Here is a 51294-nt window from a genome sequence, read left to right on the forward strand (position 1 = left end):
CACTATGGTTATTCTTTAATATTCTATTCAAAAATTATAAATATGTTATGTTACATACAAAGTTTGTAGAATATATAACATGAAAATTTCCCTGCTTATTTCAAGTCTCCCCACAGAAAGTGCAGCAACACGGATGAGAGTTTGGAGATCTATCAAAAATTGTGGTGCAGCTACACTTAGAGATGGTGTCTATTTATTACCCTCTACACATGCAAATAAGTTTGATGATATTTCTCAAGATCATCATAGCGAACAAGGTAAAGCTTATATTTTTAATTGCCACTGCCCTGAAAATATTGATTTGGTTAAATTATTCGATCGCAATGAAGAATACTCAAGCTTTTTAAAGCAATTAAAAATGCTTGAAAATGAACTCGATGTGACCAAAAAAAATGAACATTTAAAGCACATTAGAAAATTAAAGAAAAGCTTAAATCAATTGATGCAAATCGATTATTTCCCACAACCTATACAGGAACAATCGATTCAAGCATTGAATGAGCTTGAATATCAAATCGTCCGTTTAGGGGAGATTCATGAACCTCAGATAAGCTTGCAAACCATACACGTATTACAAGCTGAACATTTTCAAAATAGAGTTTGGGCAACCCGCAAACGCCCATGGATTGATCGACTTGCTTCAGCATGGTTGATTCAAAAGTTCATCGACCCTTATGCTAAATTCAAATGGTTAGCTTCTCCAACGGATTGCCCTTCCGATGCGATTGGTTTCGACTTCGATGGTGCAAAATTCACTCATATCGATTGCTTTGTGACTTTCGAAGTTTTAATGCATAGCTTCAACCAAATTGATCCCGCACTAAATAAAATTGCCGAAATTGTTCATTACCTTGATATCGGTGGTCACGAACCTGCTGAAGCTGTCGGTTTTGAAAAGGTTATACATGGCTTAAAAACCACGATTTTAGACGACGACCAACTCTTAATACTCTCAAATCATATTTTTGATGGTTTATATGCAGATTTACTTGGAGAATCACTTGAGCACTGAAGATAATGAAACGACAGCTGAAACCATCAGTTTTTGGCAGGCAGTATTGTTTTGGCTTAAACTCGGTTTTATTAGTTTTGGCGGCCCAGCAGGTCAAATTTCTGTCATGCACCAAGAACTTGTTGAGCAGAAAAAATGGATTTCTGAAAAGAGGTTTATGCATGCTTTGAATTATTGCATGTTGTTGCCCGGGCCAGAAGCTCAGCAATTGGCAACCTATATAGGTTGGCTCATGCATAAAACCAAAGGCGGTTTAATTGCTGGAATTCTATTTGTGTTGCCTTCATTGTTCATTTTAATTGCACTCTCTTGGGTATATATTAAATTTGGTCATGTTCCAGTAATCGCTGGATTATTTTATGGTATCAAGCCTGCCGTTACAGCCATTGTTTTTCATGCAACCTATCGTATTGGCAGTAAATCATTAAAGAATAAGTTTCTGTGGTTTATCGCTGCATTGGCATTCATTGCGATCTTTATTTTTAATATTCCTTTTCCAATCATTGTATTACTGGCTGCTTTAACAGGCTATTTGAGCAGTAAAAAGTACCCTGAGTTATTTTCACATCAAACACATTCAGCAAGTCATCAATCCTATGGCAAAGCTGTTATCGATGATGATACCCCTATTCCAGAACATGCCAAATTCAAATGGTCACGTCTTGCCCAAATTATCATCATCGCCGCTATATTATGGAGTGTGCCACTCATAAGTCTATTTTACATTTTTGGCTGGCATCACACCTATACGCAAATGGCTTGGTTTTTCACTAAAGCAGCCTTGTTGACTTTTGGTGGTGCTTATGCGGTTTTGCCATATGTTTATCAAGGTGCTGTTAATTATTATCATTGGCTCAGCCCGACCCAAATGATTGATGGTTTAGCGCTCGGTGAAAGCACACCTGGTCCTTTGATTATGGTGGTTGCATTTGTCGGTTTTATTGGTGCATATAGCCATCAAGTCTTGGGTGAATCACAATTCATTGCGGGTGTATTCGGCGCAGTGATCGTGACATGGTTTACCTTTATATTCTCATTTTTATTTATCTTGGCTGGCGGGCCAATCATTGAGTCGACACATAACCAAATTAAATTTACTGCACCTCTAACTGCAATTACTGCTGCGGTTGTCGGGGTCATTCTGAATTTAGCATTATTCTTTGCGTATCACGTATTATGGCCAAAAGGCTTTGCAGGTTCATTTGATTATATTGCTGCCCTGATTACGATTTTGGCTATGCTCGCCTTATTTAAATTTAATCAAAGTGTATTAAGAGTGATTGCTTTATCTGCACTGACAGGTCTCATCATTCAAATGTTGTTTTGAAATACGTTCAAAATGTCTAAATGAGTAAGAATAACGAATCCCACTCATTTGTGATCAATAACAATTTGTTTAAAAATATGCCTAAGCCGCTAAACGCTCACTTCATATACTGCTCGCAATAAAAAATGCCTCGAAGAATGAGGCATTTTTTATATTTAAATGATGAATATCATGTCTTTGCGAATTTAAGCGAACTGTTCAGGACGGGTAATTTTGACTGTTTTGATTCGATTTTCATCCATCTCAACAACTTCAAACCAAATACCCTCTTGTTCGATCTGCGTACCGACTTTAGCTTCACCCTGTGTCTTATCCAAGATTAAACCTGCAACGCTGAAATAACCAGAATCTTCTTGAACTAGATCCAACATTCCTAACTCGAGTTCGAGTTGATATAGATCTAACATTCCCGAAGCTTTCCAAGTGGTTTCATCTAATTTGATCAATTCCAGTTGCTCATCGGCGTCAGGGAATTCACCTGCAATCGCTTCAAATACATCCAGTGGCGAAATCAAACCCTGAATATTACCAAACTCGTTACTCACCAAAACCAAAGAACCTTTAGACGTTCTTAAAGTATGAATCGCATCAATCACCTTCATTTTTTCAAAAATAAAGATTGGACGATGACGTTTCAATAAAACACTCAGCTGTTCAGGTTCATCTAAAGCATCAATTAACTCTTTTGCACGTACCACAGTAACAATTTTATCCAATTGTCCACGACACACTGGAAATAAGCTGTGTGGCACTGCCAGTATTTGCTGACGAATACTTTCAGGATCATCCTCAAGGTTGATCCATGAAATTTGATTCCGTGGTGTCATGATCGATGCTACAGAACGCTCCGCAAGCGTTAAAACACCACCCACCATATAACGCTCTTCATCACCAAAGGCTTTTTGTGCAGCCAAGGCTTCAGGTGTTTGCAACAAATCGGCGTCTAATTTGCTTCCCATCATTTTGAGAATTGAATCTGCAGTACGATGACGCAAAGGGATTTTAGATTCATGCTTTTCTGCGTTACGACTTGAAAACTGATTAAATGCTTCAATTAAAATCGCAACACCAATACCTGAGTAAATATAACCTTTCGGGATATGGAAACCAAAGCCTTCAGCAATTAAACTCACCCCAATCAGCAATAAGAAGCTTAAACACAGAATCACGACTGTAGGATGTCTATTGACAAAGCTGGTTAATGGTTTTGAAGCAATCAACATCACAATAACAGCAATGGTCACCGCAGCCATCATCACATAAATATTATCCACCATACCGATCGCTGTAATCACTGAATCCAGTGAGAAAACCGCATCAAGTACGATAATTTGAGCAACAACTGCCCAAAAACTTGCATAAACAACTGCACCAGTGCTTTTAACTTCTGGCTTTCCTTCCATTTTTTCATGCAGTTCTGTTACTGCTTTATAAACAAGGAATAACCCACCAAATAAGAGAATTAGATCTCTTCCAGAAAATGAAAAATTAGCAAAGGAGACTAAAGGTTTGGTTAATGTAACCAGCCAAGAAATGACAGACAATAAACCTAGGCGCATCAATAAAGCTAAAGACAAGCCAATAATACGAGCCTTATCACGTTGTTCAGGAGGTAATTTATCTGCAAGAATGGCAATAAATACGAGGTTATCAATCCCCAGTACAATTTCTAAAACAATCAGGGTTAAAAGGCCAACCCAAATACCAGGGTCTAATAAAAATTCCATTATTAGATCTCCTGCCTATTATTATATAAAGAAGACAAAAATAAGTTTAACCTACACGGCGACGGATCCATGAATGATACCTTTTCAAAAATATTAGTTTAATTATGCACAATATCTAAGATTTGTAATTACTTTTCATGAAAAATTTACATTTTAGTATTTCATAAATTTAGCAAAGCGTGCACAAACAATCATAAGATATAAAAAATCATTCAACTTTAGTCTAAAAATGGCCTAAAATGACTATGACAAGTTTAACAATGAAATTTAGTATATATTGCAAGGTATATGAGTGTCGTTAAACGAGACTTAATAATATCTACTAAAGCTATTTTTAGGTTGTTAATCACCTATTTTTTGTAATGATTTATTACACTTACGGAATAGTGTATCAATCCTTAACTTTGCTTGTATATGCAAATATTAAAAATGATTATTTTCAGATTCTTAGAACAATATTCACACAACAAATAAATAAACCTACACCTGTTATGACTATTGCGACAGAATTTTTTTATCATAAAGCCAAGTCTCATGCACTTAATTTTTCATTAGAATAAGACCACAGTCAGTATTGTTTAGTTATTGAACTTTTTGACTGAGTCGCTTTAGTTTTTATCAATATTAAAGCACCTAAAAGTGAATAGGATTAACCGCTATGACAAGTGTAAATGCATTGACTTTTAACCAAATTTCAAAGGCTATTGCAAATACAAGCTATATAAGAGCTGAGATCAATTTTGATTCAATCTTAGAACAGCAACTGGTCAACGCCATGGTTACGCAAGAGAATAATAAGCAAGAATTGACCTACAATGTCATTCTTGAAAATGCAGATCTGACAGCACAACTATCAGATACAAAAGCTACCCATTCTCTATTGCAAGAAGAAGCAACTAAATTTGCTCAAATTGTTGCGTTTCATCAAGATAAAGACAAATATGCGATGTCTTTACTAAACGGCTCTACTTAAGTTTATACTCCAAGGAAAATTTATATTTTATGGATTTTCCTTGTTTTTTTACTTTAAGCGATTAATCACGTATTGATTCAACTATTCAAAATAAAATATTATTAGGCCTTAAGTTTGGCTATAATTACAAAAAATCAGGGTTACCTAATGACTAAGAAGTATTCAAAATTTTTGCCTACCGCTGAAAATTTTAATATAGAAAGTTTTCCTTATTATTGGATTACTCAAGTACATGCACAATACGTTTTGAACGTTGACCATGTCCTAAAGAAATATGGTGTTGACAACTCTAGACGACGCCTTTTGATTTCTTTAGAGGCTAAACCCAATGCCAGTGTTTCGGAACTGTCAGAAATGATTGTTTCTAAAATGTCTACAACCACAAAAATCGTGTACCGTTTAAAAGAAGAGGGTTTTGTTGAAACTTTTTCTTGCGAGCATGATGCACGTATTACTCGGGTCAAACTTACAGAATCAGGCGAACAAATGACTCAGAAAATTAATGACTTAATGAGTGTAGTACTTGAACAATCATTTGATGGATTAACGCCATTACAAATTGAAAAAATGATGGAAAGCTTAAAGCTTATTTTTAAAAATCTTTCTCATTAAGCCGTAAAAACTAATCGAACATATTGATCTGTAGATTGTTTTTATTATGCCGTTGTTTTGGACAATAATAACACTCGAACTCCTCTACAGGAAATCCTTCAATAAAACTCATTATATTCGGCTGTTTCAATGACAGCCATTCCTCTAAACGCTGTTGTGGTATTACCACAATGGAACGTTTATCTGTTCTAGGCTCATGAAACTCTTTCATCATTTCGTGATGATGGGCATCCATACTTAGCATCGTTGCTGAACGCACAACTTCACCATTTTTCAATCGGGTAATTTCATACAACGCCGCAATATAGAATGCTTGACCATCTTTACGGCGTACAGCCCAACGCTGTGGTTTACCATTGATATATTTTGATTCGTAAAATTCACTTACAGGAATGACACCGAACTGACATTTAGCAAACGCTTCACTAAAACTCGGTTTTTCCATGACTGTTTCATTGCGAGCATTGTAGGTATGCTTAGCAACCTCTTTATCCTCTGCCCACTTCGGAATTAAACCAAAATTAACCAAACGCCATTCTATTCCTTGATTAGATTTAAATAGCAAGGGTGTTTGAAAGCTTGGAAATATTTCTTCTTCATATGCGAATGGAATCATTGGCAACAGAAGTTGCTCAACTTGCATCAAATTAATCGGTTTAAAATTGGCACACATACGATTAAATAATTTTAATGATTAGCTTTATCAAAGTTCTTCTAAAAATGGAGGTAAATCTACATTTACCTCCATCTAAATTAACCAAAAATCTTTTTCATTTTGGCACTTAAACCATGAAAAAACTTATGTTTTGCATTGGCTTTTTCACTTGTAAGAAAGTTAATTTGGATTGATTGACGTTGTCCTTCATAAGGAATATAACCATGCCAACCATTGTCAGTCACTTTAAAAGCAACCAATGAACCAGGACCTGCATTGATTTCCGCAACGTAATTATTAATATCTTGAGCATCATTCAAAATACGTAAACGACCATTGGGTGCATCCCATGATTCATTTAAATAAATCAGGATGGTTAAAAGCTTACTTTTAGAGTCACTATGAATACGACCATCTTTTTGACGTGAATAACCTCGTAAAGTAATCATCATTGGATGCTCCATCACATTCACATCAAACTTATCTGTCAAAATTTGACGGAATTCTGGGGTATCCAATGATTTTAAGAATCGGTCAAAATGAGGCTTAATTTCAACATCTTCTATATTAAAACTTCCACCTTGCTCAATCTTAGGAAATTCCTGAATTACAGATTGTACTTCGCTATCCACAATTGCATTTTCAACAACAAAAAAAGGATATGGCGTGCTAGAAACTTCAGCATTTTTCAATGCATCTAATTTAAGAATTGATGACATTTATAATTCAACTTAAAGATTGATTCTTTTAAATTGTAGCAGAGATTTATGATTGTTTAAGTAATCTTGCTCTTTTCATAACATAAATTCTATTATCACCCACTGACACCGATTAGCTTTATTTAAACGATTTTTTGGATATCACTTAAAAAACAAAAAAGCCCCCGAAGAGGCTTTTTGACTTTATACAGCAGTGAAATTAATCACCTGTATAACCTTTTAATTTCAAACGTGAAGCATGCAATAATGGTTCAGTATAACCCGATGGTTGTTCACCACCTTTAAATACTAAATCATAAGCTGCTTGGTATGCATAACCATCAAATGCTGGCGCCATAGCTGTATATTCTGGATCATTAGCATTTTGCTCATCCACAATCTTCGCCATACGTTGCATCACTTCTTCAACTTGTTCTTTGCTTACGATTCCGTGACGTAACCAGTTCGCAACGTGTTGTGAAGAAATACGTAAAGTTGCACGGTCTTCCATCAAACCAACGTTGTTGATATCTGGAACTTTCGAACAACCTACACCTAAATCAACCCAACGAACCACATAACCTAAAATACCTTGAAGATTATTTTCAAGCTCTTTAGTTTTTTCTTCATCAGTCCAATTTGTATCTGTTGCTAACGGTGGCGTTAACAAATCATCAAGTGATAATGCTTCTGTTTTCAATAACTCTTGTTGACGAGCTGAAACATTACATTGGTGATAATGGATTGCATGAATTACAGCACCCGATGGTGATGGAACCCAAGCACAGCTCGCACCTGCTTCTGGATGTTCAATCTTAGTCTTATACATGTCTAAAAGCATGTCTGGTTTAGGCCACATACCTTTACCAATTTGTGCTTTACCACGTAAACCCGCTTGAAGACCAATCATTACGTTACGGTTTTCGTATGCTGGGAACCAAGTTTGAGACTTCACTTCGCCTTTACGAACGAATGGGCCTGCTTCCATAAATGTATGGATTTCATCACCAGTACGGTCCATGAACCCTGTATTGATAAAGATTGTACGGTCTTTCGCTTGAGCAATACAGTTTTTCAAGTTTACAGATGTACGGCGTTCTTCATCCATAATACCAATTTTTAACGTTTTTGCTGGTAAGCCCAATGCTTGCTCTGCACGTTCAAACAATTCAACGGCGAACGCAACTTCTTCAGGACCATGCATTTTTGGCTTCACGATATACATAGAACCTTTACGTGAGTTCTTGTTTTCGTTTTGGCCTTTAATATCTGCAAAAGACAACAATGGCGTGATCAATGCATCCATGATACCTTCGTAGATTTCAGCACCATCTACAAGGATTGCAGGGTTAGTCATCAAGTGACCAACGTTACGAAGAAGCATTAAAGAACGACCATGAAGCGTCGTTTCACCACCAATGAGGTTTTTATGAGTGCGATCTTTGTTCAAACTACGAGTAATGGTTTTACCATTTTTCTCGATAGATTCTTGCAAAGTACCTTTCATTAAACCTAACCAGTTACGGTAGCCTTCAACTTTTTCTTCTGCATCTACAGCAGCAATCGAATCTTCTAAATCTTGAATCGTTGTTAAAGCAGCTTCAAGAACTAAATCTTTAACACCAGCAGCATCCGTTTTACCAATTGGGCTATTCGGATCAATTTCAATAATAACGTGCAAACCATTATTTAATAGAACGATTTCTGTTGGAGCTGACGCTTCGCCATTAAAACCAACAAATTGTGCTTCTTTTGCTAAAGTCGATGTTGAACCATCTTTTAAGGTTACAACAAGCTTTTTGCCTTCTACAGCATATTTAGTCACATCTGCATGTGAACCATTCGCTAACGGGAATGTTTCATTCAAGAAGTTTTTAGCAAATGCAACAACTTTATCACCACGAACTGGGTTATAACCTTTACCTTTTTCTGCGCCACCTTCTTCAGAGATCACATCAAAGCCGTAAAGTGCATCATAGAGCGAACCCCAACGTGCGTTTGCAGCATTTAAGCAGTAACGTGCATTACGCACAGGTACAACCAATTGCGCACCAGCCAACAATGCGATTTCTTCATCTACATTTTCTGTGCTGATTTGAAAATCTTCTACTTCTGGTACTAAGTAGCCAATTTCTTTAAGAAAAGCTTTATAAGCTTCTAGCTCAAATTTATTATTACGGTGCCATTCATCAATTTTAGCCTGAATGTCATCACGCTTAGCTAAAAGCGCTTTATTCTTAGGGCTAAGATCGACAACAACTTGCTCAAAGTTTTTCCAGTAAGTTTCACTGTCTAAACCAGAACCTGGTAGTGCTTCATTTTCGATAAAATCGTAAAGTTCTTTAGCAATCGCTAACTTGCCTTTCTGAATACGTGCAGTCATTGTCTTTCCTGATATTGCTACTTTTTATAACAAGAGTTTCTAGTATACCGATTTAAATCATGCTGAATAGTATTATCACATTGCTAAATAGTGATCATTTTAATTGAAATAAATGCATGCATTCATTCTAAAAATAATGACTAAAAATGAGACAATATCATCAACTTGGATTGTTTTTACAGTGTATAAAGTTTTTAAAATGTCGAAATTAGACGAAAGTGCCGAATAAATGCCAATTGATCCATTTTTTAAATACACTTTATTTCCTCGTGCAAAGATTAAGCCACGAATACAACCAAATGTCGATAAAATAAACGGACAATTGTGTTTAAAATTATTGTCTATTTATAAATAAAAAAGCACTCATTTGAGTGCTTCTCTGTATGAAAGAATGTCTATAATTCGACTTGCGATTCACCTGAATCTTTAATCAAACGATGTTCAGACTGCAAATATTCATCTGATTGCATTTCAAGTAGACGAGACCGTGTTCGCTCAATTTCAAAAGCAAGTTTCTCACCTTCATAGATTTCAATAATTGAATCTTCCGAGGTTAACAATAACTTCACACCACGATCATAGAACTCATCGACTAAATAAATAAAACGGCGTGTTCCTTCAGAAAGCGTATCGGTTAAATGCGGCACATTACTGACTAAAACCGTATTATAAATATTGGCAATCTCAATAAAATCAGAAGGACTGCGTGGTTTCATACACAATTCTCTAAATTCACACCACAATACATCTTCCGTATGCCCAATGGTTTCAACAACACGATTATTGATCTGAATCGGTTCTTCAGAAATCGCTTGTGAACTGGTAAGCGCATTGAAACGTTTCGCCATCCAGACTTTATTATCATCACTTAATGGTGTTTTGAATAGTTGAGCCTGTTTCAGTACGCGTAAACGATAGTCCACACCTGCATCGACATTTAAAACCACGCAATGCGTATTGACCATTTCAATGGTTGGTATAAAACGATCACGATGAATCCCATTTTTATAGAGACCATCTGGTGCAATATTGGATGTCGCAACCAAGGTAATTCCGCGAGTAAATAACTTTTGAAATAAGTCACTTAGAATCATGGCATCGGTTACATTAGATACAAAAAATTCATCAAAACAAATCACCACAGCTTCTTTGTAAATTTGATCTGCCACAAGATCAAGTGGATTACGTTGCCCTGCAAGTTTATTTAATTCTTTATGCACATATTGCATAAAGTGATGAAAATGCATACGGGTTTTACGACGAAACGGTATCGACTCATAAAACTGATCCATCAACCATGTTTTACCACGCCCTACACCGCCCCACATATAAACACCACGAGGTGCAGTTTGACGTCTAAAACGACGGAATGCTTTTTTCGAAGCTTTATACCGATTAATCAATTCTTGCCATACACGCTCCAACTCATGCACTGCATGTGCCTGCGCATCATCTGGTAAAAATTGTCCAGAAGATAAAGCTTTAGCATAACGTTCTGCGGGTGATACGGGAGAAAATGCAGTATTGCTCGTTGAATTTTGATCTAACATATGGCTAAGGTACTTTTAATGGCTAGGAAGATTATATCGAATATTTAGTTTGCATAAATAAAACTTTGGCATAATCTAGGTTAAATAATAAATCATCTTTTTCATACAATCGCAGGCTATTTACCATACTGCCTTGGGCTTTGCCCAAACCACCGTTTAAAAGCGTGATTAAATGCTGCAGGTTCGGAATACCCCAGCAACTCAGCAATTACCTCTATTGAATATTCTTTATATTCAATAAGTCGTAAGGCCTTATTTTTTATAAGCTGTTCTCGAATCTGCTTATAACTGGTATTCAATTGTTGAAGCTGATGTCGTAATGTACGTTCTGGCAAATTTAAAGCTTGGGCAACTGCTGCCATTGAAGGAATAACACCTTGTTGTAACTCCAAATAATCATTTACACGTTGAATCAAGGCAGGTATTTTTTCTTCTTCTGCATTTAAACGTGCTAATTCTTCTACACACTTCACTTCATACACCCGATGTGTAATCGGATCTGCCGAAGGTATTTTAAGTTGCATCACATCATTGTTGATCCAAAATGATGCTTTTTCACATCCAAAGTGTAGATCTGAACCGTAATAATCATGGTATTGCTTTAATACTTCTACATCTTGAGGCTGTGCAAAAGGTAACTCTATTCGAACGCTTGGTGCAGTCAGCCCCATCATTTTATAAATATCATCTAAAAACTTATGCGTACCTGATATTTCACATTGCGCTCTTAATCTTCCCATTTCTGAATCTAAATCGATCGGTTGATAGGTTAAAGCAATTTGATGTTCACTATTTTCAATACCCAATACACCATATAGATAGGTTAAACCTTGATATTGAATCCCCTTTTCAATGGCGTCATAAACAGTATTGCAAGTCACCAACAACATTAATAAAGGGCCATAACCTGCAAGAGAATAATGCTGACCAATAAATAAACCTGTCTCAGGCTCTACATTTTCACCAATAACTTTTAAGATATCCCACTCTAGACTTGGGTGAATAATAGAACTTGGGTCTAAAGCATCCGCTTGAATACCAATACTCTCAAGTCGTGAATCCACATCTATTCCTGCATTACGCATACCGTGAATTAAGTACATCAAGCCGAGTATTGATCGTTTCATCTTGTCTTCAAATATAGATTACACCCACTTTTTACTATAAAGAGCCTGTTTTGGAAATTGCCGAATATATCAATATTCATGTCAAGGCAATCATTATTCTAAATGTGTATTTCAATTAATCTATGCAAAATTAAAGCACACTGAGTTTATAACAATGGGCGCAACGCAAACAAAAACTGCACAAATTCAAAGCACTCGAGTCGCAATTATAGGATCTGGCTTTGGGGGATTAGCAACGGCTATACGTTTAATTCAAGCCAATATCCATGACTTTATTATTTTAGAAAAAGCCAACGATGTCGGCGGGACTTGGCGTGAAAATCAATACCCGGGTGCAGCTTGTGATGTGCAATCTCACATGTATTCTCTTTCTTTCGCTCCAAAACTCGATTGGTCAAAACGTTATGCGGAAGCGCCTGAAATTTTTGACTATATTCAAGATTTAATGCGTGAGTATCATTTAAAGCAATATATTCAGTTTAATCGAGAAGTCGTCAGCGCACGCTACGATGAAAATGATTTAAATTGGCATTTAACCTTAAAAAATGATCAACAAATACAGGCTCAATTTGTTATTTTTGCCTCTGGGCCATTACATGTCCCACAAATTCCAAAAATTAAAGGCATTGAAAAGTTCAAAGGTGAAGTTTTTCATTCGTCACAATGGAACCATCGATATAATTTAAATGATAAAAATGTGGCGTCTATCGGCACAGGCGGTAGTGCCATTCAGTACATTCCAGAAATTGCTGATAAAGTAAAAAATCTCTATGTATTACAAAGAACCGCGGCTTGGGTCATTCCACGTGATGAACGTCGTTATCATACTTTTGATAAGAAGTTATTTAATCGTTTTGATTGGTTTAGAAAAATACATCGTGCACGTCTTTATTGGTCAAACGAGTCGCGAGTTGTCCCAATTGTACAACCGCAAATTATGAAATATGGTCAAAAACTCGCTGAAGCATTTATTAAATTTCAAGTGAAAGATAAAAATACTGCTCAAAAACTGACTCCAGATTACGTCATGGGCTGTAAACGTATTTTAATTTCAAATAAATATTACCCTACCTTTAATCGTGAAAATGTTGAATTGATTACAGATGCAATTCAGGAATTAACCGAAAATAGTATCATCTTTAAAAATGGTGAAGAACGCGCTATCGATTGCCTCATCTACGGTACTGGCTTTATCACAGACCCACGCATCTATCTAAAATCATTTGAATGCTATGGCGAAAACGGACTTGAGCTCAAACAAGCATGGAAAGATGGTGCAGAAAGCTATTTGGGTATCAGTACCAAAGGCTTCCCAAATCTGTTTCAGTTACTTGGCCCCAATACTGTCTTAGGCCATAACTCTGTAATTTTTATGATCGAATCACAAGTCAATTACATTTTACAACTTATACAAATGGTCAATAAGACCTCAACGCAAGCGATTGTTGTCAAACCTGAAGTTCAAGACCAATATAATCAACATGTGCAACACATGTTAGAAGGAACAGTTTGGCAATCGGGCTGTGTCAGTTGGTATCAACAAGATGGAGGTAAAAACTTTGCACTTTGGCCAACCTACACTTGGAAATATTGGCTAAAGACCCGTAAAATTAATCCTGCAGATTTTCAATTACTTGGCAATCAACAAATCCAGCATAAAACATCCCGCGTCGCATAAACTTTGTCTATAATATGTAGGTATTCTCATACCTACATATTTTTATGCAATCTCTTTGGCTGATTTTCCAACTGTTGTTCTGCTTATTCATTGGTTTCATGTTGGCAAGACGTTTGCCGCAATGGCTAGAAAGCATTGCTTTTAAAATTCTGCCTTATTTTACCTATATTCTCTTAATTGCAATTGCGATTGAGTTCTCTCAAACTATTCATAGCATTGCCAACCCTTCCATTATCTTGAGCAATGCCCTCATCATTTCAATAGCGACTTCAATTGGCGCATTTCTATGTTGTTATCTGCTGTTTAAAGGCATAGGCTACCAACCGTCTCAAGGTAAAGTTTCAGTAGCATTGCTCACGAAATCTTTATTGAATATTAGTTATGCATTTCTTGCACTTGCAGCAGGTTATGGACTGGCTGAGTTATTCAACCTATTTCACTATACTTTACATATCAGTACTTGGAATTTGTTACTGATTTTTATGTTCTTGATTGGACTCGATCTTGCTTATTCCCCACGTGACCGCTCATGGTTAAATTGGAAAATTTTACTCGTACCCATCGCTTGTATTATTGGCTCAATTCTTGGTGCAATTTTTGTTTCTTTCTTTATCCAGAGTATTAGTCTAAAAGACTTGATTATGCTTTCACAAGGTTATGGTTTCTATTCTATGACTGGGATCGTCGTGACCGAACTCAAGAATGCTCAGTTAGGTAGCATTGCTTTAATGAATGATTTATTTAGAGAAATTTTTGCGATAGTGTTTATGTATTTAATTGGTTGGCGTTATCCTCGCTCAGCCATTTCTTCAGCAGGTGCAACAGCAATGGATGTCACCTTACCAATGGTTAAACAAGCCTGTGGTAATGCGTTTATTCCACATGCGATGGTCAGTGGATTTGTACTTTCTGTACTTGCTCCCATCGCCGTCAGCATTTTAGCCGCTTTATAAGACACTTTTCGTCATTCTTTCAATTTTAGGTTCTAACCTAGTTAAGCTTAAAATCAAACAACGCGAATTAATCAAAAATTAGCAACGAAAAATAGGAAAAATTATCCTATTTTTCGTTTTAAATAAAATCTTCTACTTAAAAGAAATATTTCAAAAATTATAAGGTCGCTAAAATATCTTTCAGCATTTGACTAGGATCTGTAGATTGCGTAATTGGACGACCAATCACTAAATGTGTAGAGCCATCAAGCATGGCTTGTTTAGGCGTCACAATACGCTTTTGATCATCTGCATTAGCGCCTTCAGGGCGAATACCAGGGGTCACTAAAGCAAAATCTTGGCCTAAATCTTGACGTAGCATTTTTGCTTCTTGTGCAGAACATACCACACCATCTAAACCACTGTCTTGGGTCAATTTTGCCAAACGCTTTACTTGTTCAAAGGGTTCAATATCTAGACCTAAATCACGTAAATCTTCTCGCCCAATTGAGGTTAAAACAGTCACTGCAATGAGTTGCGTCTTATAATTTCCAGCCTTTAAGCGTTCAACGCAGGTTTCCATCATTTTACGGCCACCAGATGCATGAACATTCACCATCCATACCCCCAAGTCTGCCGCAGCACATACGGCTTGAGCTGTTGTGTTTGGAATATCATGGAATTTTAAATCGAGAAAAACTTCAAAGCCTTTGTCATGTAAGGCTTTAACAACCGTAGGGCCTTCATGCGTAAACAGTTCTTTGCCTACTTTTAAACGGCAGAGTGATGGGTCAAGTTGATCAGCAATTGCTAATGCGTCATATTGGCTTTTAGCATCCAAGGCAACAATGATACTCAAGAGTCTACTTCCATCACAAAAAGATGGCACATTATAAAGTTTTTCAAGGCTGGTACAAAGGTTTATACATAGGATTCAGGCATTTTATCGCTAAATATAAATTCATCAGATATCCGGCAAAAGTCAAAAAATGATCAGAAATTAATATTAAAAGCCCTTTCTCTTGAGCCATATAAGGCTCAGGTTAAGGTTAGGATGAAGGATTATCATATAAACCCTCTCCCTCTTGTTGTACGTAATAATGCTCATTCCTTTAAACAAAAGGGAATTTCCGGTTATCAATAAATGCTGATCACCATTCGACTTACTCAAAAAGTCTATAAAAACTCAAGTGAACAAAAAGCTATATTAATCCACTAAAAAAACTAGATAATACAGACTCTTTTTTGCATAAATGTATTCTCTTTTACTCATGTTTACACTTTATTACTTAGAATAATTACTCTAAATATTTTTGTAATATATAATAAAAAATAATCATTTAATGTATTTAAATTAATCTGACTCAGAAAACGATAAAATGAATAAATAATAAGCTGAAAATGTTTTCAAATATTATTGTTTTATTTAATACCTTAATAATTTTTATTTAAAAATCATTAATTAACAATTAAGTAAATCTAAATAAAAATTCAATTTCAAAGTATTCCGTGATTAAATTGGCAAAAGCTGACATTTTTTGTCATTCATTTAATAGTAAATTTTAAAACTTATAATTCGGTAAAATATATTAAAAAATATAATTATATATTTGTATTTATTACATTATTTCAACCAATATTTTTACATTACCACAATTATTACCAGACATAAATTAGCCTATTAACAAAAAAAGTGATTTTTATCACAATTTTTATTACCATTCGTCAGAAAAAATTTATATTAGGCATGAAATGTTTAGCTCTAAACAGAAAAATTCCTTGTTAGAAATATGTGAATGAGGAACTGTTCAATTATTTTTGAGAGAATCTCCATGAAAAAATTTCAATTAGGCTTAGCGGTAATCAGCTTTGGTTTAGCATCTTCTACTGTTTTCGCTGCTCCTGATGGAACTGTAACGATTACGGGTAAAGTAGTAGATCAAACTTGTACACTTGGTGGTACAAATGGTAACTATACTGTCGTTTTACCTACAGTTGGTAAATCAACTTTGGCAACTGCTGGTACAACCACTGGTGACACTAAATTCACGATTAACTTAACCAACTGCCCTACTGGCAATATTGGTGTATATTATGACAACACCAATACAAATATCACTACAAATGGCCGCTTAAAAAATACGATTGCAGGCGGTTCAAATGTAGAAATTCAACTATTAAACTCTACAAAAGCAGTCATTGATCTAACTAAAGATCGTGGAACTCAAGGTGCTTTAGCTGTTGCATCATCTGGTGGTGTTGCTAATATTGATTTCTACGCTCGTTATTATGCAACTGCTGCTGTTTCTGCTGCAACTGTTGGTGATGTAAGCACTACAGCTACATATTATGTGGTTTATCCATAATAAATTTGTACTTTCAAAACATACATAAGTCTGCTAAATAGCAGACTTATGCTTTCTACAAGGATTTGAAATGAACAAAAGACTTCTAACTTCATCATTATTAATGTTATCTAGCATATTTTCTACTGTACAAGCGGGTATTGTAATTACAGGTACGCGTGTGATTTATCCAAGTGATAAAGAGTTTGTATCGGTACAGTTAAGCAATGTTGGTGATAAAGTTGCCTTAGTTCAGTCTTGGGTAGATACCAAAGATTCCACAGCAGATCCTACAACAACCAAAGCGCCATTTATTGTCACCCCTCCTATTACAACCGTTGATGCCAATAAAGGACAATCTTTACGTGTTATTTTTAATCAAAAAGAAAAACTTGCAACTGACAGAGAAAGTTTATTTTGGTTGAATGTCCTTGATATCCCTGCTAAACCTGAAGCAGAGAACGTTAATTATTTACAATTCGCGATTCGTAGCCGCTTAAAACTTTTTTATCGACCAACAGGGCTTAAAATTGAACAGCAACAAGCTTTTGGAAAAGTTCAAGTGCAACGTATGGGCAATCGTCTAGAGATTAACAACCCGACACCGTATTACTTAAACTTTGGTAAATCTAATCTGGTTTTAAAAAATAGCAATCTGAGCGAAATTACATCACTCACTTATATAGAACCCTTTTCCAAACAACAAATCAATCTTGATCATTTAGAGAATGCTAAATCTGTACAGCTTTCTTTTATCAATGACTATGGCTCACTCTTTACAATCGAAAAGACCTTTTAACCCCCCTATTCAATTGGAGACTGTTTTTTGAAACATTTAAAACTTAGATATAGTGCTTTAGCGCTAAGCTTATATCTTTGTCATCAAAATGTTGTTGCGCAATCTCCTCAATTTGATAATAGTTTCTTATACGGTCAAAATAGTAAAAATATCGATATCGAAAAAATAATTTCGAGCGATAAAGTTGCTCCCAATGATTATATTCTTGATCTTTATTTAAATGATCGCTATATCACCCGTTCTGTTGTGCATATTACAGATGATCCTAACGACCCTCAGAAGCAGCGTTATTGTATTCCTAGAAATACTGTGAAGCAGTTAGATTTCAATACCAAGTTGATTGATTTAGATCAAGTCACATCCGACTGTATCGACACTCGTCTAATGAATCATGTGGTTTTTTGGAAGCTCAATATGGCTGAGCAACGCGTTAATATTACCAGCCCTCAAAATATGCTCAATGAAAGACCTTTAGGCTACATCGATCCATCATTATGGGAAGATGGCGGCAATAGTGGTTTTTTAAAATATTACTACAACTATTACAATTCTGATTATGGTCAGAATAATCAACAAGACTCGAGCTTTTTAAATCTGAATGCTGGAGTTAACTTAGGTGAATGGCAATTCCGTCATTCAGGCAGTACCAGTTTTAGCAATGAAAATAACACCGAACAATATGTCAGTTATGAAAATAAACTCTTGCGTGTTTTACCAAGTATCAAATCACAACTGACTCTCGGTGATTTTTATACCAATACTAAAACAATCAATAGTAATTCAAGCTTTGCTGTTCGTGGCGTGCAAATTGCCAGTGATGATCGCATGTTGCCCGTCTCTCTACAAAGTTATGCACCCAACATTACTGGCTATGCCAAGGGTAATGCCCTTGTTCGTGTACGTCAAAATCAACAGATTATTCTAGAGCGTACCGTTCCTGCTGGTGCATTTAATATTACAGATCTACAAACACCAGGTACAGGCGGCACATTAACCGTTGATGTCGTTGAAGCCAATGGTGAAACTCATAGCTTTGATTTACCATATAACAGCTACATACAAACCATACGCGCCGATCAATTTAGATATCAGCTTGCGCTAGGCAGTTTCCGTCAAAATGATAAAGCTTATGATGAACAATTAATCAATGCATCTTTTGATTATGGTCTGAATAATTTTATGTCACTGAGCAGTGCTGGACTTATCAGCAAACATTATCAATCTTTTATCCTAGGTACAGCACTTAATACACAGATTGGTGGTTTTGCATTTGAAGGAAATTATGTAAAGGCTGATTTCAATGAATCCAATCAAAATTTGGATAGCTTTCTTGTAAATATGCGCTACAACCTTGCTATGAATGGTGCAAAAACCAATATCAGTATCAATAGTTCATATTATAACAATGACCAATATTATTCATTTGATGAGGCCATGCAAAGTCGTTATACACAAAATAATGCATTCTCAATTGCACTGAATGGTCGCCCAAAAACCTCAAATTACATCCAATTGACACAAAACTTAGGTCAATCCTATGGTGCATTGTCAGTCAATTATTCACAATATAAATTCTGGCACGCAGACAATAAACAAAACTCATTGCAGCTTAGTTATAGCAATAACTACAAAGGCATCAGTTATTACTTTGGCTTACAACGTACCGAAAATGACCAATACCAATCCGACAAAGATACTCAATACTTTTTGAATGTAAACATTCCACTGTCATTTAAGAAGCAAACTAGTAATCTTCGATTAAGCAGTGAACTCTACCCAGATAATAATTCACTCAATACCAATCAAATTGGTTTATTTGGTAGTTGGGGTGAAAATCAACAACTTGGCTACAATATAAATTATTCTAATAGTAAAAACACAGACTTATTGAGTGGTTCATTAAGTTATAAAACCAGCCCCGTTTATTTGGCATCAACATATACCACAGATTTTGATGCACAACGCCAATATTCAGTTCAAGCTCAAGGCGCAATTGTCGCTCACCGACACGGTATCACTTTAAGCAATGATTTAAATGATACTTATGCAATTATTCATGCAAAAGGACTAGAAGGGATCAGTCTATTAAGTGGTAACAATATCAAAGTTGACCGTTGGGGAAATGCGATTCTCCCCTACTTAAATCCGTATCAATATAATAGTATCGCCTTAAATCCGAATACCATTCCTTTAAATACAGAAGTGAATGCTACAGAACTACAGGTCATACCTAAATCTAATGCCAGTATTTTAGTCGATTTTAAAGCATTGAAAAGCAATAAAGCATTAATTGAACTCATACATCATGATTCCGTCATTCCAATGGGTGCTCAAGTGTTAGATGCATCGAATCATGTGGTTGCTAGCGTTGGGCAAGGTCAGCAAATTTTTATTTCCAGCCTTAAAGCTGGAACCTATAGCATCAACTGGAATAATTCAAATACTTGCCAATTTAATATTTCAGATGAAATGTTAAAACAAAGTCAGCATCAAATCCCTTTTGCTAGTTTTAGCACTGTATGCAAATAGAATCATTGGAGCAGTTGAATGTTTAAATATAAATTTTTATTTGCTTTATTTACCCTACCTGCAAGTTATTCTGCATTTGCAAATTGTACTGTAGGAAGTAATTTTACTGGTGGCTATACCATGCCAACAATGTCTGCAACGACTACTAATATCAATAAATATGAAACCAGTTCCATTCAATCCAATACATCATCACGCGGCGTAGTTACGTCAGATTCAAGGATTTTTAATGTCTACTCTCCTTGTACTGTGGGAGTCGATCGTACTGTTTTTGGTGCTGTTTTTAGTAATAATGTTACACAATTCAGCACAGATGTTTATCGCTTAAATGGCTATCCTTCACTTGGTGTCAAAGTAGAAATGGGTGACGCTCCCATGGCAGCCACTCTAAAAGTAGTCAGTACCGTGGAAACTCCTCTTTATCGCTATGCTGGTGATTCACATGGGGTAAAAATAAGAGTCACACTTTATGTTTTACCCAAAACAGCTGCCATGACCTCATACCCAACAACGATCAATCTAAGCAATCTCAGAATAGCAACCATCAGTTTAAAAAGAGTAAGTGATGGTACCCAAGCAGGTAATCCTATTCCCGTTTATATTAATGCAACAGTCAATATCACTGAAACGACTTGTACGCTGAGCCCAACGGATTACACAATCTCATTACCTGATGTCAGTATTCGCCAATTAGGCCTACCAGACAGTGAAACATCTTTAAGTAATAATACAGCAACATTAAGCATCAACTGTGCAAATTTAAATAATGGTGGTGGTCGTGAAATCAAAGCCTATATGACAGATACACTCAATCAGTCCAATGCAGGCAATGTATTACAAAATCAAACTGGTGCAGGTTACGCAACAGGTGTAGGAATACGTCTACGTGATCAAAATAATAATATTATCAGTTTAGATCCCAACCAATCTGAAACAACAAATAAATGGACATTTGGAAATATGAATACGTCGTCAATTATTCAACACATTATTAAAGCTAATTACGTCAGAACCAACAATAAAGTCACACCCGGAACCGTTCATGCTCAAGCTTATCTCAATGTTGTTTATGATTAATCTATAATTTTGCTTATCAATCATTCTGAATAAAACTGTTTTTTTAGTTGTTATAAACAAAAAACTCCTTATTTTCACCAATAAGGAGTTTTTTTGTTAGCACAGTGATTAAAGAGGATTAGAGTTTTTATCTTGAGCGTGTATATCTAATACCGTCTTTTCATGACGTACACTTGCAGCGGCTTCGGCTGCTGCCAATTGTGCAGTCTGAATTTGCTCCTTACGCAAATGATCAATATCTTTACGTAAGCGGCGAATTTCCCAGTTTGTTTGAAAAACGCGGAAAACTTGAACACCAATCAGCAATCCTAGAACAATACCAATCGCTAAGGTCAGCAAAAGCAATAAACCTAAGCGCATAGCAGGAACTTGAGTAAACCATAAGTCTACAGGTAATTCAGTACCATTGATCAGCACCAATGCCAGTGAATAAACAAACACCGCTACCAATAGTAGCCCTAAGATAAAACGCATAATTACCCCATTCGAATTTTTTATTAGTTGGCAGACTCGTTTACTGCGTCACGTAGCGCCTTACCAGGTTTAAAGTGTGGTACAGCTTTTGCTGCTACTTCTACAGATTTACCTGTTTTCGGGTTACGACCTACACGTGGTTCACGGTGATGTAATGCAAAGCTACCAAACCCTCGAATCTCGATTCGATCATCCGAAGATAATGATGCTATCATTTGGTCAATCATGATCTTAACAGCTTCTTCAACTAAAGGCTCTGCTAAATGTGGATTCTTAAGAGCAATTCTTTCTATTAAGTCAGACTTATTAAGTGCTTCAGTTGTCATTTATGACCTCATTAATTTTAATGCTAATTGACATACACTAGATAATATCCTTTTTAAATACAAAAAGGTAGCGCAGTAATCATATACTACGCTACCTTTTACAGTATTTGAATAAAAAATATTAATTAATTACATTAAATAATACTTCTTAACAATAACTTAGTGGTTCATTTGCGCTTTGATCAAGTCACCAATCGTCTTAGGACCGTTTTCTTGACCATTTGCAGTTGTTGTTTTCAAGTTAGCAACTGCTTCTTTCTCTTCAGCTTCGTCTTTCGCTTTAATCGACAAATTGATAGAACGTGATTTACGATCTACATTGATGATTTTAGCTTCAACTTCTTGACCCACTTCTAAGAATTTAGTTGCATCTTCAACGCGATCACGGTTGATTTCAGATGCTTTCAAAGAAGCTTCAACTTCGTCAGCCAACTTAACAGTCGCACCTTTAGCATCAACAGCAGTTACTGTACCTTTAACCAACGCACCACGTTCGTTAGCAGCTAAGAAGTCATTGAACGGATCGTTGTTCAATTGCTTGATACCAAGACTGATACGGTTACCTTCAGCATCTACAGATAAGATAACTGCTTCAACTGTGTCACCTTTCTTGTAACGACGAATTGCATCTTCGCCTTGTTCGTTCCAAGAAATATCAGACAAGTGAACTAGACCATCGATACCGCCTGGTAAACCGATGAAGATACCGAAGTCAGTGATTGACTTGATCGTACCAGAAACTTTTTCACCCTTGTCGTGTGACTTAGAGAATTCTTCCCATGGGTTCGCACGAGTTTGTTTGATACCAAGAGAAATACGACGACGCTCTTCATCAACTTCAAGAACCATAACATCAACTTCGTCACCAATCTGAACAACTTTAGATGGGTGGATGTTTTTGTTTGTATGATCCATTTCTGAAACGTGTACTAAGCCTTCAACGCCTTCAGCGATTTCAGCGAAGCAACCGTAGTCAGTTAAGTTCGTTACACGCGCTTTAACGATAGAACCTTTAGGGTAACGGTTCATGATCGCTAACCAAGGATCTTCGCCTAATTGCTTAAGACCTAAAGATACACGGTTACGTTCTTTATCAAACTTAAGTACTTTAACAGTAACTTCTTGACCCACTTCAACAACTTCTGAAGGGTGTTTGATGCGTTTCCAAGCCATATCTGTGATATGTAGAAGACCATCAATACCGCCAAGATCAACGAATGCACCGTAATCAGTAAGGTTCTTAATTGTACCTGTAACTGTTTGACCTTCTTCAAGCTGAGAAAGTAATGCTTCACGGTCAGCTGAAGATTCAGCTTCCATAACAGCACGACGAGATACAACAACGTTGTTACGTTTAGCATCAAGTTTGATTACTTTGAACTCTAACTCTTTACCTTCAAGGTGAGTCGTATCACGGATAGGACGAGTATCTACCAATGAACCTGGTAAGAATGCACGAACTGGACCGATGTCAACAGTGAAACCGCCTTTAACCTTACCAGAAATAACACCAGTAACGATTTCGCCGTCTTCAAAGATTTTTTCAAGCTTAGTCCAAGTCTCAGCACGTTTCGCTTTTTCACGTGATAAAACTGTTTGACCCATACCGTTGTCAAGCGCTTCAACAACAACATCAACAGTATCGCCAACTTGAACTTCAAGTTCACGTTGTTCGTTTAAGAATTCAGCACGTGATACAACGCCTTCAGATTTAAGGCCAGTATCTACAGTTACCCAGTCAGAATCGATACTAACAACGATACCTTGGATGACTGCACCCTTTTCAACGTTGAGGTTTAATTCGCTTTCTTCAAAGAGGGCTGCAAAAGATTCGGTCATGATATACCTAGTAAAGTCAGCGGTCTTGGATCAGACAAGGCCGGTTTAGTTAAACATCCACATAGTCCATATAGACTGATCAAGCTATGCTTCTGTTAATATTTGGTTAAATATTCGTTAGTTAGCTAATTTTGAGTCGACATAATCAGTCATTAACTGAAACACTTCATCAATATTCAAATTTGAACTATCAATTATATACGCATCAGTTGCTGGCTTGAGTGGAGCGACAGTGCGTTCCATATCTCGCTTATCTCGAGCTTGTATATTTGCTAAAATGTCGCTTATTTTAACATCCAGCCCCATAGCCTGCAACTGTTTTACTCTCCGCTCAGCACGAGACTCAGCAGAAGCCGTTAAATAAATCTTGGCTTGAGCTTGTGGGAATATTGCTGTTGCCATATCTCGACCATCTGCAACCAAGCCTGGCGCTTGTGCAAATGCATATTGACGATCGACCAATGCAGCTCTAAGTGCAGGAATTGCAGCAACTTTTGAGGCAAACTCACCCACGCGTTCTGTACGAATTGTTTGGGTTACATCCTCACCATCGAGCAATATTTGCGTGCCCGATTCTGAGCTTTTAAAGACAATATCTAAATTTGTTGTAATTGTAACGCTTTGTTGAAGTGTAGCTTCATCATCCAAAGCATCCAAAAAGCCTTTTTGATGCAATGACAATCCGAGCAAACGATATAACGCACCTGAATCAAGTAAATGGAATTGATAATGTGCTGCAAGTTTGGCAGCAAGTGTCCCCTTGCCTGAACCACTAGGACCGTCGATCGTGATAATTTGAATTGTCATTGTATTTCCAATTAAACAAAAGATTTTGCGAGTTTCTTAAAGCCAAGTGTAATCGCAAGTTTGAGCTGTGCAAGTATTAATTTACTTACAAATGGTGCACGTGCTTGTAATTCAATCGTATAACTAACCAATGTTTTATTTGGAGAAATTTCACTAAACTCAATCATACCTAAGTGATGCTTAATCAGCGGATTATTAATTATTTTATATTCAATACGCTTATTTACATCCAGTAATGTAATTTGCTCTTGAATGGGTTTAATTGGGCCGAATCCCATACGGCGAATCGAACCTAAACCATCAGGACGTTCAGTATCTGCTGAATCTTTTACACGCACAACCTGTACAGGTGCAAATGCGATATTATACGTTGCATGTTTTGAAAGTAAGTCAAACACTTGTGCTACAGGTGCATCAAACTCTTGTTTCACTTGAATTGAATTCATTGTCTTCGCCTTTGCTATATTTAGTTTTAGATAGGATGTTTTAAAAATAACGGTTTTTTGACAATTTAGATTGTCATTATAAATCAGGATTATTCTAAATTATTTTTATCGATCAATTAATGGCTTTTGTTGTAATTTTAGTTGTCTTTTTTGCTCACGACGCATTTTAAAAAAATCTGAGAGCTGCAATGAACATTGTTCATGTAAGCATCCACCTTCAAATTTAAAAACATGATTGTAGTAACCTGATTCTAACAATTGCCGACTACTCACCAATGACCCTGCCTTGGGTTCAGTCGCACCAAAAACTACTCGCTGAATACGTGAATGAATTAATGCACCTACACACATTGTACAGGGCTCTAAAGTTACATAGAGTGTTGCATCTTCAGGAAGCCGATAATTTTGAATATTTTGACATGCATCGCGCAACGCCTGAATTTCAGCATGCGCTGTTGGATCGTGTTGGGATATTGGTTGATTATATCCTCGACCAATAATTTGACCTTGACTCACAATGATCGCACCGACAGGAATCTCACCAATAGAAGCAGCGAATGCAGCTTGTTCGAAAGCTTGCTGCATCCATTGTTCATCAATGCTGTATTGTTGAATTTCTTCAGACATAACAGCCTAAATTACGCCATATTGGCGTAATAGTGCATTCCAACTCTCAATCGTAGTCACAGGTGGGTTTTGAGCCAGAATCCCCACCAATGTCATTGATTCCGCTTGCTCCCACTCAGGAGATAAATCTTTGTCGACCAAACGAGCACGAACACCTTCAACAAAATCAGGATGACGTATTTTCCAGTCAGAAATTTGCTTTTCCAACTCGTAGACTTCACCCCAAGCATGCACTTGGCGTCCCCATTGCCATAACAACCATGTAATTGCTGCTGTACTTGGAGAACCTTTTTGCAAGTTTTCACTGGCTTGGCGTAACCAATCACTGCGTGCATCACTTAAACCAATGATTGCTTCATAATCCTGTTGGAAATTTACACCACGGCAAACACTATGAATCACATCTAATGAGTTTTGTAGCGGTCCAGGAGAAACCGGACGATGCAAACTATTCAAGGTATCATCGATTGCGCGGAAGTCTCCTGCTGGATAATGATCCCAATCGATATCAATAAGTTTCTGCAAAACCACATTACGTTGCGTATCACAAATATGCGTCGCCCACCCAATCCCATAACCGCCTGCTGCAGTCATGATTGAACCTGTTAAACCAGTAAATAAACCAATTTGACCACGGTCGGCTAAGAAGCGTGTCGCCCCCACATCTGGGTATAACCCAATATTTACTTCAGGCATTGCTAAGCGAGAATACGGCGTGACTAAACGGAATGGCGCTGCCATAAACAACCCAAGCCCACCACCCATTACATAACCTTCACCCCATACCACAATCGGCTTAGCGTAGTTATGTAATAACAAATCAAGTGCATATTCTGTTTCAAAAAAGCGATTGGCAGCATCAACCTCATTATTGATGACCAATTGACGAAGTTTACGAACATCGCCACCCGCACAAAAAGCTTTTGGTGTGGTTGAATCTAACCAGATCGCCTTAACTGCATCATCATGGTGAAAATCTTCAAACAACTTCAACAGTGCTGCAACAATTGACTCGTCAAGTGCATGCAGAGATTTTGGGCGGTTCAAACGAATAATCCGCCATCCTTGTGCTGCTTCTTCAATAATCAGATCTGGGTGATAATCATTTGTTTCGGGAGAATTTGTCATGCGTCCAGCTGCCAGTCTATTGGCTCAATGCCATGTTGTTTCAGGTAGTTATTTGTTTTAGAAAAAGCTTTGCAACCAAAAAAACCACCACGATTTGCTGCCAATGGAGATGGGTGAGCAGCTTTTAATACGAGATGTTTCGTTTGATCGATACGCTGTCCCTTTTTCTGAGCATAAGCACCCCAAAGGATAAATACGATATGCTCTCTGCGTTCGTTCAACACATCTATCACGTGATCGGTAAAATTTTCCCAACCTCGTTTTTGATGTGATGTTGGCTGTCCTGCCTCAACGGTCAGTACACTATTTAATAGAAGTACACCTTGTTGTGCCCATTTGGTTAAATCACCATGTTTAGACACAGGTACAGCCAAATCAGTGTTTAATTCATGAAAAATATTACGTAAAGATGGAGGTAGAGCCAATCCTTTCTGTACAGAAAAACTCAATCCATGCGCTTGATCAGGGCCATGATACGGATCTTGCCCCAAAATGACAACTTTGACATTGTACAAAGGGGTAATATCAAAAGCATTGAAAATAAGTGAGCTTGGTGGATAAATCAGCTTATTGGCATTCTTTTCTGCAACCAAAAAAGCTTTTAACTCATCCATTTGCGAACTGAGTAAAAAGTTTGCCAACCCCTCTTTCCAACTTTGATCTAATCGAACTTGATTTAATTTTGTTTGTTCGATTTCAGTCAATTGCATTTATCTTCATCCTAAATCTTTCATCAATGCGTAACATGGTTTCTCTCTAAAACCACTCATTAAACTTTAACTTGTAAATCCACTTCAGGATTTTGGAATTGAATTCCTTGCTTTAATTTTTCATACATTTCTGGATCACTCCATTCAGCTTGCACTTGATCTGAAAATACAATTTGATCCAAGCTCAACAAGCCCATTTGCGCATTTTCAATGTCTTCTTGAAAACTCTGCGCATAGCCTGTATCCGTTTCATGCACAATCACAGAATACACTTCAACATCACCTTCCCCATTTTGGGTAATGGTCGATTTTAAAACTTCCTGCGCAAGGAAGAAGAATACTCTTGAAAATTGCTCTGCCGATGGTGAAACAGGTAAAGCAACCCAACGTGCACTAAAAGTCTTACAGGCTTGGATATATTCTGAGTTATCGTCTTGCCAAAAACAGATTGCATGATCAAAACTGTCAAAAATTTCTTTGATTACACCTTTCAGCAAACCAAAGTCATAAACCATTTGACCATGATCAAGTTTCGAAGCTTTTAGCAATAACTCAACTTTATAGCTGTGCCCATGTATAGACCGTTTGCAACGATCTGAAGTGCAATTACGCACAATATGTGCATTTTCAAACTTGAATAACTTACGAATTAACATGTGCCAAATTTTACAAACAAAACTGTTTAGAGTCTCGATTATAAAGCAAAAGTCGCATGCTGAGCATTAAATTTACCGTTCAATGCAATAGGCAAAAGGTATAAACCGCTTAAAATCCTAAAAACCAAGATAGTAACGAATGTTTGTTTATACAACCAACCTTCCACCAACATTAGGTAAAATTTTGATTTTATTGATAATATTATAATTCTTAAGTTAAAATGGCGCTAAACTCCGTGCATAAATAAAAACTTGCCCTTTATCATTTCGCATCAAATCACTACTAAATTGACGCTTTCTGTTACTTAATAAAACCTCAATATGCGCTTTAAAATAATTAGATTTGACAGCAAAAATTTGCTCAGGACTTTTCAGTATCTCTGAATCTTTATCTTTTAAGCCGTCAAATGGGGGCATTTTTAACAGCTCACTCACATTGGCAAAATACTCTAGCTTGGTTTGCCTCGCTTCCAAAGCGCTTTTAACCGCATTTACATCTAAACTTTCATCCATGGCTGCCAGAACCATTGCTGGCGCAGTATTTACGTTAATTTTTGTTGTAATATCAGGCAAAGCAGAAACATATTGTTCAATCAAATCAAAATTTTTTCCTTCAAAACCCCGTACCTGTTTTAATTCATCAACACTAGCAAACTTACGATTTGCAGCCAAATAGGGTGTTGTTAAACCTTGATAATAATTACTTTCAGCACCCATCGCACCTATAGTTTCATCATCAGGATCTTGCCAATCAATCACCGATTGATACAGATCCGCAGGCAACCCCACTCGAACCAAAAGCTTAGAAAAATAGGCTTGAGCCACAGGGTTCGGCTTATTTTCAGCATTTAGCAAACTATTTAAATTAAACTTACCAGACTCATCAGTCAATTCTCCAGTCACATAACCATCTTCAACTGGAAATGCAGGCATCGGTTTTGCCCATGTTTCTTGTAAATAATCAGCTTCTTTACTGTTTTGACTATCTTGCGCTAAAAGCTCAGCAAAAAAAGACTCTGCACTTTTTGCATAAAACACTGCCTGACTTTGTCGTTTTAAAAATGCTGTACTTTCATTGGTATAGTTTTGTCTTTTTGCAATTGTTGCAGCAATAATGGTTGCCAATGCGACCATCACCAGTATCGTGATTAATGCAATTCCTTTTTGCTGCTTTATTTGCATAACGATTTACCCAACGGTTTAAATACCTGAACCTGAATTGTTAAGTGACCCAATATTTTAAAATACTTATATTTAAGCAATATTTAAGCACTTTTATTTAAAAAATCAGTATTTAACAGATTAAAAATCCATTCATACTCCACATCTCGAATCATGACTTTAATTTTCAAACCCGCTGGTAATTGATTCATATCATTTGTATTTTCACTTGGCCAACGCTCTAATTCATTTGGATTTAATACATCAATTTGAAATTGCTCAACATCAGTCAATAATACACTCGACAAAGGTTGCTCTGAACGTACCCGATTAAGATTTGAATATTTTAAACGATATAATTTTTTTTCTTGTTGATTATAACGATACTCAACACGCTCATAAGGCGATATGCCTTGTTTAAGCGGATCCGTGACACCTGCTTTACTAAAGGATAAACGCTGATTGTCTAACGTTACAGCAGGTTCCATAGTCCCCCCATTGTTTGCTGTAATGGGGATCATTTGTAGAGTATCTCGTTGAATTTGTTGATAAGCACTTTGTAATTGACCTAAATTTTCTTCATGCATTGCATTACGGTCTTTCACCTTGATCAAATAATCAAAAATTTTCCAGCCTAATGCTGAAAGTACTGCAAAAATCGCGATCGCTACCAATAGTTCGATTAAGGTAAAACCAGATCTTTTCGATACATCAGATTTACTCGATTCATATGGGAAAGTTTGATTATTTTGCATCTGTACATTCACGATTGTTTTTCTTTTATAGGGTAATTAAAAAACACCATATTGGTGATGCCCGCTTCGACTTTACCCGTATCTTGATTAAAAAGACTGACTTGCACATCTATTTTTTGTACATCTGGGCTAATGGTCGCTTCCGCTGTCTTATCCACCTGCCACGTTTCGCCTTGGGATGTAATTTGTTTAGAAGATGTTCCCGTTAACCATTCTTTATTAATGATCATTTGAGAAATTTCATTCTGTGCAACAAACTGTGCTTTGGTTCGTAAAATTGAATTGGCTGTAGATTGTGTATATTGCATTGCCACTTTAGTGAGCGCCATTGCTGCAACTGCAAAGATTGCCAATGCAACAACCACTTCGATCAGCGTAAAGCCTTTATTTTTCTTCATCTACTTTACCCAAATAATCAACACGTATCACGCCACCCACAGGGTTTTGATCATAATACATTTGAATCGTGACAGGCTTCGCCTCACCATTGCCAAACCAAATTAATTTCGGTGCATTATTTCCCAATAAATCTGTATTATTTGCATTTTGAAATTGATGATCTGCGCTATCTATCACAAATGACACATGATCTGGCAAACTGCGTTTTTGAAAATCAACTACTTCTTTCCAAGGCTTATTTTCAACCACTTGAATTGGAGATCGTGTATCTGAACGTGCAGGAAGATACTCAATAATACCGTATTGTGCCGCAGTCACATCCGTTGCATTTTGCAAATCTAAAGCATAAATACGAGACTGATCATTCGCTTCACGGTTGATTTGTTTTAAATCAAGCAACAACATTTCACGTGCTTGCATCGCTTTACGTTGATCCAAACCATCGATATTGAGCACAATTAATGATGCAATAATACTGATAATCACGATAACAACCATCACCTCGATTAAGGTAAAACCTCGAACTGTGTGAGATGATGGCAAAGATTTCATTTAAATTATGCAACCTGCTCAGAAGATTGCGGATGCTTCGGTATCGCTAAGGCTTGATCAATCAGTGCAACGCGCAATGTGTCACGACAACCTAGATAGCGTTGATAAAAACTTGAATTAAGAATCGCCGCAGCACCGTGGGTGATTGACCAAATCGATGCCAAATAATCGCGTACACTCATTAAACTTTGAATTGATTCTAAATAACTTTCGGTCATTCGAATAATCAGACGGAGACGCTGTTTACGTATTTGATAAAGCTCATTAAATAGATGATAGATCCCCTGCCCAGTGGTAGACAAACGCTCTTCTATTTGATGGAACAATACAGCTCTTTCAGGATGGTGTAAGTGATGCAACATAAAAAAAGCCAAATGTTCTGGAAATGCTTTTTCAGTGTCTTTAATCATTTCCAATAACATGCGTTCATTACGAATAATTAACAACATGTACAATTCATCTTTACTTTGAAAATGTTTATAAAGTGTTCCTTTTGCGAGATCTAGTTCAGCAGCGAGCGCATCTAAAGTCATCCCCGCTTCACCATTTTCTAAAAGCAATTGTTCAGCCACCTGAAAAATTAACGCTTCTCTTGCTCTAAATTGAGCCTGTCGATCCATCTTCACCCGATAAACTCTCTTCTTTATTGTATCCGTTAATCATTTGCCTACAACGCAAGCCAATTATGCAATATCAGCAGACGCTTCATTAGTTTTGTTTAAGCAGATTTTCAAAATTTTGTGTGGTAATGAAAGCCATTTCCTCTAGTGATTTACCATATACATCACTTAAGGCTTTAGCGACATAAGGAACATACTTAGGTTCATTGGTTTTACCGCGGTATGGCATAGGTGCTAAATAAGGACTATCCGTTTCGATCAAGACTCGATCTAGTGGGACTTGTTTTGCTACATCTCTTAAGTCTTGAGCGTTTTTAAAAGAGACTATTCCTGAAAAAGAAATGTAATAACCACAATCCAGTACGGCTTTTGCAGTTTCCCAGTCCTCGGTGAAACAATGTAAAATTCCATGGGTAGATTGCTCAGCTCGAATTAAATCTACAGTATCATGCTTGGCCGAACGTGTATGCACAACCACAGGTTTTTTTACAATTTGCGAAGCATGAATATGCCGCGCGAAACATTGTTTTTGTTCAGCAATAAATTCTGTACTGTGGAAATAATCTAAACCTGTTTCACCCAATGCCCAAGCTTTGTCCGCTTGCGCCAACTCAACCAGCTTTTCAACTGTTGCACGTTGCATGACTGTTGGATCTTCACAAGGATGCACACCAACACTATAACCGACATCTGTATGCCGTGCTGCAATTTCAGCAAGAGCAATATGATCATCCAAATCTACAGAAATTCCCATAAATTTTGAGACCCCCCCCTCACGAGCTTGTTGCAATGCTGCATCAAGATTTCCATTATATGGGCTTAAATCCAACATCGTGAGATGGCAATGCGTATCAACAAACACAATCTTTCCTAAATAATTTTACAAATAATGCCGAGGCGTCTTACATGGTAAAGTTGGGACGGTCTAAAGACATACTTCCTGCAAGCATTTTTTCTGCTTCCATTTTGTAATACATGCCTTTTTCACCTGACAATTGAATTGCAAAGCCTTGTGGTTTAATCCCATTTTGCTTTTGAGAAATCCAAATGACTTTTCCAGTTAAAGGTACTTTTTGTGATTGATCTGGTAATCCTGCCAAAACAAACACTTCATCACCCATTTTTACGACTTGTTTAGAGGGAACAAATAATCCGCCACCCTGAATATAAGGCATATAACTGGCTTGTAATGTCGCGCGATCATTAATATTCACCTGAATTAAACCGTTCATACGTGGTGGTTGCATGATTATTTCCCTTTCATATTCAAATGTTATGACACATTCATCAACTGAATTGATAATTGATCAATAATTAGATTGGTTTGTACATTCTGTTCTACTTTCAACTTGGATTTTTGCAAATCCTCATACATTAAAAATAAATTTTGCAAGCTATACTGCTCAGCAATACGGCTTAGATCTATATCATCATTTTTAACTACTTGATTCAGCTTGACACAAATTATATCCGACAACAAGTATTCAAACATCTGTAGAAAATCAGAAAAGCTTAATTCTTTATTCCACTTGCTTGCAAACTGTAGTGGCATACTCTTTTGTACAACCAGTTTTTGCCAATCCTGCAAAAATTCTGCACGGCGATTTAACCAATCTAACTGAGCAAGAGACAAAGCCTGTAACGGCATGTCATTTGATAAATTCAGTAGTAATGGAATTTTTGCATGCATTTCAGCAGGAAGAGACTGTTTTAAATATTGTTCCGATTGATTAGGTGTAATACGATCCATTGCAAAATGTTGTAAACGGCTACGAATCGTTGCAGGAAGTTTCAGATAATGATCTGCCAATAGAATAATCAGCACACGCTCGCCTGGTTCTTCGAGTGTTTTTAATAAAGCATTGGCTGAAGCAGTATTTAAGGCTTCAGCGGGTTCAATCACAATGACACGCCAACCATCTACGGTTTGTTGTACAAAAGGCAATAGATCTCGAATCTTCTCAATCTTAATTTTGGCATTTTGTTTTTTATTGTCTTCATCCGTTGTGATATTGACATAATTAGGATGGGTATCTGATTTCAACCACTGACAACTGCTGCACTCACCACAAGCACCGATAGCCGTTTTATTTAAACATAGCACCCAAGACAAAAAATGTTGTGCAAAGGCATGTTTACCACACCCTTTTTTGCCATAGAACAATAAGCCATGTCCCAATTGAGGGAAACGCCCTGTAAGCGTTTCCCAAACAGGCTGTTGCCATGGATAAACTTGAGAGTGCGTAACATCCATTGATCATTAACCTACTAAAACTATTATTTAAAATCACAATTCATGCAAACAAATAGTATCATTTATACCCAAAAAAGATGATGATTCTATTTATGCAAAGGATGATATATCCATGGCATTTAAACGATCTAAATCAGCCTGCGTATCCACACCTGGTGGTAAGTTGACTTGCGCAACATCAATTGCAATACGATGACCATTTTCCAAGACCCGTAATTGCTCTAGGCTTTCCAATTGTTCTAAAGTCCCTACATCCCACGTGACATATTCTTGCAATAGTTTCACACGATATGCATATAGCCCCAAATGACGATAAGCATGTTGATGTAACTTTTGCTCTAGCTGCTTAACACCTTCACGATCATAAGGAATCGTTGCACGACTAAAATAGAGGGCTTCATTGAACTTTGACATCACCACTTTTACAATACTATCACGTTGAAATTCTTCAAGTTGATGTATCGGCTCGCATAAGGTTGACATTGAACAATGAGGTTTTTCTTCCAATAATTTCGCGACTTGAATCACCAGTTCGGCAGGCAGCAAAGGTTCATCGCCCTGTACATTGACAATAATATCGTCCTCCATCCAACCTTTCATTCGCGCAACTTCGCTTAAACGGTCTGTGCCCGAAGGATGGTTTGGACTGGTCATCACGACATCAACGCCTTCCGCATGACATAAATCCACAATACGTTGATCATCTGTAGCAACACACAAGTCATCAAAGCCTTGTACTTTTCGAGCCTGATCAACTACTCGTAAAATCATGGCACGGCCGTGGATGTCTAAAAGTGGCTTTCCGGGTAAGCGTGAGCTTGCAAAACGAGCAGGAATAACGATATGTTTCATCTAATAACCTTGTATTAAATCAATACCAAGCTGAGTAAGTTGTTTATTAAGTAACTGATAACATTGTTCAGATAATACCGCTTCAACTGGCACGATCCAAATTTCACGATTAAATGAAGGATGATTTTTCAATAAAGGTAGTAGTTTAACAGCATCTTTTTCAGTTGTGATAATTGGTGTTAAATCTTCAAATTGTAAGTCATCAATTTCATAATCATAATGATCTGGAAATTCATGGCATTGGAACTGGTGTACACCAATACTTTCTAAAGTATCGTAAAAGCGTTGCGGAAAACCAATCCCCACCACCGCATAAAAATCTTGATTTGCGTCAAATCGTTCAGATTGATCAAAAAGTGGATTGAGTAAATAGGGTTCTGCGACTTGCAAATGCATATTTAGTTCGGATTGCGGATGTTGTGCATGCTCAATTACCGTACTGTGCTTTAAACGACTTACAGGTTCACGTAGGTAGCCTTCTGGTAATATTTTCTGATTACCTAAACCACGATTATTGTCCAAAACAATCCATTCTATCTGACGTTCCAAGGCCCAATGTTGTAAACCATCATCACTAATGATCAGGTCTAAATCATAGTGCTTAATCAACAGTTCAATGGTTGCTTGGCGGTTACCACCAACCGCCATTGGAACATTGGTGGATTGAACAATCAAACAAGGTTCATCTCCCACAACATCGGGAACAGATTCCAAATTGACTAAAGCTGGAAATGGGCCTTGCCCACCATAGCCACGGCTAATGACACCTACTCGAACTTGATGTTGCTGGAGATATTTAACCAACTGGATTAATAAAGGAGTCTTACCACTACCACCAACGGTAATATTACCAATAATCATCACAGGAACTGGCGCTTTAAATTTGCGCTTAAGTCCGATCTGATATAATTTTTTATTGAGGGTAAACCCAAACTGATAAAGCCATGACAATGGACGCAACACAATCAACCACTTGGCTTTTTTATTCCAAGCATTTTGAATGATTTGCGCAATAGCCATGTACAATTATTCCTCAAAATTACGTTGATGAAGCTGATAATAAGCACCTTGTTGTAGCAACAACTCAGCATGTGTACCTTGTTCCACTATACGCCCTTTATCCATCACTACAATCAAATCCGCATTTTCAATGGTTGATAAGCGATGTGCGATAACGATCGTGGTGCGGTCTCCATCCTGCATTGCTGCATCAAAAGCTTTCTGAATAAAATGCTCAGACTCATTATCCAAAGCACTGGTTGCTTCATCCAAAATTAAGATTGGTGCATCTTTTAAAATTGCACGAGCAATCGCAATACGTTGACGTTGGCCACCCGACAAACTCAAGCCTTGAGCGCCTAGGGGCGTATCATAACCTTGCGGCAAAGCCATAATAAACTCATGTGCATAGGCTGCTTTTGCAGCTGCAATCACCTGCTCATCCGTTGCATTACTCAATTGCCCATAAGCAATATTCTCTCGTACTGTTCTGTCAAACAGCACCACTTGCTGATTGACCATGGCAATCTGAGAACGTAAACACGTCAGTTCGATATCTTGAATTGGAATTTGATCAAGATAGATTTGCCCAGCACTCATTTCTTGAAAACGCACTAACATATTCACTAATGAAGACTTTCCTGCACCTGATCGTCCAACTAATGCAACCGTTTGTCCTGCTTGAATATCTAAATTAAAATCCTGTATGGCTTTAACATCACCCTTATAATCCAAGTCTACATGCTCAAATTTAATCGCACCATGTAAAGTCGGTTGCAGTGTTCCTGTATTCTCTTCCTGAGGCAAATCTAACAATTCAAATACAGAATAGGCAGCAGCCATTCCACGTTGTAACTTTTCATTAATATCCGTCAAGCTTTTTACTGGTTTAGCCAACAAACCTGCTGCGGTAATAAATGCAACAAACTCGCCCGCCGAAGTATCCCCTAAAATTTGTGGACGCAATGCCAACCAAATGATGATACTCAGTGCAACGGCCATCACCAACTGTACGAGTGGGCTATTTAGGTTTTGCACAACAACCATTTTTAAGCCACGTTTTAAGTTTTCTTGAGATGACTTATAAAAACGTTGCTGTTCACTTTCCTCACCCGCAAAGCTTTTGACCACGGCATTTCCACTGACCGTTTCTTGCACGATGTGATTGACATCACCCATGGTATTTTGCACTTGCAAAGAAAGTTTGCGTAAACGCTTAGACGCTTTACGTACCAACACACCAATAAGTGGAACAAAAATAAAAATACACAGTGTTAAACGCCAATTGGTATAGAGCAAATAGCCCATTAAACCAAGTGTAATTGCACCATCACGAACTAGAATCTTTAATGATTCTGATGAGGCAGCAGTCAACTGCTCCACGTTGTACATGATTTTTGCGGTGATATGACCTGATGAATTGTCTAAATAATATTGAGATGGAAGTTTTAAAAGCTTAGCGTAAATTTCTTGACGAATACTAAACACCAAACTTCTAGAGATGACTGCTGTAAAGTAGCCCCCCATAAACAAACCGAGACCACGGAAGAAAATAAGCAATACAATTAAAACGGGGAACCAATCCAAATCACCACGGTTACCCCCTTGAATTGCATCAATAATAAATTTAAGTAACTTCGCAACAGAAACTTCCGTCGCTGCATTAATTCCAAAACCGACAACAACGAATAAGGCTATTCCCCAATATGGCTTTAAATACGATAAAAGGCGAATATAGACCTTAAAATCTTGTTTCACTGATTAATAACCTCGGGATGGAACTTTAGTACTAATATTGATATTAACGAAGCCTAGTTGCCCTGCGACATCCATAACACGTATAACATCTTGATGTGTTGCCTTTGCATCAGCAGCAATGATAAACATCAGATCACGACGATCGTTGGCAGCTTGTTTAATTGCAGTGCTTAAATCTGCACCCTCTTTACTCGAAAGTGCCTGACCATTTACAGCATAATGTCCTGTTGAGTCTACCATGACTTCAATCTTGTTTTGATACTCTTTTGGTGGAACACCTTGTGCATCTGGTAACGATAAGTTAATACGACTCTGCTGATTAAACGTCGTTGTGAGCAACAAAATAACCAGAATAAACAGCAAGCAATCAATCATCGGTGTGAGATTGATATGAATATCTTCAACCGTTTTACGTCTAAATTTCATCTAAACACCTCTTATGAATGATTAACCAGCTTTCTTCTGATCTTTTTCATGGTGTTTTTGAAAAAATAATGCGGCATGAAATAAAGTTGCTTGTTGTTCCAACTCAGCTACATATTCTTGAACCAAACGTTGAAAATAACGATACGCAAATAAAGCAGGAATTGCGATCACCATCCCTGCCGCAGTCGTAATCAATGCTTTGGAAATCCCTGGAATCATCATGGTTGGATTTGCCGTAGAACCTAAATCAATCACCAAAAACGATTCAATAATCCCGACAACCGTGCCCAATAAGCCCAATAATGGTGCCACAGCGCTCAAGGTACCTAGAAAATTAATATTTTTTTCTAAATAGCCAATTTCACGTGATGCCGTTGCTTCCATTTGCGCTCGTGCATAATCCTCACCGTAAGAATAAGCATCTATTCCATCTTTAAAAATATAACCCAACGAGCTTTGACCCGCAGACTTATCCTGTTCTATCACATCTAGAACATCGTCTAAACTACGCCCTTTTTGCATCATTAATGATTTAGGCAGAACCAAAGACCGCTTTAACCGTATAAACCTCTCAATCGAGATTGCAACAGTAAAAATTGAACATAAAACCAATGGCAGCATTAACCAGCCACCTGCCTTTACAAGTTCCCACATCTTCAGTTCCCCAATTTTATAAAATCGTTTAAAAATTATTGTTCTGCTAAACAGATATTTAAAATACCGTCTAATTCATCCAATGAATTATAGCTAATGACCAATTTCCCTTTGCCTTGCTTGTTGTAATCTAATTTCACACTTGCACTAAAACGCTCAGACAACTTTTGTGTAAGCTGTTGCACATCAGGTGCTTGAGGATGCTTAGGTTTTTCCTGTTTCGGTTCGTTCCAGTCACGAACCAATTGCTCGGTTTGACGAACTGATAAGCTTTTTTCAATGACAATTTTAGCAATTTGCAATTGATCTTTAGCTTTCATGGTCAAAATTGCACGGGCATGCCCCATATCAATCTGACCTTGTTGCATCAATTCTTTGATTTCTTCTTCAAGACTCAATAAACGCAGTAAATTGCTCACGGTTGTACGTGCTTTACCAACAGTATCGGCAATTTCTTGATGACTTAAGCCAAATTCTTCATGGAAACGTTGCAATGCCAATGCTTGATCAATCGGATTTAAATCTTGGCGTTGAATATTTTCAATTAATGCCAATGCGATTGCCACTTGATCTGTTAAATCACGAACAATCGCAGGAACTTCGGTCAACCCAGCTAACTGTGCAGCTCGCCAACGACGCTCACCTGCAATAATTTCATAAGCAAATTCTTCATCATCTACAGGACGAATCACGATTGGCTGCATCACACCATGCTTTTTGATCGATGCTGCAAGCTCTTGCAAATCCTGCTCATTGATAAAGCGACGAGGTTGATATGTCCCGCGCTTCAATTGAGTCACATCAATTTGCTTGAGTTGACCATGATCAAGTGCCTGAACTTCAAGCTGTAATTTTTCTTTTTGGATTGAACCTAATAATGCATCTAAGCCACGACCCTTCGCCAAGCCTCTTTTTTTAACGGTCATGCTTTACTTCCTTTTTTCACTTTACTTTTTTTCAACATTTCAGCTGCTAAATTTAAGTACGCAATTGCACCTTTAGAGCTTTTTTCAAAATATATAATCGGTAAACCATGTGCAGGCGCTTCTGCCAAACGCACATTTCTCGGGATCACTGTATCATAAAGCTTCTTCCCGAAATATTGTTCCAACTCTGTCGAAACATCACGGGTTAAAGCATTACGTGCATCATACATCGTACGTAGGACACCAATGATTTCTAAATCAGGGTTGAGTGCTTGCTGAATCTTATCAATGGTTTGAGTTAGATCTGCCAAACCTTCCAAAGCATAATATTCACATTGCATTGGAATCATCACACTCTGCACAGCAGTCAAAGCATTGACTGTGATTAGACTTAAACTTGGCGCACAATCAACAATGATATAGTCAAAATCTTTTTCAATTTTTTTTAGTGCATCACGAAGAATGAACTCACGACCTTCTTGTTCAGCAATCACCAACTCCACACCAGCTAAATCACGATTAGAGCCTAAAACTTTATAACCCACTTCTGCTTTAGTGATCGCCGTTTCAATCGGTGTTTCACCCAATAAAACATCCGTTACAGAATATAGTAAATCATTTTTTTGAATACCTGACCCCATTGTGGCATTGCCTTGAGAGTCCATATCCACCAATAACACACGTTTTTTTAAGACTGCCAAAGATGCAGCCAAATTCACTGCTGTCGTGGTTTTACCGACGCCACCTTTTTGGTTTGCGATAGCAATAATTTGAGCCATGGTAATCCCAATCCTTGTCTATTTTCTAAATTTGTTTTAATAAAAGTAAGTGACGTTGTTCATCTAGTCGTGGTACGTGCAACTCAATAATGTCGCAACTGAACTGATCTTTTAACGCATCAACTTCATCACTTGGAATCAATCCTTTCATAGAAGCAATAATACTGTTTGCATGCATATAAGGTTGTGAAGCTGCAACAAAATCAGTTAATGATGCAAAAGCTCGACTAGTAATTACATCAAATTGACCCAGTTCGTTAATGCTGTCTTCATTTTCAACACGTGTCTGAACTGCAATCACATTTTTTAATTTTAGATCGGCAATAAACTGTTTGAGAAAACGAATTTTTTTACCATTTGAATCTAATAACACACATTGGCGCTCAGGTTGGCATAATGCAATGATCATTCCAGGCATCCCCCCACCTGTACCAATATCCAGTAAACGACCTGCTGGCAAATCATTTAAAATACTCAAACTATCCAATAAATGTTTTACCAACATTTCTTTTGGCTCACGAATCGCTGTTAGATTATAAGCTTTGTTCCACAACACAAGTGCATCTTGGTATTGCAACAACAATCCCAATGCTTCATCACTTAGTTTTAAGCCAAGCTTTTGGCTGCCTTGCTTTAACTCTTGAAAAAATGGATGCATAATCAAATAACATCTCTAAAAAATTAGCTGGAAGTATACCGATTTCTAGCCCGTGGAACAGTAGTTAACGATGAGTTAATATGCACTTAAGCAGATTTATCTGTACTTATAATGCAGTTAACCCCCACCCAACTCATGCTTCAGCAAAAACACCCTGACGAATTTGTAAATCTAAAGCCGTTAAACGCTCTGGTGTACCGACATCAACCCAAGCTGCCTGCATTTTTTCAGCAGAAATTTTACCCTCTAACATAGCTTGTTTAAGCAATGGTGCAAGTGGTCGCTTACCTGTTTCTAAACCATCAAACATTTTGGGATGAATCACTGCAACACCGCTATAAGTCAGGTTCTCACCTTGCTTTTCCTGTTCAAAAGTATAAGCCCGATCCTCTAGCAAGGTAAAATCACCGTTTGGATGCTGTTCAGGATTGCTTACAAAAACCAAGTGAGCTAAATCATCGCCCAAATCTACATTTAATAATGAAGCAAAATCAAAAGTCGTCCAAACATCACCATTGACCAAAATAAAGGGTTCAACGCCTAATAATGGTAATGCGTTGATAATTCCACCAGCTGTTTCTAAGCCTTCGTCTTCACGTGTCCAGCGAATGGTTACTCCGAACTGCGAACCGTCACCCAAAGTACCGATTAACTGATCCGCTAACCATGCAGAATTAATCACAATTTCCGTTACACCAATGGCTTTTAACTTTTCGATATGCCATACGATCAATGCTTTCCCACCCACTTCTAAAAGTGGTTTAGGTCGATATAAAGTCAAAGGTCGCATGCGATTGCCCAAACCCGCAGCTAAAATCATTGCCTTCATTATGCTACAACCTCATATTTTCCATATTTTTCTTCAAATTTAGGCAACACTTTAGCATTGATAAATTGCATAAAAGGTTGTAATTCTGCATATGGTTTCGATTCTTCAAGTAAATACCACATCACACGTGGTAAATCTTTAAGGTAACCTGACTTACCATCACGTTCAAATAAACGCACAAATATGCCTAAAATTTTGATATGACGTTGAATCGCCATCAGATCTGCATCACGTTTAAACTGTTCAAAATCACGATCTTGTTTTGCAGTTGCAGGAAGTAAGTTATAAAACACTTTAAACCATTGATAAACTCGTTCTGCGTTCCACTGCACATAAGCATCACGTGTAATCGAAATCAAATCATAGGTATCTGCACCAATCACGGCATCCTGAAAATCAATCACACCTTGCTCAGTTTCACCCGCCAAAATCATCAAATTACGGCTATGAAAATCACGATGTACAATGACTTGAGGCTGTGCCAAAGCTGCATTGGCAAGAATCGCGAAAGTACGTTTAATTAACGCAAGTTCTTCTGAGGTTGCTTGGATTTGTAATGAAGGCAATAACCAATCCGTCAACAGTTCCATTTCCGAAATGAGCTTTTCATATGTATATTCAGGTAAATGCGAATCCCCAGCGATTGATTGTAATTGCACCAATTGCTTAAAGCTTTGTGCATAATGCGCATCTACTGTTTGATCATTCAACTGTGTCGACAGCAACACATCACCAAAATCTTCCAACAATAGGAAACCATTTTCTAAATCTTTAGCAATAATATGTGGGACACGTACGCCATTTGTGTCAAAGAACTCATCAATAGACACAAAAGGACGACAATCTTCCTTCTCAGGAGGTGCATCCATAAGCATAAATGTTTTATTATTCAATATAATTCGTGCATAACGACGGAAACTCGCATCGCCTGCTAAAAAATGGATTTCAAATTGTTCTGAATTGAGTACTGATGTTAACCATGTTTGTATCAATTGTTCACGTTGTGTATTCATTTGCAATTTAATCTAATTCAGGCTGAATTTTTGAAGTGCTAAGTGTAGCTACTTATCGACTTTTTCTCTATGATGCGACAATAATTAATTGCGATTAGCATATTTGGTTAATGAGACAAATGAAGCATCAGTTTAAATTTAATCCTTTAGCGACTGCTATTTTGACACTTCTTTGCGGAAGTTCAGTATCCAGCTATGCAGAATCGACAAATACTGCCTCTGAAGTCAACAATACGCAACTCAATGCTGCCATTAAAGAAAGTTATGCAGGGCAAAACTTCTTTGAACAATATTATGTCGATAAAAATAGCCCTGAAGCGCAATTACGCGACACTAAAAGTCCAAATAATCGTTATTGTGAAGGGGTTTGGATTACCCCATTCAGCAGTGCGTCTAAAGCTGTAGATCCTCAAGATGGTTCATCTGTCATCACCGCTGATCGAGGCTATTACAATCCGAATGGTGACTCGATACTTTCAGGTGATGTGGTGATTGACCAATCTGGACGTATGATTCGTGCAGATGAAGTTACTTTGGATAAAACACAAACTTTTGCCAAAGCCAAAGGTAATGTGCAGATGGCGCAAGGTGGCATCATTGCACAAAGCGATCAGATTGATTACAACCTAAAAGATGAAACAGGCCAATTAAACAATAGTTTTTATATTGCTGAAGTTACGCATGCACATGGTTATGCCAATAAAATCGAAAGAACTTCTCCAACTAAAATTATTTTAGAAAATGCCAGCTATACCACTTGCCCGCCTGATGAAAAACCAACGTGGAAAATTCAAGCCAATCAAATTGAATTGGACCAAGATACGGGGCGTGGTGTAACTCGTGGTACTAAACTTTATGTTAAAGATGTCCCTGTTTTAGCTGTACCGTATTTCAATTTCCCAATTGATGATCGTCGTACCACGGGTTTATTGAGCCCTGGTTTTGGTTTTACCAATGATGGTGGTTTTGAACTGGCTGTGCCTGTTTATTTGAACCTTGCACCCAATTATGACGCAACAATTACACCAAGATTGATCACAGATCGTGGCATCTATGCGCAAGGTGAATTCCGCTATCTGACGGAAAATTATGGTAGAGGTAGCGTTTGGGGAAGTTATCTTCCATCAGACCGTGAATATAACGATGAAGATCGTAAAGACTTCCATTTTTTGCATAATTGGCAAATTAACAATCAATGGACAACTAATTTTGAATATAACTACGTATCAGACAAAGACTTCTTTTCTGATCTAGACAACAACCCAAACTCTCGCACAGAACTTAACCAAAGACGTGCATGGGAATTAAATTACGCACACGGTATTCCTGGCTTAAAAGCGCAGTTAAAAGTCGAAGATTTCCAGACTTTGGATGATACGATTCAAGATGTTGATAAACCATATGCGCGATTACCCCAATTTTTATTAAATTATGTGACGGGTAATCCGCAAGGCTTGGAATACGAATTTAATAACGATACTGCTTACTTCCAAAAAGATATCAATGATGCAACAGATATCAGTCAGCCAAGTGGTACTCGTTTATATAACCAATTTGCAACACGTTATAATTTCCGTAATCCATGGGCATTTGCGATTCCAGAAGTTTCTGTCCGTAGTTTAAATACATTCTACGACCAAGAAACGGAACAAAGACTCGGCTCAGATAATAAAACCAAGTCTATCGTGGTGCCTCAATTCACTTTAGATACAGGCTTAACCTTTGAAAAAGAAGGTAAATTTTTACAAACGATTACACCACGTGCATTCTATGCTTATGCACCATATAAGAATCAAAAGGACAATCCTAACTTTGATTCGACCTCCGCATCGATCAGTTATGATCAATTATTTAGCCCATACCGCTTTTATGGACATGACCGTTTAGAAGACAATAACTTTTTATCTTTAGGTTTAAGTTATAGCCTCTTTGATACAGTCGGTTTAGAACGTTTACGTGCCAGTATCGGACAAAGTTACTATTTTGATGATCGTCGGGTTACTTTGCTAAACAGCACCGATAATATCGATACAGAAAAACGTACAGGACCTATCATTAGTATTTCAAGTCAACTTTCTCAAAGTTTCACTTTGAGCACCAATTCGGCTTGGATGTCAAATGGTGATAGCGCTCAACATGACTTCCAGCTGTATTACACAGGTGAACAAGGCAATCTTTACAATGTCGGTTATTTCTATAGAAATAACCTTCCAGATCGTCAAGATAAGTACGATCAGGCTGTTGCATCATTTATGCAACCGATTAAAGACAATTGGCGCATCATGGGACATATTCAGTATGACCTTGATAATCATGTCGCACGTGAATATCTACTCGGCGTGAATTATGAGTCTTGTTGCTGGGGTGTTTCTGTCTATGGTCGCTCTTATTTCAATGATCTAGACGATGTAACTGATTCTTCTGTCTCACCTAAACGCGCAGTGATGGCGGAACTAACCTTAAAAGGACTGGGTGGTTTAAACAACAAATTAAGCTCATTACTTCAAAATCGTATTTTAGGTTTTGACAAAGCTAATCAATCTTGGACACATTAATGAAGACGCAAAAATTTAAAAATTTGTTTAAAGCTTCAAGCTTGGCTTTATTCATCTCAGCTTCTACTTTTTCTTATGCTGCACCAAGCGATCAAATCATCGCTATTGTTGGTACAACTGCAATTTTAAAAAGTGATTTGGATCAAGGTGTTGCTGAAGCTACACATAAACTTCAAGCACAGAAAAAAGAAGTGCCACCACAAAATATTTTACAAGTTCAAGTTTTAAATCAACTCATTACACGTGATGCACAATTAGAACTTGTTAAAAAATACGCTTTAAAAGCAGATGAAAAAAGCTTAAATGAAGCTGTTTTAAAAATTGCGCAACAATCAGGTTCAAACTCATTAGAAGCATTCCAGCAAAAATTAGATTCTGTTGCACCAGGTACATACGAATTATTGCGTAATCGAGTTTCTGAAGACTTATTAATTCAAAAACTTAGCCAACAACAAGTAATGTCACGTATTAAAATCACTGATTTAGATGTTGAAAACTTCTTAAAATCACCTGAAGGTCAAGCTGCAGTTGGTAGTCAGGCACATGTGCTACATATGCGAATTGCAGGTGATGCACCTGTTGCTGAACTTGAGAATGTAGCTAAATCTGTTCGTACTGAGCTAAAGGACAGTAACGATGCCAATGCTATTGGTAAAAAATTTACCACAGCTCAAATTAAAGTGGATGGCGCAGACATGGGCTTCCGTCCATTATCTGACATCCCTGCTGAACTTGCTGCACGTGTGAGTACACTACAAGCAGGACAAACGACAGATTTAATTAAAGCTAAAGATGGTATCCATGTCTTAAAGTTGATTGAAAAAAAATCCAACGATCAAAAAGCCTTGATACCACAGTTCAATACTCGTCATATTCTGATCAAAACCTCGGAAGTGGTTAGTCCTGAAAATGCCAAACAAATGATCGACAGTCTGTATAATCGTTTAAAAGCGGGTGAAGATTTTGCTACCCTTGCTTCAACCTATTCAAATGACCCTGGTTCAGCACGTGATGGTGGTAGCCTTGGTTGGGTTAGCCCAGGCATGATGGTGCCTGAGTTTGACAAAACAATGCAAAACGCCACTGTAGGCGAAGTAAGCAAACCTTTTGAGACACAATTTGGATGGCATTTACTCTTGGTTTCTGAAACACGTCAACAAGATATGACCAGCGAATACCAAAAACGCATGGCACGCCAAATTTTAGGTGAGCGTCAATTTGAATCAGAATTTGACAGTTGGTTAAGAGAATTACGTGCAAATACCTATATCGAAATTAAAGATCCAAGCTTAGACCCTAAAAAGAACGAAAGCTAAAATCTAAATGTTAAAAAACCAGTTATTTCAACTGGTTTTTTTAACACTTTAATCTAAGCTATCAAAACCTGACGACAATAACGTACAAATACCTAACCTGATTGAACAATGAAACGTACCGACTGATTGGATCAGAGACAACTTATTTAAACAAAATAATCTCTTTGCATCCTAATTGATCAGAGCTTCCATTCAACATCAACTGTTTCACCTAGATCAGTGCCATCGTAATTATTTTTGTAATGGAAAGTGCCATATAACGTGAATAGTGACTTACTTATTCATTTTATTTACAGCTATCTCTATTTTTTTATTGCACATATTCTCTACTGATGTACCCCCAAGAGTGATCACCAACAAAATTTAAACCGTGTTCTACATAGCACCTTAAATCTCTCTAATGCCTTGCTAAAAAGCCATATCAGCGCATATTTTTGAATAAACCAGTGTTATTTGAGTACTAACTTTTATTCTCATAGCGTCATTTTATATTCAACCTAAGTCATGACGGTTTAAACTCAAACACAATCAAAAATAAAGCATAAAAAAGACGCCAATTCGGCGTCTTTTTATACAATCAGATTCTACAATCAAAAATTAACGATTGTTTTCATCATCTTGTGAATCTTCAAACTTAGTTTCACCACCGAAGTCACCTTGACCACCGAAGCCACCTTGACCACCGAAGCCACCTTGACCGCCGAAGCCACCTTGACCGCCGAAGCCACCTTGACCACCGAAGCCACCTTGACCACCGAAGCCGCCTTGGCTACCGAAACCACCTTGACCACCAAAACCGCCTTGTTGGCCACCGAAGCCGCCTTGTTGACCGCCAAAGCCGCCAGCTTGACCACCAAAGCCACCCGCAGCGCCTTGAGCACCAGCAGGAGCGCCAGCAGGACGTGGATTACGTGCAGGAACTACAGTTGAAATTGCATGCTTATAAACCATTTGGCTTACAGTATTTTTCAACAAAACCACATATTGGTCAAAAGATTCAATATGACCTTGCAGTTTGATACCGTTTACTAAAAAAATAGAAACAGGAATACGTTCTTTACGGAGAGAATTTAAGAACGGATCTTGTAAAGTTTGACCTTTAGACATTTTATACTCCAAAAAAAATTTTAAAATCAGCGCAAAAACTATCTTTATTTTTCAATTAAAATTTATAAAAAAGATAGTTGTTAAATTTTGCTTTATCCGTATAAGTTTCGCAAGTCTTCTTGCGCCTGCTTTATCGTAAAAAAAGTTTTAAATTGATGTAATTCTTGCAAAGAACGTAACCAAGTGTATTGACGTTTGGCTAATTGTCGTGTTGCAAATAAAGCCTTATCACACATTTCTTGGTAATTTTCTTGATGCTTATCACTGTTTTTTAAGAAATCAATAGCTTGACGATAACCAACGGAGCGAAAAGCAGGCAAATTTTCATCGGGATCGTATTTTTTCATAAGATTCTCCACCTCATTTAAAAATCCGATTTCCCACATTTTTTCCAAACGCATCTCAATACGTTTATGTAATTCTACACGGTCTGGTAGCAAAGCATAATTATGAAAATTGTAACGATATGGTTGCTTTTGAGGTTGTTCTGCTTGTAGTTGTGTAATTGGACGCCCAGTAATCTTATAAACTTCCAGAGCACGAATAATACGCTGCTTATCACTCACCTTAAATTTTTCACCTGCCAGCGAATCTACAGCTTTTAACTCATCATAAACTGCTTGCCAACCTTCGGTTTCACCTTTTAACTCAATCGCAGCGCGAATATCATAATCAGCACTGGGTAAGTTTGATGCTAAACCTTCCAGCAATGCTTTAAAATATAACATCGTTCCACCGACCAAAATCGGTGTTTTGCCACGTGAGTGAATGTCATCAATCAAACGACAAGCATCTTCAACAAACTCTGCTGCGGAATAGACTTCAAGCGGCGTAATAATATCAATCAAATGATGTGGATAACGCGCTTGTTCTGCTTTTGAAGGTTTCGCTGTACCAATGTCCATATCTTTAAAAACCAGCGCAGAATCAACAGAAATTAGCTCATAATTGCCCTGCTCATATAGTTCACATGCCAAAGCCGTTTTACCGCTTGCAGTAGGCCCCATTAAATTGATGACAGGCAATTGATTTGACATGTACAACTACTCTCCTCGAGCAAATAATTTATCTAATTGTGCCAATGGAAATGCACGCCATGTCGGACGGCCGTGATTACATTGACTCGCAAATTCTGTTTGTTCCATTTGGCGCAATAAAGCATTCATTTCAGAAAGACTCAGTACACGATGCGCTCTCACCGCACCATGACATGCCATCCCAGCTAAAATATGATCACGCTTTTGTTGTAAAGCTTGAGCTTCATCGTTTGGATCTAAATCATTGAGTAATTCAGGTACAAGTGACTCAAAATCAGCCTTATGCAATATGGCAGGTACACCTCGGACAATGACTTGGTCATCACCATATTGGTCTATATCTAGCCCTAATCTTTCTAACTGCGGTTTTAATTCATCAATACGTGTGGCCTGCATTCGGGTAATCGAAATTACTTTTGGAATCAGTAACTGTTGCGAAGTCCAAAACTCAGGTTTATCCCATGCCAATTTCATTTGTTGTAATAAAATTCGCTCATGCGCTGCATGCATATCAACAATAATTAAACCTTCCGTATTTTGTGCAAGAATATAAATTGCATGTAACTGAGCAATCGCAATCCCCAATGGGTATTCATCTATTGGAGAAACCACTTGCTGCGCAATCGCTTGCACTGAACGATTATAGGATTCTTGATCAGTTAAAGCCTGCGAGTTATTTTCTGCACCTTGTATTGTGTGGTCATATTCTCGTAAAGGCGCCAAATAACTTTTTAGTGCATTATTCAGTTGCTGCGTACCTTTGTACTGCTGCTGATTTGGATGCGTCTGATAATGCACAGTTTGCGGTTGTTTTGAATTAAAGTCTGTTAAACCATCATGGTGAAATTGATTTGTATGCAAACCATCTGCATTGCTTAGGCTATTTTCAACGTGGACATCAGTATCACCCTGTAACTGAGTTGTGTCACGATGTAATTGAAATTGCTCTTGATAACGCGGTTGTGGGACTTGCCACGCTGAAGCTTGCTCATCCTGTTTCATTGCAGAAGACAGTTCAGCTGTTGCTGTTTGGAATTGAGCGAGCGTTTCTTTAGCATAGTGACGTACAAATTCATGTACTTCACGTTGATTCAGAAATCGAATTTCATGTTTCGTAGGATGTACATTGACATCAATATTTTCAGGATCAACTTCTAAAAACAATAAATAAGCAGCGTGTTGATGACCATGTAAAATACCGTCATACGCCATACGTAACGCATGTGAAATGGTTTTATCTTTGACAATACGACCATTCACATATACATATTGCAAGTCAGCTTGCGCACGTGCATCTGAAGGATGACCTAACCAACCCGATAAACGCATATTGATACTATCTGCATCAATCCAATAGGCATTTTCAGTAAATTGACGACCTAATAATTGCTGCACACGCTGAAAGCGCAATTCACCACTGTCAGCGATAGGTAAATTAAGGCGAATATTTTCATTATGTTCCAATACAAAACGGATATCGAAATGCGTTAACGCCATTCGGCGTACAATTTCTTCGATATGCCCAAATTCTGTGCTGGGCTTTTTTAAGAACTTACGTCGAGCAGGAACATTAAAAAACAAATCCTGAATACGAATATGTGTACCTTGCGGTGCAGCAACGGCTTGAATAGCTTGATGGTCGAATGCCGTACCATTCACTTCAAGTTGATAACCAATACCCGAATCGTCTTGGCTGCTGGTTAATGTCAGTCGCGAAACGGCTGCAATAGAAGCCAATGCTTCACCACGAAACCCCAAACTAACAATCGCTTGCAACTCTTCTGCAGATTGGATTTTACTGGTGGCGTGGCGTGTCACAGATAATGCAAGATCTTCGGCATGAATACCACGCCCATTATCAATGATTTCAATCAGCGTACTACCGCCCTGTGCAACGCGAATGATCAGTTCTGTTGCACCTGCATCGATCGAATTCTCAAGCAACTCCTTCACCACAGAAGATGGGCGCTCAATCACCTCTCCTGCTGCGATCTGGTTTGCCAGTGCTGGATCTAAAGTCTGGATACGTCTTGAACTGATATTTTCTCGCTGCATACAATCAACCTAAATCATAATGATTCTGAAAAATGATCAAAACCTGATCAATCTTCATAACGTTGTATTCTATAAATCTTATGTACTCTGTACGAATAGGTACTTCAAACTATTGAATCGGTTTGCTTCAATCGAATTTAATTTATTTAAAA

49 protein-coding genes are annotated in these 51294 nt (G+C 37.5%); 12 read left to right on the forward strand and 37 right to left on the reverse strand.

Annotation, left to right across the window (positions count from 1 at the left end):
- Positions 1 to 79 precede the first annotated feature (79 nt).
- Positions 80 to 1012 (forward strand): chromate resistance protein ChrB domain-containing protein, encoded by a 933-nt coding sequence (locus D7V20_RS01130; protein WP_120382516.1) that lies wholly within the window; start codon positions 80 to 82, stop codon positions 1010 to 1012.
- The gene (gene chrA / locus D7V20_RS01135; RefSeq protein WP_120382517.1) at positions 978 to 2339 is read left to right on the forward strand and encodes a chromate efflux transporter; all 1362 of its coding nucleotides are present in this window, start codon (positions 978 to 980) and stop codon (positions 2337 to 2339) included. Before D7V20_RS01130 ends, chrA begins: the two co-directional genes overlap by 35 nt.
- A 185-nt stretch (positions 2340 to 2524) precedes the next feature.
- Here the strand turns inward: chrA and D7V20_RS01140 are convergent, their stop codons facing one another.
- A complete protein-coding gene (locus D7V20_RS01140) occupies positions 2525 to 4066 on the reverse strand; it encodes a TerC family protein (protein ID WP_120382518.1) in 1542 nt (513 codons plus the stop codon).
- 658 nt (positions 4067 to 4724) lie between these two features.
- Between D7V20_RS01140 and D7V20_RS01145 the strand changes: the two genes are divergently transcribed.
- Together D7V20_RS01145 and D7V20_RS01150 are read left to right on the forward strand one after the other, a co-directional pair.
- A complete protein-coding gene (locus D7V20_RS01145; protein ID WP_120382519.1) occupies positions 4725 to 5039 on the forward strand; it encodes a hypothetical protein in 315 nt (104 codons plus the stop codon).
- Positions 5040 to 5186: 147 nt separating this feature from the next.
- Complete coding sequence (locus D7V20_RS01150) at positions 5187 to 5651, forward strand: MarR family winged helix-turn-helix transcriptional regulator (protein ID WP_120382520.1); 465 nt, start codon at positions 5187 to 5189, stop codon at positions 5649 to 5651.
- 10 nt (positions 5652 to 5661) lie between these two features.
- Here the strand turns inward: D7V20_RS01150 and D7V20_RS01155 are convergent, their stop codons facing one another.
- From D7V20_RS01155 to D7V20_RS01175, 5 genes are all read right to left on the reverse strand, one after another.
- Positions 5662 to 6324, reverse strand: coding sequence for an SOS response-associated peptidase (locus tag D7V20_RS01155; RefSeq protein ID WP_120382521.1), 663 nt, complete (start codon positions 6322 to 6324; stop codon positions 5662 to 5664).
- Positions 6325 to 6404: 80 nt separating this feature from the next.
- Positions 6405 to 7025 carry a 2OG-Fe(II) oxygenase gene (locus D7V20_RS01160; RefSeq protein ID WP_120382522.1) on the reverse strand — a complete coding sequence of 207 codons (621 nt, stop codon included), beginning with the start codon at positions 7023 to 7025 and terminating at the stop codon, positions 6405 to 6407.
- Positions 7026 to 7224: 199 nt separating this feature from the next.
- Positions 7225 to 9387, reverse strand: a complete 2163-nt coding sequence (locus D7V20_RS01165; RefSeq protein ID WP_120382523.1) for a malate synthase G — start codon at positions 9385 to 9387, stop codon at positions 7225 to 7227.
- A 395-nt stretch (positions 9388 to 9782) separates the two neighbouring features.
- A complete protein-coding gene (gene zapE / locus D7V20_RS01170) occupies positions 9783 to 10937 on the reverse strand; it encodes a cell division protein ZapE (RefSeq protein WP_120382524.1) in 1155 nt (384 codons plus the stop codon).
- 116 nt (positions 10938 to 11053) lie between these two features.
- Positions 11054 to 12064, reverse strand: a complete 1011-nt coding sequence (locus tag D7V20_RS01175; RefSeq protein WP_120382525.1) for an AraC family transcriptional regulator — start codon at positions 12062 to 12064, stop codon at positions 11054 to 11056.
- 154 nt (positions 12065 to 12218) lie between these two features.
- Between D7V20_RS01175 and D7V20_RS01180 the strand changes: the two genes are divergently transcribed.
- Entirely contained in the window at positions 12219 to 13742 is a 1524-nt protein-coding gene (locus D7V20_RS01180; protein ID WP_120382526.1) for a flavin-containing monooxygenase, read from the forward strand.
- 44 nt (positions 13743 to 13786) lie between these two features.
- Complete coding sequence (locus D7V20_RS01185) at positions 13787 to 14695, forward strand: lysine exporter LysO family protein (RefSeq protein WP_120382527.1); 909 nt, start codon at positions 13787 to 13789, stop codon at positions 14693 to 14695.
- 157 nt (positions 14696 to 14852) lie between these two features.
- Here the strand turns inward: D7V20_RS01185 and pyrF are convergent, their stop codons facing one another.
- On the reverse strand, positions 14853 to 15533 hold the full coding sequence (gene pyrF / locus D7V20_RS01190) for an orotidine-5'-phosphate decarboxylase (protein WP_120382528.1): 681 nt from the start codon (positions 15531 to 15533) through the stop codon (positions 14853 to 14855).
- A 973-nt stretch (positions 15534 to 16506) separates the two neighbouring features.
- Between pyrF and D7V20_RS01195 the strand changes: the two genes are divergently transcribed.
- The 4 genes from D7V20_RS01195 (at position 16507) to D7V20_RS01210 (ending at position 21424) form a co-directional block, all read left to right on the forward strand.
- Positions 16507 to 17040 carry a fimbrial protein gene (locus tag D7V20_RS01195; RefSeq protein WP_120382529.1) on the forward strand — a complete coding sequence of 178 codons (534 nt, stop codon included), beginning with the start codon at positions 16507 to 16509 and terminating at the stop codon, positions 17038 to 17040.
- Positions 17041 to 17110: 70 nt separating this feature from the next.
- A complete protein-coding gene (locus tag D7V20_RS01200) occupies positions 17111 to 17818 on the forward strand; it encodes a fimbrial biogenesis chaperone (RefSeq protein WP_120382530.1) in 708 nt (235 codons plus the stop codon).
- A gap of 27 nt (positions 17819 to 17845) precedes the next feature.
- On the forward strand, positions 17846 to 20347 hold the full coding sequence (locus D7V20_RS01205) for a fimbria/pilus outer membrane usher protein (RefSeq protein WP_120382531.1): 2502 nt from the start codon (positions 17846 to 17848) through the stop codon (positions 20345 to 20347).
- A gap of 18 nt (positions 20348 to 20365) precedes the next feature.
- A complete protein-coding gene (locus D7V20_RS01210) occupies positions 20366 to 21424 on the forward strand; it encodes a fimbrial protein (RefSeq protein WP_120382532.1) in 1059 nt (352 codons plus the stop codon).
- Between the two features lie 108 nt (positions 21425 to 21532).
- On the opposite strand, the gene D7V20_RS01215 is transcribed toward D7V20_RS01210, so the two are convergent.
- The 27 genes from D7V20_RS01215 to D7V20_RS01345 form a co-directional block, all read right to left on the reverse strand.
- A complete protein-coding gene (locus D7V20_RS01215) occupies positions 21533 to 21898 on the reverse strand; it encodes a lipopolysaccharide assembly protein LapA domain-containing protein (RefSeq protein ID WP_120382533.1) in 366 nt (121 codons plus the stop codon).
- Between the two features lie 23 nt (positions 21899 to 21921).
- Positions 21922 to 22224: an integration host factor subunit beta gene (locus D7V20_RS01220; protein ID WP_004720793.1), complete on the reverse strand. Its 303-nt coding sequence runs from the start codon at positions 22222 to 22224 to the stop codon at positions 21922 to 21924.
- A 159-nt stretch (positions 22225 to 22383) separates the two neighbouring features.
- On the reverse strand, positions 22384 to 24063 hold the full coding sequence (gene rpsA, locus D7V20_RS01225) for a 30S ribosomal protein S1 (RefSeq protein ID WP_120382534.1): 1680 nt from the start codon (positions 24061 to 24063) through the stop codon (positions 22384 to 22386).
- A gap of 117 nt (positions 24064 to 24180) precedes the next feature.
- Positions 24181 to 24870: a (d)CMP kinase gene (gene cmk, locus D7V20_RS01230; protein WP_120382535.1), complete on the reverse strand. Its 690-nt coding sequence runs from the start codon at positions 24868 to 24870 to the stop codon at positions 24181 to 24183.
- Between the two features lie 11 nt (positions 24871 to 24881).
- A complete protein-coding gene (locus D7V20_RS01235; protein ID WP_120382536.1) occupies positions 24882 to 25316 on the reverse strand; it encodes an SRPBCC family protein in 435 nt (144 codons plus the stop codon).
- A 105-nt stretch (positions 25317 to 25421) separates the two neighbouring features.
- Positions 25422 to 25943, reverse strand: coding sequence for a tRNA adenosine(34) deaminase TadA (gene tadA / locus D7V20_RS01240; RefSeq protein WP_120382537.1), 522 nt, complete (start codon positions 25941 to 25943; stop codon positions 25422 to 25424).
- 6 nt (positions 25944 to 25949) lie between these two features.
- Positions 25950 to 27071 carry an enoyl-CoA hydratase/isomerase family protein gene (locus tag D7V20_RS01245; protein ID WP_120382538.1) on the reverse strand — a complete coding sequence of 374 codons (1122 nt, stop codon included), beginning with the start codon at positions 27069 to 27071 and terminating at the stop codon, positions 25950 to 25952.
- A complete protein-coding gene (gene ung / locus D7V20_RS01250) occupies positions 27068 to 27781 on the reverse strand; it encodes a uracil-DNA glycosylase (RefSeq protein WP_120382539.1) in 714 nt (237 codons plus the stop codon). Before ung ends, D7V20_RS01245 begins: the two co-directional genes overlap by 4 nt.
- A 59-nt stretch (positions 27782 to 27840) precedes the next feature.
- A complete protein-coding gene (locus D7V20_RS01255; RefSeq protein WP_120382540.1) occupies positions 27841 to 28437 on the reverse strand; it encodes a 6-pyruvoyl trahydropterin synthase family protein in 597 nt (198 codons plus the stop codon).
- Positions 28438 to 28653: 216 nt separating this feature from the next.
- Positions 28654 to 29619, reverse strand: a complete 966-nt coding sequence (gspK, locus tag D7V20_RS01260) for a type II secretion system minor pseudopilin GspK (protein ID WP_120382541.1) — start codon at positions 29617 to 29619, stop codon at positions 28654 to 28656.
- An 83-nt stretch (positions 29620 to 29702) separates the two neighbouring features.
- Positions 29703 to 30353 (reverse strand): type II secretion system minor pseudopilin GspJ, encoded by a 651-nt coding sequence (gspJ, locus tag D7V20_RS01265; protein WP_120382573.1) that lies wholly within the window; start codon positions 30351 to 30353, stop codon positions 29703 to 29705.
- 8 nt (positions 30354 to 30361) lie between these two features.
- Positions 30362 to 30751 (reverse strand): type II secretion system minor pseudopilin GspI, encoded by a 390-nt coding sequence (gene gspI, locus D7V20_RS01270; protein WP_120382542.1) that lies wholly within the window; start codon positions 30749 to 30751, stop codon positions 30362 to 30364.
- Complete coding sequence (locus D7V20_RS01275) at positions 30738 to 31304, reverse strand: prepilin-type N-terminal cleavage/methylation domain-containing protein (RefSeq protein WP_120382543.1); 567 nt, start codon at positions 31302 to 31304, stop codon at positions 30738 to 30740. The genes gspI and D7V20_RS01275 overlap by 14 nt, the downstream gene beginning before the upstream one ends.
- 5 nt (positions 31305 to 31309) lie before the next feature.
- On the reverse strand, positions 31310 to 31924 hold the full coding sequence (locus D7V20_RS01280; RefSeq protein WP_120382544.1) for a TetR/AcrR family transcriptional regulator: 615 nt from the start codon (positions 31922 to 31924) through the stop codon (positions 31310 to 31312).
- A gap of 88 nt (positions 31925 to 32012) precedes the next feature.
- Positions 32013 to 32786, reverse strand: coding sequence for a TatD family hydrolase (locus D7V20_RS01285; protein ID WP_120382545.1), 774 nt, complete (start codon positions 32784 to 32786; stop codon positions 32013 to 32015).
- A gap of 40 nt (positions 32787 to 32826) precedes the next feature.
- Entirely contained in the window at positions 32827 to 33171 is a 345-nt protein-coding gene (locus tag D7V20_RS01290; RefSeq protein ID WP_120382546.1) for a PilZ domain-containing protein, read from the reverse strand.
- Positions 33172 to 33197: 26 nt separating this feature from the next.
- Entirely contained in the window at positions 33198 to 34178 is a 981-nt protein-coding gene (locus tag D7V20_RS01295; protein WP_120382547.1) for a DNA polymerase III subunit delta' C-terminal domain-containing protein, read from the reverse strand.
- Positions 34179 to 34268: 90 nt separating this feature from the next.
- The gene (kdsB, locus tag D7V20_RS01300; protein ID WP_120382548.1) at positions 34269 to 35030 is read right to left on the reverse strand and encodes a 3-deoxy-manno-octulosonate cytidylyltransferase; all 762 of its coding nucleotides are present in this window, start codon (positions 35028 to 35030) and stop codon (positions 34269 to 34271) included.
- On the reverse strand, positions 35031 to 36050 hold the full coding sequence (gene lpxK, locus D7V20_RS01305) for a tetraacyldisaccharide 4'-kinase (protein ID WP_120382549.1): 1020 nt from the start codon (positions 36048 to 36050) through the stop codon (positions 35031 to 35033).
- A 6-nt stretch (positions 36051 to 36056) separates the two neighbouring features.
- Complete coding sequence (gene msbA, locus D7V20_RS01310; RefSeq protein WP_120382550.1) at positions 36057 to 37787, reverse strand: lipid A export permease/ATP-binding protein MsbA; 1731 nt, start codon at positions 37785 to 37787, stop codon at positions 36057 to 36059.
- 3 nt (positions 37788 to 37790) lie between these two features.
- The gene (locus tag D7V20_RS01315) at positions 37791 to 38213 is read right to left on the reverse strand and encodes an ExbD/TolR family protein (RefSeq protein WP_120382551.1); all 423 of its coding nucleotides are present in this window, start codon (positions 38211 to 38213) and stop codon (positions 37791 to 37793) included.
- Positions 38214 to 38234: 21 nt separating this feature from the next.
- Entirely contained in the window at positions 38235 to 38867 is a 633-nt protein-coding gene (locus tag D7V20_RS01320; RefSeq protein ID WP_120382552.1) for a MotA/TolQ/ExbB proton channel family protein, read from the reverse strand.
- Positions 38868 to 38902: 35 nt separating this feature from the next.
- On the reverse strand, positions 38903 to 39793 hold the full coding sequence (locus tag D7V20_RS01325; protein WP_120382553.1) for a ParB/RepB/Spo0J family partition protein: 891 nt from the start codon (positions 39791 to 39793) through the stop codon (positions 38903 to 38905).
- The gene (locus D7V20_RS01330) at positions 39790 to 40572 is read right to left on the reverse strand and encodes a ParA family protein (RefSeq protein ID WP_120382554.1); all 783 of its coding nucleotides are present in this window, start codon (positions 40570 to 40572) and stop codon (positions 39790 to 39792) included. Before D7V20_RS01330 ends, D7V20_RS01325 begins: the two co-directional genes overlap by 4 nt.
- 25 nt (positions 40573 to 40597) lie before the next feature.
- The gene (rsmG, locus tag D7V20_RS01335; protein ID WP_120382555.1) at positions 40598 to 41230 is read right to left on the reverse strand and encodes a 16S rRNA (guanine(527)-N(7))-methyltransferase RsmG; all 633 of its coding nucleotides are present in this window, start codon (positions 41228 to 41230) and stop codon (positions 40598 to 40600) included.
- A 133-nt stretch (positions 41231 to 41363) separates the two neighbouring features.
- Positions 41364 to 42059 carry an N-acetylmuramate alpha-1-phosphate uridylyltransferase MurU gene (gene murU / locus D7V20_RS01340; RefSeq protein WP_120382556.1) on the reverse strand — a complete coding sequence of 232 codons (696 nt, stop codon included), beginning with the start codon at positions 42057 to 42059 and terminating at the stop codon, positions 41364 to 41366.
- Entirely contained in the window at positions 42059 to 43072 is a 1014-nt protein-coding gene (locus D7V20_RS01345) for an aminoglycoside phosphotransferase family protein (RefSeq protein ID WP_120382557.1), read from the reverse strand. Before D7V20_RS01345 ends, murU begins: the two co-directional genes overlap by 1 nt.
- Before the next feature lie 119 nt (positions 43073 to 43191).
- Between D7V20_RS01345 and D7V20_RS01350 the strand changes: the two genes are divergently transcribed.
- Both D7V20_RS01350 and D7V20_RS01355 read left to right on the forward strand, forming a co-directional pair.
- Complete coding sequence (locus D7V20_RS01350) at positions 43192 to 45627, forward strand: LPS-assembly protein LptD (RefSeq protein ID WP_120382558.1); 2436 nt, start codon at positions 43192 to 43194, stop codon at positions 45625 to 45627.
- Complete coding sequence (locus D7V20_RS01355) at positions 45627 to 46943, forward strand: peptidylprolyl isomerase (RefSeq protein WP_120382559.1); 1317 nt, start codon at positions 45627 to 45629, stop codon at positions 46941 to 46943. The genes D7V20_RS01350 and D7V20_RS01355 overlap by 1 nt, the downstream gene beginning before the upstream one ends.
- A 597-nt stretch (positions 46944 to 47540) precedes the next feature.
- On the opposite strand, the gene hfq is transcribed toward D7V20_RS01355, so the two are convergent.
- The 3 genes from hfq to mutL form a co-directional block, all read right to left on the reverse strand.
- Positions 47541 to 48050, reverse strand: coding sequence for an RNA chaperone Hfq (gene hfq, locus D7V20_RS01360; protein ID WP_120382560.1), 510 nt, complete (start codon positions 48048 to 48050; stop codon positions 47541 to 47543).
- A gap of 92 nt (positions 48051 to 48142) precedes the next feature.
- Positions 48143 to 49087 carry a tRNA (adenosine(37)-N6)-dimethylallyltransferase MiaA gene (gene miaA / locus D7V20_RS01365; RefSeq protein ID WP_120382561.1) on the reverse strand — a complete coding sequence of 315 codons (945 nt, stop codon included), beginning with the start codon at positions 49085 to 49087 and terminating at the stop codon, positions 48143 to 48145.
- Positions 49088 to 49093: 6 nt separating this feature from the next.
- Positions 49094 to 51142 (reverse strand): DNA mismatch repair endonuclease MutL, encoded by a 2049-nt coding sequence (gene mutL, locus D7V20_RS01370; RefSeq protein ID WP_120382562.1) that lies wholly within the window; start codon positions 51140 to 51142, stop codon positions 49094 to 49096.
- Positions 51143 to 51294 lie beyond the last annotated feature (152 nt).

It is taken from the genome of Acinetobacter rongchengensis (assembly GCF_003611475.1).
GTDB lineage: Bacteria > Pseudomonadota > Gammaproteobacteria > Pseudomonadales > Moraxellaceae > Acinetobacter > Acinetobacter rongchengensis.

What these genes read in the sequence shown, in the direction of transcription:
- murU (WP_120382556.1), bottom strand. Translation starts at nt 42,059, where the DNA reads ATGAAGGCAATGATTTTAGCTGCGGGTTTGGGCAATCGCATGCGACCT.
- D7V20_RS01350 (WP_120382558.1), top strand. Translation starts at nt 43,192, where the DNA reads ATGAAGCATCAGTTTAAATTTAATCCTTTAGCGACTGCTATTTTGACA.
- gspK (WP_120382541.1), bottom strand. Translation starts at nt 29,619, where the DNA reads ATGCAAATAAAGCAGCAAAAAGGAATTGCATTAATCACGATACTGGTG.
- D7V20_RS01255 (WP_120382540.1), bottom strand. Translation starts at nt 28,437, where the DNA reads ATGTTAATTCGTAAGTTATTCAAGTTTGAAAATGCACATATTGTGCGT.
- D7V20_RS01235 (WP_120382536.1), bottom strand. Translation starts at nt 25,316, where the DNA reads ATGAATTCAATTCAAGTGAAACAAGAGTTTGATGCACCTGTAGCACAA.
- mutL (WP_120382562.1), bottom strand. Translation starts at nt 51,142, where the DNA reads ATGCAGCGAGAAAATATCAGTTCAAGACGTATCCAGACTTTAGATCCA.
- D7V20_RS01345 (WP_120382557.1), bottom strand. Translation starts at nt 43,072, where the DNA reads ATGAATACACAACGTGAACAATTGATACAAACATGGTTAACATCAGTA.
- lpxK (WP_120382549.1), bottom strand. Translation starts at nt 36,050, where the DNA reads ATGGCTATTGCGCAAATCATTCAAAATGCTTGGAATAAAAAAGCCAAG.
- D7V20_RS01155 (WP_120382521.1), bottom strand. Translation starts at nt 6,324, where the DNA reads ATGTGTGCCAATTTTAAACCGATTAATTTGATGCAAGTTGAGCAACTT.
- D7V20_RS01215 (WP_120382533.1), bottom strand. Translation starts at nt 21,898, where the DNA reads ATGCGTTTTATCTTAGGGCTACTATTGGTAGCGGTGTTTGTTTATTCA.
- D7V20_RS01180 (WP_120382526.1), top strand. Translation starts at nt 12,219, where the DNA reads ATGGGCGCAACGCAAACAAAAACTGCACAAATTCAAAGCACTCGAGTC.
- D7V20_RS01210 (WP_120382532.1), top strand. Translation starts at nt 20,366, where the DNA reads ATGTTTAAATATAAATTTTTATTTGCTTTATTTACCCTACCTGCAAGT.
- D7V20_RS01330 (WP_120382554.1), bottom strand. Translation starts at nt 40,572, where the DNA reads ATGGCTCAAATTATTGCTATCGCAAACCAAAAAGGTGGCGTCGGTAAA.
- D7V20_RS01220 (WP_004720793.1), bottom strand. Translation starts at nt 22,224, where the DNA reads ATGACAACTGAAGCACTTAATAAGTCTGACTTAATAGAAAGAATTGCT.
- gspI (WP_120382542.1), bottom strand. Translation starts at nt 30,751, where the DNA reads ATGAAGAAAAATAAAGGCTTTACGCTGATCGAAGTGGTTGTTGCATTG.
- D7V20_RS01325 (WP_120382553.1), bottom strand. Translation starts at nt 39,793, where the DNA reads ATGACCGTTAAAAAAAGAGGCTTGGCGAAGGGTCGTGGCTTAGATGCA.
- D7V20_RS01185 (WP_120382527.1), top strand. Translation starts at nt 13,787, where the DNA reads ATGCAATCTCTTTGGCTGATTTTCCAACTGTTGTTCTGCTTATTCATT.
- D7V20_RS01320 (WP_120382552.1), bottom strand. Translation starts at nt 38,867, where the DNA reads ATGTGGGAACTTGTAAAGGCAGGTGGCTGGTTAATGCTGCCATTGGTT.
- D7V20_RS01140 (WP_120382518.1), bottom strand. Translation starts at nt 4,066, where the DNA reads ATGGAATTTTTATTAGACCCTGGTATTTGGGTTGGCCTTTTAACCCTG.
- D7V20_RS01245 (WP_120382538.1), bottom strand. Translation starts at nt 27,071, where the DNA reads ATGACAAATTCTCCCGAAACAAATGATTATCACCCAGATCTGATTATT.
- gspJ (WP_120382573.1), bottom strand. Translation starts at nt 30,353, where the DNA reads ATGCAAAATAATCAAACTTTCCCATATGAATCGAGTAAATCTGATGTA.
- zapE (WP_120382524.1), bottom strand. Translation starts at nt 10,937, where the DNA reads ATGTTAGATCAAAATTCAACGAGCAATACTGCATTTTCTCCCGTATCA.
- D7V20_RS01290 (WP_120382546.1), bottom strand. Translation starts at nt 33,171, where the DNA reads ATGCAACCACCACGTATGAACGGTTTAATTCAGGTGAATATTAATGAT.
- D7V20_RS01355 (WP_120382559.1), top strand. Translation starts at nt 45,627, where the DNA reads ATGAAGACGCAAAAATTTAAAAATTTGTTTAAAGCTTCAAGCTTGGCT.
- D7V20_RS01175 (WP_120382525.1), bottom strand. Translation starts at nt 12,064, where the DNA reads ATGAAACGATCAATACTCGGCTTGATGTACTTAATTCACGGTATGCGT.
- cmk (WP_120382535.1), bottom strand. Translation starts at nt 24,870, where the DNA reads ATGACAATTCAAATTATCACGATCGACGGTCCTAGTGGTTCAGGCAAG.
- D7V20_RS01280 (WP_120382544.1), bottom strand. Translation starts at nt 31,924, where the DNA reads ATGGATCGACAGGCTCAATTTAGAGCAAGAGAAGCGTTAATTTTTCAG.
- chrA (WP_120382517.1), top strand. Translation starts at nt 978, where the DNA reads ATGCAGATTTACTTGGAGAATCACTTGAGCACTGAAGATAATGAAACG.
- D7V20_RS01130 (WP_120382516.1), top strand. Translation starts at nt 80, where the DNA reads ATGAAAATTTCCCTGCTTATTTCAAGTCTCCCCACAGAAAGTGCAGCA.
- D7V20_RS01200 (WP_120382530.1), top strand. Translation starts at nt 17,111, where the DNA reads ATGAACAAAAGACTTCTAACTTCATCATTATTAATGTTATCTAGCATA.
- rpsA (WP_120382534.1), bottom strand. Translation starts at nt 24,063, where the DNA reads ATGACCGAATCTTTTGCAGCCCTCTTTGAAGAAAGCGAATTAAACCTC.
- D7V20_RS01160 (WP_120382522.1), bottom strand. Translation starts at nt 7,025, where the DNA reads ATGTCATCAATTCTTAAATTAGATGCATTGAAAAATGCTGAAGTTTCT.
- ung (WP_120382539.1), bottom strand. Translation starts at nt 27,781, where the DNA reads ATGCAATTGACTGAAATCGAACAAACAAAATTAAATCAAGTTCGATTA.
- D7V20_RS01275 (WP_120382543.1), bottom strand. Translation starts at nt 31,304, where the DNA reads ATGAAATCTTTGCCATCATCTCACACAGTTCGAGGTTTTACCTTAATC.
- D7V20_RS01165 (WP_120382523.1), bottom strand. Translation starts at nt 9,387, where the DNA reads ATGACTGCACGTATTCAGAAAGGCAAGTTAGCGATTGCTAAAGAACTT.
- D7V20_RS01145 (WP_120382519.1), top strand. Translation starts at nt 4,725, where the DNA reads ATGACAAGTGTAAATGCATTGACTTTTAACCAAATTTCAAAGGCTATT.
- miaA (WP_120382561.1), bottom strand. Translation starts at nt 49,087, where the DNA reads ATGTCAAATCAATTGCCTGTCATCAATTTAATGGGGCCTACTGCAAGC.
- kdsB (WP_120382548.1), bottom strand. Translation starts at nt 35,030, where the DNA reads ATGAAACATATCGTTATTCCTGCTCGTTTTGCAAGCTCACGCTTACCC.
- rsmG (WP_120382555.1), bottom strand. Translation starts at nt 41,230, where the DNA reads ATGCATCCATTTTTTCAAGAGTTAAAGCAAGGCAGCCAAAAGCTTGGC.
- hfq (WP_120382560.1), bottom strand. Translation starts at nt 48,050, where the DNA reads ATGTCTAAAGGTCAAACTTTACAAGATCCGTTCTTAAATTCTCTCCGT.
- D7V20_RS01295 (WP_120382547.1), bottom strand. Translation starts at nt 34,178, where the DNA reads ATGGATGTTACGCACTCTCAAGTTTATCCATGGCAACAGCCTGTTTGG.
- tadA (WP_120382537.1), bottom strand. Translation starts at nt 25,943, where the DNA reads ATGTCTGAAGAAATTCAACAATACAGCATTGATGAACAATGGATGCAG.
- D7V20_RS01315 (WP_120382551.1), bottom strand. Translation starts at nt 38,213, where the DNA reads ATGAAATTTAGACGTAAAACGGTTGAAGATATTCATATCAATCTCACA.
- D7V20_RS01150 (WP_120382520.1), top strand. Translation starts at nt 5,187, where the DNA reads ATGACTAAGAAGTATTCAAAATTTTTGCCTACCGCTGAAAATTTTAAT.
- D7V20_RS01195 (WP_120382529.1), top strand. Translation starts at nt 16,507, where the DNA reads ATGAAAAAATTTCAATTAGGCTTAGCGGTAATCAGCTTTGGTTTAGCA.